We start from the raw sequence: 47498 nt of genomic DNA, 5'->3' as shown, positions 1-47498 counted from the left end.
ACACCGTGTCGGGGGGGGGGGGGGGGGGGGGGGGGGGGGGGGGGGGGGGGGGGGGGGGGGCGGGGCGGCGCGGGGGGGGGGGGGGGGGGGGGGCGGCGCGCGGGGGGGGGGGGGGGCGGCCCCCCGCCGCGGGGCGGCCGGCCGCCCGGGGGCGGGCGCCCGCCCGCCGGCGGCACCGCAGCTTGATCGGCCAGCCGGTCATAAAAGCCTTCAGTGAACGGACGAGACGCGTGGCTGACCAGACTTTGCCCACCAATGCGTGGCCGGCAAACGCCGCTCCATCCGATCTGATATCGCCGGGCCGCAAGCGGCTCGGCCGGGCGTTGATGGCTGCTGCGACGCTCGGCCTTCTGGCGGTGATCGCAGTTCAGATCCTGTACAAGACCGACGTCAATGCAGTCGGCTTCGAGACCTGGCGGCCGGTCGTTTATGCCTATGTGCTGTGGGGTACAGCACTCGGCATCGGCCAGGTGCTGACACGCGGCGAAGACGGCCAGCGCGCGCTGTTCCTGCTGCCGGCGCTGCTGTTCACCGTCGCCATGGTGATCTTCCCGACGCTGTTCGGCCTCTACATCGCGCTGACCGACTGGAACCTCAGTTCCTTCTCCGGCCGGAAGTTCAACGGGCTCGACAATTTCTGGCAGATGCTGGCCGACCCCTACTACCGCAACGCGCTGTTCAACATGGTGCTCTATGTGCTTGCGGTGCTGGTCGAATATGTCATCGCCTTCGGCCTTGCCTTGCTGCTCAACGCACAGATCAAGGCGCGCAAATTCTTCCGTGTCGTCTTCCTCATGCCGTTGATGCTGTCGCCGGTCGCGGTGTCGTGGATGATCGGCAAGTCGCTGATGGAATACCGGTTCGGGCCGGCCGCAACCCTGGCGCGCCAGCTCGGCTGGGAAAATCCCGCCTTCTTCTCAAACCCGATCACCGCCCGCATCTCGATCATGGTGCTCGATGCCTGGACGTTCATCCCGTTCATGATGATCATGCTGCTCGCCGGCCTTCAGGCGATGTCGCGCGAAGTTCTTGAGGCGGCCAGGGTAGACGGCGCCAATGCCTGGCAGACCTTCTGGCAGGTCACCTTCCCGCTGATGCTGCCGGTGTCGGTGACGGCGATCATCCTGCGCATCATCTTCAAATTGAAGCTTGCCGACATCATTATCACCGTCACCTCCGGCGGCCCGGGCGGCGCGACCGATTCCGTATCGAGCTTCATCTATCGCGAGTATCGCGACCGCTCGAATGTCGGCTACGGCACCATGCTGGCGATGGCCTACCTCATCATCATCATCGTATTCGTGACGTGGCTGTTGAAATTCGCCAACCGCTTCGTGCGCAACGTCAACTGATAGGGGCGGCGACATGAGCGTTCAGACCACCGAGTATGCCGCTTCCGAAATCCACTCGCCGGCGAGCTTTTTCGCCAACCGCGTCTTCATCTATGGCGCGCTGGCGTTCTGGGCCTTCATCTGCCTGTTCCCGATCTACTGGACGATAACCACCTCGTTCAAAACCGCGGTCGACGTCACCCAGGGCCATCTCATCCCGTTCGTCGACTTCTGGCCGGACTGGAAGGGCTGGCGCTCGCTCGGCCTGTCGCCGGACTCGATCTTCCGGACCTCGACGGTGCGCGACGAGTTCATCAAGCGCTTCATGAACTCGGTCATCACCTCGGTCGGCGCGTCGAGCCTCGCCATTGTCATCGGCAGTCTCGCCGCCTACGGCCTCACCCGCTACCGCTATCACTTCGCCTGGTTCAAGAATGAGGACATCTCCTTCTTTTTCCTGTCGCAGCTGATCCTGCCGCCGGTCGTGCTCGCCCTGCCCTTTCTCGTGCTGTACCGGGAAGTCGGCATGCTCGACACGCGCATCGGGCTGATCCTGCTCTACACGCTGATGGTGCTGCCGATCGTCATCTGGATCATGCGCGACCAGTTCAATTCGATCCCGGTCGAACTGGAGGAAGCAGCCCTCGTCGACGGCCTGTCGATCTGGGGCGCCTTCTTCCGCATTGTCATGCCGATCGCGCTGCCGGGCATGGTCGCCGCCTTCATCCTGGCGATGGTGCTGTGCTGGAACGAGTATTTCTTCGCCGCACTACTGACCTCGACCGACGCCAAGACCATTCCCGTCATGGTGGCGAGCCAGACCGGCTCGCAGGGCATCAACTGGTGGTCGATGGCCGCACTCGCCGCCGCCGCGATCACGCCGCTCGCCGTCATCGGCATCGCGCTGGAGCGCTATCTGATCATGGGCATGACCGCGGGCGCGGTGAAGTAAGCCCTCGCCACTCCTCCGACGTTGCAACTGTGGATAGCCTTCTGAACGCCGGCGGGACAGCGCCCCCCTCTGTCCTGCCGGACATCTCCCCCACACGGGGGGAGATCGGCCGTCACGCCGGTTTTCGCTAATCTCCAACGCCGCAGGAACGAGCGGGGCGCTGAAACAGCGAATCTCCCCCCAAGTGGGGGAGATGTCCGGCAGGACAGAGGGGGGCGCGAAGGATCGCTACGGCTTTCATTCTGCGCTTCTGCAACGCTCGAAAAGGCGCGTCCGTTAGCGCGCCAGTATCGCCCGCAGATGACCGAGGATCATGGCGACGCCCTTTTGCCCCAGTTCCGCCGAGGCGTCGGGAGCGGTCGCAGTGTACCATCCCGTATTGTCGGTAAAATGGCCGGCGTCCACCGCTTCCGGGCACAGCGCCAGCATCAGCGACGTTTCTCCGATGCCGGCATGGTCAAACGGATATTGGCCGTTCATTGCAGCCGGCATCAGCGGATGCACCTGTATCCAGTTGAAGAAATTGGCGCCCTCGGCGTGCTCGGCATAGTAGCCCGCCATCGCCTCGGAGCCCCACCAGCCCTCGCCGCGCTCCTTCTCCAGAAAACGGAAGATCGCCTGGCGGCCGGCGGTCTTGAAGGCGAGATCGGTCGGCATACCGGCGGCAAAATTCTCGGTCTGGTGGTGAATGATGGCGTGGATGTTGCGAAAACCGATGCGCAATAGGCTGTAGAACAGTTCCTCCGCGAACGGCGCCAGCGCCCTGCCGCCGACCTGAACCGAGCCATTGCCCTCCGGCGGCGCCACCGCGTAGCTCGCCGCGCCATAGTAGAAGGCTGGCAGGATGACGATGTCGGCTTCCTTTTCGAACAGCTCCAGCATCTTGACCGCCGCCAGCGTATCCATGCCGACGGCCATGTGCTCACCGTGGTATTCGAGCACGCCGAGCGGGAGCGCGACCGGCCAGTTCTCGGCGATCGCCTTGCGGATCTGGTGCGGCAGCATCAGCTCGTAGCGCATGACGCCTACTCCATGTTGGTGTGGCGGGCGGCGTCGATACGGCTTTCGCCGATCCGAGCCAGCACAGTGCCAAGCTCGTCGAGCGCAATTCTGAACAGATCTGTGCCGGCATTGGTCACGATGGTTCGACCAATTTCCCGGAACCCGAAACTTGCCTGAATGTTTGGGCCATTTTTTCCCCGAACAGCTTGTTTTTGCTCATGCTATCACCGTGAAAGTTCGTGTCCAACGGCTCGGAGTGCTTTTGCAGCGCCCCAGGCGTGATAGTGTCAGGCAGTTGCGTAGGTGAGGAAAAGGCAGGACATGAAGACACGGCATTTCGACCGCATCGGCAATGGCGGCATCAGTTTCACGGAACTCGGCTTCGGCACGGCGCCGCTCGGAAACCTTTATCGCGCCGTCTCCGACGAGGATGCCAACGCCACCCTGGAGACCGCCTGGCGAGTCGGCTGCCGCTACTACGACACCGCGCCGCTCTACGGGCTTGGCCTGTCGGAAACGCGGCTCAATCCGTTCCTGCGCTCGAAAAAGCGCGACGACTACGTGCTGTCGAGCAAGGTCGGCCGCATCATGCGCGCCTGCCCGCCGGACCAACGGACCGGCATCGGCAAGTTCTTCGACACGCCGTCGCGCCGCGAGGTCTACGACTACAGCTATGACGGCGTCATGCGCTCCTTCGAAGCCTCGCTCGAGCGCCTCGGCGTCGACCGCATCGACATTCTTTTCGTGCATGACGTCGACATCTTCACCCATGGCAGCAAGGAGGCCTCGGACCAACGCATCGAGGAGTTCATGCGCTCGGGCTATTACGGGCTGCTGGCCTTGCGTGATCAGGGTGTCATCAAGGCGTTCGGCGGCGGCATCAACGAATGGCAGGTTGCCCAGACACTTGCCGAGCGTGGCGACTTCGACCTTTTCCTGCTAGCCGGGCGCTATACGCTGCTGGAGCAGGAGGCGCTGCAGTACTTCCTGCCGCTATGCCAGAAGCGCGGCATAGGCATCGTTCTCGGCGGGCCGTATAATTCCGGCATCCTGGCAACCGGACCGAAGCCCGGCGCCCATTACAATTATTCCGAGGCGCCGCAGGACATCATCGACCGCGTCACGCGCATCGAGGCCGTCTGTAAACGCCATGGCGTGCGCCTGATCGAGGCGGCACTGCAATTTCCGCTGCTGCACCCTTCGGTCGTGTCGGTGATCCCCGGCGGACAGCGGCCGAGCGAGGTCGAAAGCAACCGGTCGCTGCTCGACGCGAAGCTGCCACCAGCACTCTGGGCCGATCTCAAGAAGGAAGAGCTGATGCGCGCCGATGCGCCAACTGCATAAAGCCGCCTGCTCCCATCGCCTCGACGATACCGGCCGAAAAAGGTAGGCCAAAAGAAAAGCCGGGCATGCCCGGCTTTTCTGATCTCTGAAAAGGGTACGAAGGCGCTTAGAGACTGTTTCGAAATTCGCTCTGGCGAGTCATATGGTGGTGGTTTCGAGAACCGGCGCGCAGCGGACATTTGGGTCCGTGAGCACCGGAAGCGCAGAAAACGCCATCAGATGGCCGCCAGAGTAGAGTTTCCAAACAGTCTCTTAGTTGACTGCGTCCTTGAGGCCCTTGCCGGCCGAAAACTTCGGCACGGTGCGCGCCGGAATCTGCACTTCCGCGCCGGTCTGAGGATTGCGGCCGGTCGAGGCAGCGCGTTTTGACACGGTGAAATTTCCGAAGCCGACAAGCCGGACATCGCCGCCCTTCTTCAGTTCGCCGGTGATGACGGAGAACACCGCATCAACCGCCGACTGCGCGTCACCCTTCGAAATACTCGCGGCATCGGCGACAGCGGACACCAGTTCGTTCTTGTTCATAAAAATTCCCTTCCATGAGAAACCGGAACGTAGACTCATCCGGCAGGAAACGGACTTTAGAAAGAAGCGCTTCCGCAACCAAGTCGAAAAGCGTCAAAAGAGTCGAAAAAACCGCGGAATTCCGGGGTTTTTCACATGAAAAAGCCGGGCGCTCGGCCCGGCTCTCTCTTGTGCATTGCAACTTTAGAAGGTGCTAATGAGCTAGCGACTTGCCGGCGTCGTCTCCGGCATCCACCGCAGCCGGCGCATTGACCGGTTCAACCCAATCGATCGGCTCCGGCATACGCACCAGCGCATGGCGCAAGACTTCACCGACCCGCCCGACCGGAACGATCTCCATACCGTTCTTCACGTTGTCCGGAATCTCCGCCAGATCCTTGGCATTGTCTTCCGGGATCAGCACCTTCTTGATGCCGCCGCGCAGCGCTGCAAGCAGCTTCTCCTTGAGCCCGCCGATCGGCAGCACCCTGCCGCGCAGCGTGATTTCGCCGGTCATCGCCACATCGGCCCTGACCGGGATGCCGGTCAGCACCGAGACGATCGCCGTCGCCATCGCCACACCCGCCGACGGCCCGTCCTTGGGCGTTGCGCCCTCGGGCACGTGGACGTGGATGTCGCGCTTGTCGAACAGCGGCGGCTCGACGCCGAAATCGATAGCCCGCGAGCGGACATAGGAGGCCGCCGCCGAGATCGATTCCTTCATCACATCGCGCAGATTGCCGGTCACCGTCATACGACCCTTACCGGGCATCATGACGCCTTCGATCGTCAGCAGCTCGCCGCCGACTTCCGTCCAGGCGAGCCCGGTGACCACGCCGACCTGATCGTCGGCCTCGACCTGACCGAAGCGGAAGCGCGGAACACCAAGGTAATCGGCGAGATTGTCCGCCGTGATGTCGACCGTCTTCTTCTTCGTCTTCAGGATCTCGGTCACCGCCTTGCGGCCGAGCTTCATCAGTTCGCGCTCCAGGCTCCTGACGCCCGCTTCACGGGTGTAGGTCTGGATGATGCCGCGGATCGCGTCCTCGCCGACGGAGAACTCCTTCGGCTGCAGCGCATGATCGCGGATCACCTTGGGCATCAGGTGGCGCTTGGCGATCTCGATCTTCTCGTCCTCGGTGTAGCCGGCGATACGGATGATCTCCATGCGGTCCATCAAGGGCGCAGGGATGTTCAGCGTGTTCGCCGTCGTCACGAACATCACGCTCGACAGGTCGTATTCGACCTCGAGGTAGTGGTCCATGAACGTCGAGTTCTGCTCGGGATCGAGCACCTCAAGCAAGGCCGACGACGGGTCGCCGCGGAAATCCTGGCCCATCTTGTCGATCTCGTCGAGCAGGAAGAGCGGGTTGGACTTCTTCGCCTTCTTCATCGACTGGATGACCTTTCCGGGCATCGAGCCGATATAGGTGCGCCGGTGACCGCGGATTTCAGCCTCGTCGCGCACGCCGCCCAGCGCCATGCGGATAAACTCGCGGCCGGTCGCCTTGGCGATCGACTTGCCGAGCGAGGTCTTGCCGACGCCGGGAGGTCCGACGAGGCACAGGATTGGCCCTTTCAGCTTCTTCTGGCGACTCTGCACGGCGAGATACTCGACGATGCGGTCCTTGACCTTGTCGAGGCCGAAATGGTCGGTGTCGAGCACGTTCTGCGCGAAGGCCAGATCCTGCTTGACCTTGGAGTTCCTGCCCCATGGTATCGACAGGATCCAGTCGAGATAATTGCGCACGACGGTCGATTCAGCCGACATCGGCGACATCGTCCGCAGCTTCTTCAGCTCGGCTTCCGCCTTTTCGCGGGCCTCCTTGGAGAGCTTGGTCTTCTTGATGCGCGCCTCGATCTCGGCGGCCTCGTCGCGGCCGTCCTCGCCCTCGCCGAGCTCCTTCTGGATCGCCTTCATCTGCTCGTTGAGGTAGTATTCGCGCTGCGTCTTCTCCATCTGGCGCTTGACGCGCGAGCGGATGCGCTTCTCAACCTGCAGGACGGAGATTTCGGCTTCCATGAAGCCCATCGCCTTTTCCAGCCGCTCCTTGACCGAAAGCGTGGCCAGCATCTCCTGCTTCTCGGGGATCTTGATGGCAAGATGCGAGGCAACCGTATCGGCGAGCTTGGAATAGTCGTCGATCTGGCTGGCGGCACCCACCACTTCGGGCGAGATCTTCTTGTTCAGCTTGACGTAGTTCTCGAAGTCGGTGACGACGGAACGGGCCAGCGCCTCGACCTCGACCTCTTCCTCATCCGGTTCGACCAGCGCCGCGGCGCGGGCCTCGTGGAAGTCGGGACGGTCGGTGAACGAAACGATTTTCGCGCGCGAGGCGCCTTCGACCAGCACCTTAACGGTGCCGTCCGGCAGCTTCAGCAATTGCAGCACATTAGCGAGCGTGCCGATGTCGAAGATCGCATCGGACTCGGGATCGTCATCGGCGGCATTCATCTGGGTCGCAAGCAGGATCTGCTTTTCCTGACCCATCACCTCCTCCAGCGCCTTGATCGACTTTTCACGCCCGACAAAGAGCGGAACGATCATGTGCGGGAACACCACGATGTCGCGCAGTGGGAGGACTGCGAAGACGCCGTCGCTGGGAGCCTTGGATATTTTGGCCATTGTCCAACCTTTCATGTCGCGACCGCCAATCGGCCAACCGCGAATCTCATATTAACGACCGAGGATCGTTCCGCCTACCACCGTTTGTGACGGGAGTTTTACAGCACAGAATTCGGCACCCCGGCCTTCCTCCGTTAGTTGGAGGCACGGGGGGCAAAGATCAAGGGTCAACACGAAACCGTTCATCCAATCTGTCACAATCCGTTCATCCAATCTGTCACAATCCGTTCATCATAGGTCGGCCCGTCCGCAAAACAAAACGGCGCCTCGCGGCGCCGTTTGAAGAATTTCCACTGCAGAGGCTCACGTCAGGCGCTGACGTTGCCCTTCTTTTCCTTCTGCTCGGAATAGATGTAGAGCGGTCTGGCGTTGCCGGACACCACCTCTTCCGAAATAACCACTTCGCGCACGCCTTCCAGCGCCGGCAGCTCGAACATCGTGTCGAGCAGGATCGCTTCCATGATCGAGCGCAGGCCGCGCGCGCCGGTCTTGCGCTCGATGGCGCGCTTGGCGATCGCCGACAGCGCATTCTCATGGAAGGTCAGGTCGACATTCTCCATCTCGAACAGCCGCTGATACTGCTTGACCAGCGCGTTCTTGGGCTCGGTCAGGATCTGGATCAGCGCCGGCTCGTCGAGGTCCTCCAGCGTCGCCAGGACCGGCAGACGGCCAACGAACTCGGGAATGAGGCCGAACTTCAACAGATCTTCGGGCTCGACCAGGCGGAAAACATCGCCGGTGCGGCGATCCTCGGGCGAAGCGACGGTGGCGCCGAAGCCGATCGAGGTCTTGCGACCGCGGTCCGAAATGATCTTGTCGAGGCCGGCGAAGGCGCCGCCGCAGATGAACAGTATGTTGGCGGTGTCGACCTGCAGGAATTCCTGCTGCGGATGCTTCCTGCCGCCCTGCGGCGGGACGGAGGCGACCGTGCCTTCCATGATCTTCAACAGCGCCTGCTGGACGCCTTCACCCGACACATCGCGGGTGATCGAAGGATTGTCCGACTTGCGCGAGATCTTGTCGATCTCATCGATGTAGACGATGCCGCGCTGGGCGCGCTCGACATTGTAGTCGGCCGACTGCAACAGTTTCAGGATGATGTTCTCGACATCCTCGCCGACATAGCCCGCCTCGGTCAGTGTCGTCGCATCGGCCATGGTGAACGGCACGTCGATGATGCGGGCCAGCGTCTGCGCAAGCAGCGTCTTGCCGCAACCGGTCGGGCCGATCAGCAAAATGTTGGACTTCGCCAGCTCGACGTCGTTGTTCTTGCCGGCATGCGCGAGGCGCTTGTAATGGTTGTGGACGGCCACCGACAGCACGCGCTTGGCGTAGGGCTGGCCGATGACGTAGTCGTCGAGAACCTTGAGGATCTCCTGCGGGGTCGGCACGCCCTCGCGTGACTTCACCATCGAGGTCTTGTTCTCCTCGCGGATAATGTCCATGCAGAGCTCGACGCATTCGTCGCAGATGAACACCGTCGGGCCGGCGATCAGCTTGCGGACTTCGTGCTGGCTTTTGCCGCAAAACGAGCAATAAAGCGTGTTCTTGGAATCACCGCCGTTGTTGCCGACCTTGCTCATTTTCATGTCCTTTCATAGCCGCCCGCCGATGGTCTGGTTGAAAGGGCGCATAACTCAATCTATCGCGGGAAATCGCCGCCGCCAGTATTCCGGCTCCCGCAACGCATTCCATACGAAACACATATCAGAAAACGTCGCAATGATTCGCACCAACCCCACACAAAGCTAAGCCGTCGAAAATCAACATAGGCTTAACGTAGGCAATTGCTCCCGTCGAGGGAACAGCCAATTGTGGCCGAAATGCCGCAAGCGGCATCAAAAGCGTGTTTTCCCACCATCCACTGCCACCAGGCTTATGCGGCGGCAACCTCAGCCGGCTCGCGCGACGAAATGACCTTGTCGATGAGGCCGAAATCCTTGGCCTCGTCGGCGGTCATGAAATGGTCGCGGTCGAGCGTCTTCTCGATCTCGTCGTAGCTCTTGCCGGTGTGCTTGACATAGACCTCGTTGAGACGGCGCTTCAGCTTGATGATGTCCTGGGCGTGGCGCTCGATGTCGGAAGCCTGGCCCTGGAAGCCACCGGAAGGCTGGTGGACCATGATGCGGGCATTCGGCGTGGCGAAGCGCATGCCCTTCTCGCCTGCGGTCAAGAGCAGCGAACCCATCGAGGCCGCCTGGCCGATGCACAGCGTCGCTACCGCCGGCTTGATGAACTGCATGGTGTCGTAGATCGCCATGCCGGACGTGACGACGCCGCCAGGCGAATTGATGTAGAGGTTGATTTCCTTCTTCGGATTCTCCGCCTCGAGAAACAGGAGCTGCGCGCAGACCAGCGTCGCCATGCCGTCCTCGACCGGGCCGGTGATGAAAATGATGCGCTCTTTCAGGAGCCGCGAGAAAATGTCGTAGGCCCGCTCGCCGCGATTGGTCTGTTCGACCACCATCGGAACGAGGTTCATGTAGGTTTCGATGGGGTTTTTCATGGACTATCCCTTTTCAAAGGTGGGATTCCGGCGCCGGGAAATTAGCAAGTCGGGCAGAATCGGTTCTGGATCGTTGTCCTGTAAATAGGATGTCGGCTCACCCTAGCGCAAGGCCGCCCCTCCTAGCCATCCGGTTAAGTCGAATCAAGCTTTCTGCACAGAATTCGCCCGAGGCTATTTCGGCAGCCATCTGCTGCTGTTGAAGCAGCACGGCTGCGTAGCACTTTCTTAACCGCGTCGCTTAACGAAATATCTCGAAACTGCTTTCCCGCGATGCGGCTTCCCCTACAATTCAACGTTGAACTTGCGCTGAAGGCTCAAACAGGGGAAGTGCCGTGATCAGGGAAACTGACTTCCTCGACCACGTGGCCGAGACCGTGGTGCTGCAGCCGGAGCGCAGGCGCCGCGTCGTTGGTGCCGCCGAGCATGAGAGCATCGCCGAAGAGGTTCTGGTGCAGCCTGAACAGCGACGCATCATCGAGGTTCCCGCCTCCTACCAGACAGTGGTGCGCCGCGTGATGGTCAGGGACGGTTCGTCCAGCTGGCGGCGCGTGTATACGCTAAGGCACTGCAGGGGGTAACGGCAAAACATGCTGGTGTCGGTTGTGATTGTATTTGGAATAGCCGCCGCGTTTGTTTTTACGCGATATGATTTGTACGATGCTTCATCGCTGAAATGGAAAAGCGCATCCGAACCGACGACAGCCTACGCATATGCCGTCTTTTTCGTTTTGCTTACGATCGCAGCCATAGCGCTTTTCTTCTACCCTCTAGGCGGCTAGCAGCCATTGCAGATTTTAGCCTGTTTGGCGTTGGCGATTGGAAACTATTCCGCCCGCAGCCATTTCTTCAGCCCGCCGAAATCGCCGTCGTCGACGCAAGCCGCGACACGCCGACCGACCGCTGCGCCGAATTTGTAGCCGTGGCCGGAGCAGGCCGAGACAACAAGGCACTTGCCCTTCTCATGCGCCAGGAATTTTTCGTCGGCGGTGAAGGTGTAGGCGCAGGTGGCGACCTCGGTGACCTTGTATTCCTCGACACGGGCGATCGGCGGCGAAAACAGGTCGCGGATCGCCTCGCCCTCGCCCGCCACCGGCTGGCGGTTCCAGTCGGCGTCGCTGGTCGGCACTTTGTGCAGCCCTGAGCCGAATTTCATGCCGGCGCCGCCGGACGGCGGGATCACGTAGCCGTCGACGGCGCCGCCGACATTGAGGATGACCGGGGCCGAACGCCATGCCGCTTTCAGATCCGCCGGCGGTTCGACATAGGCGAGCGCGGTGCGCCAGGTCTTCAGGTCGCCGCCCAGTTCCGGAAACAGTTTCAGCACCCAGGCGCCGGCGGCGACCACGATGCGGTCGGCCTGCATCGTCTCGCCGCTTTCAAGCACGAGGCGGCCAGCCTCGGCGTCGACCTCCGTCACCTTGCTGTTCTCGTAGACGTTGGCGCCGTTGGCCCGCAGCCATATGGCCAGACCGGCGGCGATCCTGCGGCAATGCAGCGCTCCGCCGTCCGGCGAAAAATACGCGTAGCGGAACGAGCCGGGCTCCAGGAACCGCCAGCGTCTAACCGCGGCGTCCGGCTCGAACAGTTCGAATGGGTAGTTCCCGGCTTCCATGCCTTCGCGGTATTCCTCGGCTTCGTCTCCCGGCTCCCGCGAAATGCAGATGAAGCCGCGCCGGTCGAGATGGTTTTCGCCGAGATTGGCCCACATCTCGTCCCAGGCCTCATAGGCCTCGGTGATCAGCCGGCCATAGCCCGCCGCTGCACCATAGGCGCGGCGGATGATGCGGTGATGGTCGCCTGAGGCGGCAAGCGGATTGGGAATCGACCCCTGCTCGACGATCGTGACCCGGTGCCCGGCCTTAGCCAGCGACCAGGCCGTCGAAAGCCCTGCAATGCCTGCGCCAACCACGATCACATTCATCAAGTCAGTCTTTCCGCAGCCGCGCCGGCCGGCTCAACGCTTTTTTGTGCATGTCGTTGTCCCAAAACCGCTTCACACTTTTGGGCGACACGCATCAGATTGCCGGGCGCCAAGATACGGTCTGGCATCAAGCTGGCAAGCCGCGTTAATTGTCTGGCATGACCAAATTGATGCTGACCTATCTTGCCTTCGATCCAGGCACCCGCCATGTGCGACTGGACCCGCACGAGCCTGCTTTCTTCCAGAACCCCTATGAGGCCTATGCCTTCATGCATGGCGCATCGAACGCCTTCTTCTGGGAAGAGTTCGGCTTCTGGTGCTTTGGCGGCTTCGACGACGTCAGCCGGCTGCTGCGCGACCGCCGCTTCGGCCGCCAGAACCCGGCCGGCATCCCGGACAGAAGCGGCATCGGCCGGGATCGCACGCATCTCAACGCCTTCGACGGTATCGAGGCCAATTCGATGCTGGAGCTGGAACCGCCCGTTCACACCAGGCTCAGAACGCTGGTCAACCGCGCCTTCGTCTCGCGTCAGGTCGAGCGCCTCAGGCCGCGCGTCGAGGCGCTGGCCAACGAGCTGATCGACCGTTTCGAACCGGACCAGGTCGACCTGCTGCCGGCTTTCGCATCGCCTTTGCCGATCACCATCATTGCCGAAATGCTCGGCGTGCCGGTCGAGATGGGGCCGCAACTGCTCGGCTGGTCGCATCAGATGGTCGCCATGTACATGCACGGCCGCACGCGCGAAACGGAAGAGACGGCCAATCGCGCCGCGCGCGACTTTTCGGGGTTCCTGCGCGGCTATGTTGCCGAGCGGCGCAAAAACCCCGGCGACGATCTATTGTCGCTGCTGATCTCGGCGCAGGAGGACAACCAAAAACTCTCGGAGGATGAACTGGTGTCCTCGGCTATCCTGCTGCTCAATGCCGGCCACGAGGCAACCGTCCATCAGACCGGCAATGCGGTGCGCTCGATCCTTGCGCAAGGCGGCGACCCGCGCCGCTTCTTCATGTCCGCGGAAACGACCGCAGCGACCGTCGAGGAATGCCTGCGCTTCGACGCGCCGCTGCACATGTTCACGCGTTATGCCTATGAAGAGATCGAGGCCGGGCCAGGCGTGATCGTGCGGCCGGGCGAGACGATCGGCCTGCTGCTCGGCATGGCCAACCACGACCCGGCTGCGTTTGCCGAGCCCCTCGCCTTTCGGCCGGATCGTGCGGACCAGAAGAACGTCTCGTTCGGCGCCGGCATTCATTTCTGCATCGGCGCGCCGCTCGCCCGGCTCGAATTGCAGGTATCGCTGAAAACCTTGTTCGAGCGCCTACCCCAGCTCCATCTTGCCGAACAGCCGCGCTTCCGCGATACCTATCATTTCCACGGGCTGGAAACGCTCGTCGTGCACACCGGACGGTGATCAAAGCTTGATCACATACTCCTTGCGAGTCGTTTCAAGCACTTCCCAGCTTCCCTTAAACCCCGGCCTAAGTACGAAACTGTCGCCGGCCCTGACGGTGCGCGCCTCGCCGCCGTCCTCTGATATCACCGAGACGCCCGACAGGATGTGGCAGAACTCCCACTCGTCATACTCGATGCGCCATTTGCCCGGCGTCGCCTCCCAGATGCCGGCATAGAGCCCGCCGTCCTGCTCCTCGACATTCCAGGTGCGGAATTTTGGATCGCCTGAAATCAGGCGATCCGGCGCCGGCGCACCAAGTTCCGGTTCGACGCTTTCAATATCGACCGAGAGAAATTTCGGCGCAGTCATGGAAACTCCTTCCAGCGGGGATCAAACCTTGGCGAGGGCCTGTTCCAGATCGGCGACAATGTCGTTGACATCCTCGATGCCGACCGAGAGCCTGACCGTATCCGGCCCAGCGCCGGCGGCGACCTTCTGCTCGTCCGACAGTTGCCGATGCGTGGTCGATGCCGGGTGGATGACCAGCGACTTGGTGTCGCCGACATTGGCGAGGTGCGAGAACAGTTCGAGCGCCTCGACGAATTTGATGCCCGCCGCATAGCCGCCCTTCAGGCCGAAGGTGAACACCGCACCGGCGCCAAGCGGCGAGTACTTCTTCTGCAGCGCATTGTTGCTGTCGCTGGGCAGGCCGGGATAGGACACCCAGGCGATCTTCGGGTGGTTGGACAGCCAGCCGGCGACAGTGACCGCATTGTCGCAATGGCGCTGCATCCTGAGCGGCAGGGTTTCCAGCCCGGTCAGGATCAGGAATGCGTTGAAGGGCGAGATCGCCGGGCCCATGTCGCGCAGGCCGAGCACGCGCGCGGCAATGGCGAAAGCGAAATTGCCGAAGGTCTCGTGCAGGACGAGGCCGCCATATTCGGGGCGCGGCTCCGACAGCATCGGATATCTGCCGGATTTCGACCAGTCGAAGGTGCCGCCGTCGACAACGGCGCCGCCGATCGAATTGCCGTGGCCGCCGATGAACTTGGTCAGCGAATGCACAACAATGTCGGCGCCATGCTCGATCGGCCGCACCAGATAGGGCGAGGCCAACGTGTTGTCGACGATCAGTGGCAGGCCGTGCTTGCGGGCGATATCGCCGATCTTCTCGATGTCGACGAAGACACCGCCCGGATTGGCCAGGCTCTCGATGAAGATTGCCTTGGTCTTTTCGTCGATCTGGCTTTCGAAGGTCGAGACGTCGTTGGTGTCGGCCCAGCGCACCTGCCAGCCGAAATTCTTGAAGGCGTGGCCGAACTGGTTGATCGAGCCGCCGTAAAGCCTTGTCGCGGCGACGAAATTGTCGCCGGGCTGCATCAGATTATGGAAGACGAGCACCTGCGCGGCATGGCCCGACGCCACCGCCAGCCCCGCCGTGCCGCCTTCGAGCGCCGCGATACGCTCTTCCAGCACCGCCTGCGTCGGGTTCATGATCCGGGTATAGATGTTGCCGAAGGCCTTTAGCCCGAACAGCGAGGCGGCATGGTCGGCATCATCGAAGACAAAGGAGGTCGTCTGGTAGATCGGCGTGGCACGCGCGCCGGTCGCCGGATCGGGCTTGGCACCCGCATGGACGGCGAGCGTGTTGAAACCGGGCGTGCGGGTCATCGAAGATCTCCCCTGAGTGGTAGTGGTGAATGGTGAATGGTGATGGCAAAGTCGGCCAGCCCCATCCTGATTGCAAGCGGCTCATATGCCGCTTTGCCCGCCTTCCCGAAAAATCCTTCTATTCACTATTCACTATTCACTACCTACTTCTGGCGGACGCCAAAACTCTGGAATCCCGGCCGCATCAGCGGCTTCTTCGACGACAACACGCCTGAGTTGACGCCGGTCCAGCCGATTTCGCCCGACAGCTTGCCATATTCGATCTTGGGGCAGCGGTTCATCACCACCTTGATGCCGGCGGCCTCGGCGCGCGCGGCCGCCTCGTCGTGGCGCACGCCAAGCTGCATCCAGATGACTTTCGGCAACGGGTCGAGCCGCAAGATCTCGTCGACGACGCCCGGCACTGCCGCCGAGCCGCGAAACACGTCGACCATGTCGATCGGCTCGGGAACATCGGCGAGCCTGGCATAGGTCATCCGGCCAAGGATTTCCTTGCCGGCCTGGCCGGGGTTGATCGGGAACACCGAAAACCCCTTGCCCAGCAGGTATTTCAGCACGAAGTAGCTCGGCCGCACATCGTTGGCGGACGCGCCGACCATGGCGATGGTTTTCACCGAATTGAGGATGCCGGCGATATAGGCATTGTCGTAGGCGTCATGGTTCATGCCTCGTCCTCATACAGAGCTTCGGCGAGAAAACCATCCGGGTCGTTGCAGAAACTGCGCATCATGCGAAAATGATCGGTATCGTGGAAATCGGTCGGGTCGAGCCCGAACCGGGTGATGCGGAACAGCCGCGCGCCGGGACAAGCCATCAGCAGCGGCGAATGCGTCGCCATGATCACTTGCGCCGTGCCTGATAGATCCATCCGCCGCAGCATCTTGAGAAGCTCGATCTGGCGCGTCGGCGACAAGGCGCTTTCCGGCTCGTCGAGGATGTAGATACCTTGCCGGCGGCAGCGCTCCTCGAAGAACCGGATGAAACCCTCGCCATGCGACCAGGACAGGAAATCGGGCGGCGCCGCATGGGCGTCGACGGCGGCCTGATCGAGATAGCGGGCGACGGCGTAAAAAGATTCGGCGCGAAAGAACCAGCCGGCGGTGACCTTCGGCAGCCAGTGGCCGCGCAGCGTTTCCGCCAGTGCCGCGCCGCTCTTGTCGATGGCGCGGGAGTGGTCGATGGGCATGTAGCCCTTGCCGCCGCCGGCCTCATCGTATCCGGCCAGCGCGCCGATCGCCTCGAGCAATGTCGATTTGCCGGTGCCGTTCTCACCGACGATGATGGTGATCGGCGTGGTGAATTCGAGTTCGAAATCGTGGCCGCGGAAGATCGGCAGGTTCCACGGATATTTTTCCCAATCTTCGACCCGCGCCGGCTCGATCAGGATGCGCTTGAGATAGGGAGCCTTCAGTCGCGTCAGTTGCTTGCGATATGCCATCTGGCAGTGGGATCAGCCCGGCAGCGAGATGCTGCCGTCTTCCGCGATCGGAAAAGCCGGATTGTGCGCCACCTCCCAGACATGCCCCTCCGTGTCGGCGAAATAACCATACCAGCCGCCCCAGAACGCGCGGCCGGCCGGCTTGACGATGCGGCCCCCGGCCTTCTCGGCCATCGCAAGCACGTGATCGACTTCAGTGTCCGAGCGGGTGTTGTAGGCGAGGTAGATCGCCGACGGCGCCGGGCCGAAGGTGATGCCTGAATCCGCTTCGGCGCTTTCGCGCGGGAACAGGCCGAGAATGACGCCGCCCATCTGAAAGAAGGCGACGCCGTCGGTGATGTCGGCATGGCGGGTCAGGCCCATCGCCTCGTAGAAGCGTGTGGCGCGCTCGAGATCGTCGACGGCGATGGTAATGATGGAGATGCGGGGTTCCATGTCTAGTCGTCCGTCCATTCCGGCTTGCGCTTGCCGATGAAGGCGCCAATGCCCTCTTCCGCGTCGCGCGCCAGCATGTTGTCGACCATGACGCGGCCAGTGTAGGCATAGGCCTCGGCCAGCCCCATCTCGGCCTGCGCGTAGAAGGCCTCCTTGCCGGTCTTCACGACCAAGGCCGATTTTGCAGCAATGGTTTGCGCGTATTTGGTGACAATCTGATTCAGATATTCGCGCGGCACGACGCGATTGACTAGGCCGAATTCCTTGGCCGTCGCCGCATCGATCGTCTCGCCGGTCAAAAGCATCTCCATCGCCTGCTTGCGTGAGACGTTGCGCGACAGCGCCACCATCGGCGTCGAGCAGAACAGCCCGATATTGACGCCGGGCGTGCAGAAGGTCGCCTCATGCGAGGTGATCGCCAGATCGCAGCTCGCGACCAGTTGCGCCCCGGCCGCCGTCGCCAGACCATCGACCTCGGCGATCACCGGCCTGGGATGGCGCACGATCGCCTGCATCAGTGCCGCGCAAGCGGAAAACGTCTCCTCGAAGAATGCCTTGCCGCGATCGGCGTCGGCGCGGTGCGCCGTCATTTCCTTGAGGTCGTGTCCGGCGCAGAACACCTTTCCGGCCGCCGCCAGGATGATGACGCGGACGGATCTGTCTGATTTGGCGCGGTCGAGTTCAGCCGTCAGCGCCGCCATCACCGCCAGCGACAGGGCATTGGCCGGCGGATTGGTGAGCGTGAGGCGGAGCACGCCCTTGTCCAGCCTCGCGACAACAGGACCTTCGGCAACAGCCGGGTTGATGGCGACGATTTCAGCCATGTCTCCAACCTCTTTATCGGCCAGCGGGCGTCGGATTCGCGGGCCATGGAACAAAAGAACTAGCACGCTGCCGATTGAAGAACAGCCTTGAGACGTGTTTTCTCGGCTGCGCGGCCTCAGCCAAGCGCCCTCGCCTTGAGACCGCCGGCCCTACGGCGCCGTATATAGGAAACCGCCTATGCCCGCCCAAGACAATCTCAAGCCGGTGCTGACTGCCGCGCAAGTCAATGCGCTGATGGAGACCGTCTATCCGCAGCTCAACGACCGGTTCACCTTCTACGAGGCGATCGACGTGTTTCCGGGCGGCTGCACGGTGCGCCTGAATGCCGACGAGCGGCATTTGCGCCCCGGCGGAACCGTGTCGGGCCCGTCGCTGTTCACGCTGGCCGACATTGGCGGCTATGTCTGCGTGCTTTCGCATGCCGGGCCGGATGCGCTTTCGGTGACCACCAATCTCAACATCAATTTTGTCCGCAAAGCCGAGGCCGGACCGATCGACGGCCATTGCCGGATCCTGAAGCTGGGCAAGAGCCTGATGGTGTTCGAAATCGACATCGTCGCCGGACCGGACGGACATACGGTAGCGCACGCGACGGGAACCTATTCGATCCCGCCGAAGCGGTTTGACGACGTGGTAAAATAATACCTTTCGCTCAAACCTTTGTTTTTACTATGTTTTGCCTGCCATATTGGTTTTCACCAGCCTTGACGCGATAACCCCCCTCGCCTATAAGCCCTCACGGAACAGCGGCCCGCCAAAGGCCGCCGTTTTGTTAATTGGCGGCGGGCGAGCGCTCGGCGTCAATCCAAGCAACAAGAAACGCTTTTCCTTGTCGTTCGTCGACGGGGAAGGTCCGAACCGAAAGCAACAATCCATGGCAACCTTTTCGCAGAAGCCTGCGGATGTGGTGAAGAAGTGGGTGCTGATCGACGCCGAGGGTCTCGTCGTCGGCCGTCTCGCCACTGTCATCGCCAATCATCTTCGCGGCAAGCACAAGCCCACCTTCACCCCGCATGTCGACGACGGCGACAACGTCATCGTCATCAACGCCGACAAGGTGGTGTTCACCGGCAAGAAATTCACCGACAAGGTCTATTACTGGCACACCGGCCACCCCGGCGGCATCAAGGAGCGCACCGCGCGCCAGCTGCTCGAGGGCCGTTTCCCCGAGCGTGTCGTCGAGAAGGCCGTCGAACGCATGATCCCGCGTGGCCCGCTCGGCCGTCGCCAGATGAAGAATCTCCGCGTCTATGCAGGCACGGAACATCCGCATGTCGCCCAGCAGCCCGTCACGCTCGACGTGGCCAAGCTGAACGCCAAGAACAAGAAGGTTTCGTAAAATGGCTGAGCTTTCCTCGCTCGCAGAACTCGGAACTGCCACCGGCAACACCAACACGCAGCCGGCGGCACCCGTCCATGTCCAGAAGCTCGACAAGTCGGGCCGCGCCTATGCCACCGGCAAGCGCAAGAACGCCATCGCGCGTGTCTGGGTGAAGCCCGGCTCCGGTAAGATCGTCGTCAACGACAAGGTGTTCGCCGAATATTTCGCACGCCCGGTCCTGCAGATGATCCTCAACCAGCCGATCATCGCCGCCAACCGCGCCGGCCAGTACGACATCGTCGCCACGGTCATCGGCGGCGGCCTTTCCGGTCAGGCCGGTGCCGTGCGTCACGGCATCTCCAAGGCGCTGACCTATTACGAGCCGGCGCTGCGTGCCGTGCTCAAGAAGGGCGGCTTCCTGACCCGCGACAGCCGCGTCGTCGAGCGCAAGAAGTACGGCAAGGCGAAGGCCCGCCGCTCGTTCCAGTTCTCGAAGCGCTAAGCACTGCGCAGCTTCAGACATTCGAAAAGGCCGCCTCCGGGCGGCCCTTTCTTTTGGTGATACTAACCTGGCCCAAATTTAGGAACGATCGGCCGGTACTTTGATGAAGTCGATAAACGCCCGCAACGGCGCTGGCACGAGACGCCGGCCGGGATAATAGAGGAACGGCCCGGGGAAGCTCTGCCACCAAGGTTCGAGGACGGGTTCGAGCACACCGCTCCCAAAGTGAGGGCGAAGCCAGTCCTCGAACAGGCTGACAATGCCGGTACCGGCGATGGCTGCATCGACGGCGAGATCGGCCGCTCCACCCAGGGTCACGAGAAGCGGCCCCGTCGGATCGACCCGCACCACCTCGCCGGCACGCTCGAATTCCCACGGCGGCATCCCCCCGCTGGCGAAGCGGCCGCGCAGGCAGACGTGGCCGAGCAGGTCGCGCGGGTGTTCCGGCCGGCCATGGCGATCAAGGTAGGCAGGGCTGGCGGCGGTGGCAAAGCGCTGCAGGCGCGGTCCGATCGGCACCGCGATCATGTCCTGTTCCAGCCGCTCGTCGTAACGGATCCCGGCATCGCAGCCTGCCGCCAGCACGTCGACAAAGCTCTCCTCGGCGATCACCTCCAGCCGGATGCCGGGATAGGCAGCGAGAAACCCCGGGACGATGCTGGGCAGCACCAGCCGCGCCGCGCTGACCGGCACATTAAGGCGCAACGTACCTGCCGGCCTGTCGCGGAAGCCATTCACAACGTCGAGGGCCGATTCCACCTCGGTCAAGGCTGGGCCGAGCCGGGCCAGCAGGCTCGCGCCCGCTTCGGTCAAGACGACGCTGCGGGTCGTCCTGTTGAGCAGCCTGACACCGAGCTGCGTCTCGAGGCGGCGCACCGCCTCGCTCAAGCCCGACGCACTGCCGCCGCTCGCCCGGGCGCCATCGCGAAAACCCTTGGCCCGCGCTACGGCCACGAAGGCGTTCAGGTCTCCGAGGTCGATCTTCATTGTTCGATATTCCGTACAGCCCGTGCGGAATGTACCCAATTATCGTGAGATCTGACAGCGCCTATCTCAGCGTCATCTTGAACGGAGATAGACTATGTCCAGCATTGACCTTTCCGGCACGTTCACTCTCGGCGACCGCACCGTGAAGCGACTCGGCTACGGCGCCATGCAGCTCGCAGGACCCGGCGTATTTGGTCCGCCCAAGAACCATGGCGCGGCATTGGCCGTGCTGCGCGAAGCCGTTGCGCTTGGGGTGAACCACATCGACACCAGCGATTTCTACGGGCCGCACGTCACCAATCTGCTCATCCGCGAGGCGCTCGCGCCCTATCCGGACGACCTCGTCATTGTCACCAAGATCGGCGCCCGGCGCGGCGAAGACGGATCATGGCTGCCGGCCTTCTCGGCCGAAGCGCTGACCCAGGCGGTGCACGACAATCTGCGCAATCTCGGGCTCGACGTGCTGGACGTGGTCAATCTCAGGATCATGTTCGACGCGCATGGCCCTGCCGAAGGGTCGATCGAGGCGCCGTTCACTGTGCTGGCCGAGTTGCAGCGGCAGGGTTTGGTGCGTCACATCGGGCTAAGCAATGTCACGTCAGCGCAGATCGAAGAGGCGCGACGGATCGCCAGGATCGTCTGCGTGCAGAACCAATACAATCTGGCGCACAGGGGCGACGATGCCTTGATCGAAAAACTCGCCCGCAACGGTATCGCCTATGTGCCGTTCTTTCCGCTCGGCGGCTTCAACCCGCTGCAGTCGTCTACCCTATCCGGCGTCGCTCAGCGCCTGGGCGCCACGCCGATGCAGGTCGCGCTCGCCTGGCTGCTCCGTCGCGCGCCCAATATCCTAATGATCCCCGGCACGTCTTCCGTTGCGCATTTGCGGGAGAACCTCGCCGCAGCCGAACTCGATCTGCCGGAGGATGCCGTCAGGGAGCTGGACGGAGTAGCGATGGCTGCATGAGGATTGGCGAAAGCGGCAACGAGCCAATCTCCGCCGATCGACAGGCTGGCGGGACAGCGCCCCCCCTCTGCCCTGCGGGCATCTCCCCCACAAGGGGGAAGATCGGCAGCTTCAGCCACCACGTCTAGTTGATGCTCGCGGTGTTCGCCGGCTCCGCCGGTCGCGACTCATCAGAATATGGCACGCGGTAGCCGTTTGCCGCCAGCCAGTCGATCGCCGCCTTCGGCTCGTCGGTCTGGATGATTGTGGCGCCTCGCTCGGCCCAGAAGCCGTACGTCTCGCGCGGCAGACTGGCGAGCACCGCCAGTTCGTCGCCGCGCCCGCCGGCGAGAAAGCCGCCCGGCTTGTTGACGATGGCGTAGGTATTGGCCCAGATGTGCCAGTCGCCCCTTATCGCCGCCGCGCGCATGCGGGGGCTGAACAGCGGACCGCCGGTGTCGGTCAACGCCTCCGCGCCGGCCCGCCAGTTGATCATCTCGACCGCGCGCGGCGAAAAGGCCCCGCTGACTTTCTCGGCGAAACCGGCGTCGCGAACCGCGTCGTCGGCGATGATCGGCATGAACTGGAAACCGCTGCCGATCGCGCCCATGGCGGCCTTGACAGTGGTGATCCTGGCCGGGTTCCACAGGTTTTCCTTGACGATCACCTGCTTGGCCATGCCCAGGTCGCGCGCAACCGCGATCATGCCGGCCAGGCTGTCGACGTCGAGCTTGTTGTCGATGTTAATGAGGATCCTGTCCTTGGTCGCCACCAGCATCTCGCGCAGCGTCGAAACCGGCTCATCGGTGACGGCGCCAGTGCCCTCTATCACCAGTCTGCAGGTCTTGAGTTCGGCCAGCGTGCGCTTGACCACCTCGCCCTTGCAGTTCGTCGTGCGATCGAGCCAGCTGTCGTGCATGACGACGAACTCGCCGTCCTTGGAGCGCCTGACGTCGACCTCGACGATTTCGGCACCAAGCGCGATCGATGCCTCGACGGCGGCGATCGAGTTCTCCGCATAGAGCGTCTTGCGGGCCTGCATGCTGCCGGCGCGGTGTGCCGCCACCATGACATGGTCGCGCCATTGGTTGGCGTGTTCGAAACGGTCGAGAATCTGTCTGGCGCGTGTTTCGCCTGCCGATGCCGAGCCTGTGACGAGCACCAGGGCGGCAGAAAGCAGAAGGTTCAGCCAGGTCTTTTGCATGAGAATCGCTCCGTACCGGATGGGAACCCGGTTAAGCGACGCACGTGACAGCCCAGTGAACGAAGCCGGCTTCGCAAATGCCGAAAAGTCAGGTCAATGCCGGCTGAAGCGACCGTTCTGCAACCTCGAACCGACGGCAATCAGCAGGTCGCCAGCAATCAGGTCGACGAGATCGATGCCGCCGCCGTAGCGGTCGGTTTGGCCGAGTGGCGCGCGCCCATATCTGTTCCGCTCCCGGCCGATGCCATCCGATGAGGGCATGGCTTTCTACTTTCGGTTGCATTCATGCTTACCTACCTACGCAATTTCCGGGTTTGCCATGCGGGCTCACCTGGCAAGCAAAAATTTGTGACCGAGCTCGAATGGCCATGGCCTCGGAGGGGGTCGCATTTCTGAGAATTATATCCAATAAGGTTGCGCCTCGACGCACAGGAGATCGCTTCATGCCGAACAGCAACATCGACCACGCCTTCACCGCCCGGGCCAGGACGGGCGCCTCCTTCGAGCCGACCTATGCCGGCGCGCTGTCGTTCATGCGACGCAAATACACGAAGGACGTGAAGGGCGCGGACGCGGTGGTATGGGGCATCCCCTTCGACGCCGCCGTCACCAACCGGCCGGGCGCGCGTTTCGGACCGCAGGCGATTCGCCGCGCCTCGACCATCCTCGACAACGATCCGCAATATCCGTTCTCGCGCGATCTGTTCGAACATCTCGCCGTGGTCGACTATGGCGATTGCCTGCTCGACAGCGGCAATCACCAGAAGACGCCAGGGACGATCGAGCGCGAGGCGGCAAAGATCCTGAAATCCGGCGCCTTCCTGCTATCGCTCGGCGGCGACCATTTCGTCACCTGGCCGCTGCTCAAGGCGCATGCCGCGATCCACGGCCCGCTGGCTCTGGTGCAATTCGACGCCCACCAGGACACCTGGCCGGACGACGGCAAGCGCATCGATCACGGCTCCTTCGTCGGCCGTGCGGTCAAGGAGGGCATTATCGACCCCGACCGTTCGATCCAGATCGGCATCCGCACCCATGCGCCCGACACCTTCGGCATCAAGATCCTGTACGGCCACGAAGTCGAGGAAATGCGCGCGTCCGATATCGCCTATGCCATCGTCGACCGCACCGGCGGCAAGAAGGCCTATGTCACCTTCGATATCGATTGCCTGGACCCGGCCTTCGCGCCCGGCACCGGCACGCCGGTCGCCGGCGGGCCGTCCTCGGCAAAGATTCTGTCGGTGCTGCGCCAGATCAATCAGGTCGACATCATCGGCGCCGATGTCGTGGAGGTTGCGCCGGCCTACGATCACGCCGATATAACGGCAATTGCCGGGTCGACGGTGGCCATGCACTATCTCGGGCTCCTGGCGGAACGAAAGGCCCGGCTCGAAGAGCTGAACAGCGGCAATAACGTCGTTGCCGCATTGAATCAGGCAGGCGGCATATAACTATCAGGAATTAAAGGCAGGCAATGAAACCGAAAATCTTCATCGACGGCGAGCACGGCACCACCGGTCTCCAGATCAGGGCGCTGCTGGCCGAGCGCGGCGACCTGGAGATCATCTCCATTCCGACCGAGCGCCGCAAGGAACCGGCAGCTAGAGCCGAGTTCCTCAACGCCGCCGATGTCGCGATCCTCTGCCTGCCGGACACAGCCGCGAAGGAAAGCGTCTCGCTGATCACCAACGACACCACCAAGGTCATCGACGCCTCGACCGCGCATCGCGTGGCCGAGGGCTGGGAATATGGTTTCGCCGAAATGGACAAGGATCAGGCGAAGACAATCGCCAGGGCGAAGCGCGTCGCCAATCCGGGCTGCTGGCCGCAAGGCCCGATCGCGACGCTCAGGCCGCTGGTGGCGGCTGGGCTGTTGCCGCCGGATTTTCCGGTCACCGTCAACGGCATTACGGGCTATTCGGGCGGCGGCCGGCCGATGATCGAGGACTATGTCGCCAAGGGCGAGGATGCGTCGGAATTCCTGCCCTACGGGCTGACCCTGCAGCACAAGCATGTGCCGGAGCTCAGGACCTATGCGAAGCTGTCGCATGATCCGATCATGCAGCCTGCGGTCGGCAATTTCGCGCAAGGCATGATTACCGTGGTGCCGCTGCAGCTCGGCGGCCTCGACTATGTGCCGACCGGCGCCGAGCTTCATGCGGCGATTGCCGACCATTTCGCCGCGATCGATGGCGGCGTGGTCGAGGTGGCGCCCTATGTGCATCTTGAGCGCGTGCCGGAGATCGATCCCGAAATCTACAACGGCACCAACCGGATGAAGCTCTATGTCTTCGCCAACGACGACAGAGCCCAGGCGCTGTTGCTCGCCGTCTACGACAATCTCGGCAAGGGCGCCTCGGGTGCTGCCGTACAGAATATGAATCTGATGCTCGGCCTCGAGCCCTGAATGGACGCTTCGGCATTTCCAAGCCGCTGGAAGGTCAACGCGCCAGAACTGATTGCCGAGACGTTCAGCAGCCGCATCTGGAAGGTTTTTCGCGAGGACGGTTCGCCGGCAATCGTCAAGGCCCTCAAAGCTTTCGACGACGTCGAAGACGAGTTGCGCGGCGAGCATTTTCTCGCCTGGCGGCGCGGCGAAGGCGCGGTGCGGCTGCTCGGCCGCGACGGTCACTGCATGCTGCTCGAATATGCCGGCGAAACCTTGCTGTCACAGGTTCTCGCCGAGCAGGGAGACAATGCCGCCACAGCAATCGCGGCCGAAGTTATGGCAAGACTGTTCTCGCCATCTGACCACCCTGCCCCACCGGATCTGCAGCCGCTGCGGGTACGGTTTTCCAGCCTGTTCAAGAATGCGAAGATCGATCGCGACGCCGGCGAAAAGAGCCTCTATGTCGAAGCGGCTGCGACCGCGGAACGGCTGCTGGCCGATCCTGTCGACGTGCTGCCGCTGCATGGCGACCTGCATCACGACAACATCATGCTGGGACCGCGCGGCTGGCTGGCGATCGACCCGAAGGGCGTTCTCGGCGATCCCGGCTTCGATGCGGCGAACATGTTCTACAACCCGCTCGACCGCGACGATCTTTGCCGTGATCCCCGGCGGATTGCCCACATGGCCGAGATCTTCGCCAAGACGCTCGGCCAGACGCCGCCAGCCATTCTGGATCACGCCATCGCCTTTGGCTGCCTGTCGGCGTCATGGCATCATGAGGACGGCAACGCGATCGAGGAAAGCCGCGAATTATCCATTGCCACGGCGATCAGGACTGTGCGGCTCAGCCTCTGACGGCGATCTGGTTGGGCATGGGATAAGCGCCCTTGGTGCCGCGCCAATGCGCTGCGGCGAAACCCAGCAGGACAAGCGCAAATGCCTGATGCATCAGCGCCATGTGCAGCGGCACGTGCATCAGCAGCGTGCCGATGCCGATCAAGGCCTGCGCCAGCACCAGCAGAAACAACAACGTCGCGCGGTGCGCATGCGTCGTGCCTGGCTGGCGGCGGTGCGTCGCGATCATGTGCCAGAGTGCTGCGACGAAGATCGTGTAGGCGCCGAGCCGGTGGATGAACTGGACCGTCTTCGGGCTCTCGAAGAAGTTGCGCCATGCCGGCTCGAGGATCAACAGATCGCCGGGGATGAGCTTGCCGTCCATCAGCGGCCAGGTGTTGTAGCTCAGGCCGGCATCGAGGCCGGCGACCAGCCCGCCGAGATAGATCTGGATCAGCGCCAGCAACACCAGAAAGCCGGCCAGACGCTGCGTCGAACGATCGGCGGCGGGCGCGGAGTGTGGGGCCAATCCACGCGCGACCACCATGGTCGCGGTGAAGATCAGCGCGGCCAGCGTCAGATGCGAGGCCAGCCGGTACTGGCTGACGGAGACCCGGTCGACCAGCCCGGACGCCACCATCCACCAGCCGATCGCGCCCTGCAGGCCGCCGAGAAGAAGAATGCCTAATAGTTTCGGCCCAAGGCCGCGTTCGATGCGGCGCGTCGCCCAGAAAAACACCAGCGGCACGGCGAAAACCAGGCCGACACCGCGCGCCAGGATCCGGTGCACCCATTCCCACCAGAAGATCGATTTGAATGCTTCGATGCTCATGCCCTTGTTGAGTTCGGCATATTGCGGGATCTGCCGGTAGCGCTGGAATTCCTCTTGCCATTCGGCGTCGTTGAGCGGCGGGATGATGCCGTGGATCGGCTTCCATTCGGTGATCGACAGGCCGGACTCAGTGAGCCTGGTGGCGCCGCCGACCAGCACCAGTACGAACAGCACAAGAAGCACGACGTAGAGCCAGCCGCGCACCAGCGCCCGGTTGCGCAGGTCGCGGTCGCGGGCCACGAAAGGCGCGGCAGCTGATATGGCAGCCATAGGCTTGTCCCGGCAGGTTGCAGTCGCGGATTGGTGAACCATCGCAACCCCGCTGGCAAGACCGGACAGCGCGGCACGCCGTCGCGCCGCTTCTTGGCTGTTGCGTGCCTCTTCCGTTGGGCCTAAGCGATAGGGATCAACCGGATCGCGAAATGCCCATTCGCCTGAAGAAACTGATCGGAACCTTCCTGCTGGTGGCGCTGGTCATCGTCTATGCGCTGGTCGCATCGATCGTGGCGGTCGCCCAACTGGCGGAATCGGGACCGTGGGCGCATTTCCTGTTCTTCCTGCTCAGCGGCATGCTCTGGGTGCTGCCGGCTATGGGCATCATCAAATGGCTGATCCTGGAGCCCCCGCGGCCGAAGAATTGACGCTCGCTCGCCGCCACTAGTGGTGAAAGCCTGACGCTTGCTACCCGACGCGTAGGGCAGCTCAGGGTGGTTTTCTGCCTTCCGTGTCGCCGATCGGAACGCGCAGGCGGCGCCAGAAGCGGCTGTTCAGTTGACAAACATCCAACGGCGGGAGTCGACGCATCCCGGCCGCTCAACCAATGCCCTTGCTCTAGCACCCTTGCCGCTGGCTGCATAAAACGTCGCTGATTGGCCGTCCCGTTAGACCTCCTCTAGGGCGCACGTACGAGAAGGTGGGCTGGCATAGGCTCCGTTTATCAACCGAAGATCGCTTTTTTTGCACCCGGCTTCAAAATTGCGGTTCAGCAAGGCGGAATTTTTGAACGCCAGAACTGCCATTCGCTCTTAGCTCGGAACGGCTGACGCCGACCATCGCGTGGTGAGGTCGACAGCGCATTGGAGCGATCAGCTTGGACAGTCGCCAACTTCACCTTCGACAGGAAGGAAGAAACGTCGCCGTTCGCAGGCGGTCAGTTCGCGTGGAACAATCCCACGTGCGTAGTCAATGAGGTCCAGAGGTGTTTGGAACGCGCGAATTATTCGGACGCTATCATCACCGGACACGATTGCGATCCTCGTTCCATCGGAATTGAAAGCCGCGCGCATCAGCGCCGGTCGGTTGGCCTCGTCCTCCCGGCTGGCAAGCACTGCGATCTCGCGCCCCGACTGCGCCGCCCAGAGCCTGACCGTGCGATCCTGAGACGACGTCGTCACGACATACAAACCGTTAGGACTGATTTGCGCGCTGTCCACTGCGCCGCTGTGACCCCTGAGAACGACCTTTTCTGTTCCTACCGGAACGCTCCAGATTCGAACGGTCCCATCGCGTGAGGCAGTTAGGAGAGACTGACCGTCCTGGCTGAACGCGACTGCTGTCAGCTCGTCGCTGTGGCCCTTCAGCGTCGCGACACTGTTTCCGTCCTTGATCGACCAGATCCGCGCGGTGCGGTCGAGTGAACCCGTGACAACCAGTTGGCCGTCTGGACTGAAAGCGGCCGCGGTGATTCGGTTCTGATGCCGGATGAGAACCTTGAATTCAGTTCCGTCCGTCTTCAAAAGGTGGGCAGCGTTGTCGTCCGTCGCGGTAAGGACGAGATCCCCGTCCCGGCCGAAAATCGCCTGTGGCAACTTCCCGCTTGTCTTGATGGTGGCCAGTTCGGCGCCGCTTGCCGCGTCCCACAACTGTGCGGTACCGTGAGCCGAACCCGTCGCTAACAGGTCTCCCTTGGGACTAAATTGAACTTGAAGTAGCCCGTCACGAGATTTGAGCTGCGCGACCTCGCGTCTGCTTGCAACGTCCCAAACGAGAACTCGGCCCCCAAGAGATGTGGTTGCAACGCGACTTCCATCAGGGCTGAACGTCGCACTTTGGACAGTTTCGTGTGTGTCAAGCTCGGCTATCTGATGTCCGCTTACAACCTCCCACAGGTGCGCTGCGCTATCCCCACCTCCAGTCAAAAGGTGCACATTATCGGGACTAAAGACCGCAAAGGTCGGCGGATATTCATGGGACAGCGCAGTTGTCAGAACCCCGTCGATATCCCAGAGCCGAGCGGTGCGATCGTGCGATGCAGTGAGAAGAATGCTGTTGTTAACTGGGCTGAATTCCACGTGCTCGACCAAGGCGTCATGGCCGACGATGGTGGTGAGCAGCGACGTGCGCTCGACATCCCAAATACGAACCGTGCCGTTGAGAGAAGCGGCAGCCAAAAACCGATCGTCTTGGCTGAAGACGCTGTTCATCTCCTGATCGCGCTCATCCGGGCCCATGTAACTTAGTTTGAGCCCCGAGGACTCCTGGCCGAGCACGCCAAGCAAACTACCCGAGATTCCGTCCCAGAGGCGTGCGCTACCATCGAGTGATACCGTCGCAATTCGACGGCCGTCGTGACTGAACATTACGCCTTGTAATTGTGTGTCGCTCTTGTGACCGGCCAATGTCGCAATTTCCATGCCTTTCGACACGTCCCAAAGATGCGAAAGGAAAGGGTATGAAATTGGGCCCCACGAGCTTATCAGGATCCGGCTTCCGTCCGGGCTGAATGCGACGCTGTACGGCCAAGCGTTAACCGGCAGAGTCCGGTTCAGTTTGCCATCTTCCGCATTCCAGATAAGAACGGAGCGTTGATCGCGTTGTGCGATTGCGAAGCTTTGGCCATCGGGACTAAAGCTAGCCAGGGAGCTTCCACGTCTCTCTACACTTAGGATTTTCCTTCCGGTTTGAGCGTCCCAGAGTGATGCATCGCTATTCTCCCCCGCTGTCAGCACCCGGGTGCCGTTTGGGCTGAAAATCGCCGTAGGAAAATTGCCGACCGGCTGAAGTAAAAAGAGCTGCTCCCCTGAGGTGGCGTTCCAGATGCGCGCGGTGCCATCTCTAGCAACTGTAATGACGCGGCTTCCGTCCGGGCTGAACTCGGCTCTCTCAACGGCGCCTTGGTGGCCCTTCAGAACCGCAGTCTCGGTACCATTCAGGGCGTCCCAAATGCGTGCCGTCGCGTCATGCGATGAGGTGACAATGCGGTCGCCGGTCCGATTGAAAGCTGCATGTGTCACACTGGCGTCTTGGTGGAAGATCCTCGTTTGACGATGCGCTAACAAAGCCTTGTAAAGCGCGGCCTCCGCATCAACGATGTACGGGCGTCTGTGCTCAGATGTGCCCGTCGGCAGCGCTTCGAGCGCCAGCAAAACCGCAGCCTCAGTATTACCGCTCGTTGCGGTTTGCTGCGAAAGAAACGCAAGCGAAAGAGACTGGTTGCGCAGCGCCTGGTCGCGCGCCTCAAGGGCCTTCCTCTCGGCCGACCTGGCCTTGTCGGCGCTCATTTGCGCCAGCACCGCCTGCCGCATTGCTTCCTGCTGTCCTCTGAACCCAATGAATGCGCCTGCTCCAGCCAAGAGAGCCAACACCGTCGCGACACTGGCCGCATAGCGCGTACGTCGTGCCAGCTGTATCGCAGCAGTTGCTGCCAGATCCCGACGCTCAGCTTCTCCCGCGAGCCGGTCGGCCTCGCGCTCCAAGCGTTCGCGTCTTGCTACTTCAGCAGCCTCGATCAGCGCCCGCTCTGCTTGCCGGTCCTTCTCCTCTCTCTCCTTCTGGGCACGTGAGGACGCCTCGATGTATTCAACGACTTGATCGTCGACTTCCTGGCGTCTCGACAGCAGCAATTCCTCGCCCTCGGCGAGACGCTTGCCGGACGGCAGCAAAAGATCGCGGTTCTTGTTGTCCGAGTGCCATCGATGGGCGTCAGCCTTGAGCCGAGCCCGCGTCTCGAGGAAGCTCCTATTCGCGTTGACAATGTCGCTGGCGCGCGGCCAGCGGCTGAGCAGCGCCTCATGGGCCACGCGGACGAAGACATGGCCCGCGGCATCTTCATCACTGACGAGGAGCCGGGCGGCGATCAACGCGTCGACGAGAGCCAATCGTGCCGGCTTTCCAGCCACTTCGCTGAGCAGGACTGGACTTGCCGTAACAGTTTCATCGCCCGGACGCACCGTGGTGAGAGCGCGCAGCACCGCCGGCAATGCCTCCTGGATGTCGGGCGGGAGCGCGTCGACGACTTCATCGGCGCGGCGCGCGATCGCCCCTTCGAGGCCGCCAAGCGCACGATACGCAGCAAAGGTGAGGATCCGGCGCTCCCGGCCTACCTCGTACAGCGCATCGAGAACGAATTCGAGAAGCGGCAACGATCCGGGATCGGCGGCTGCCGCGTCCTGCAGCACATCATCGAGCCGCCCCAGATCGGCGCGCTCCTCGAAGCGGAGTGCGGCAGCACGAGCCGGCTCGCGAATGATCTGGGCGATCTCAGGGCTCGTCGGCGGCAAGAGCTCATAGCTGCCGAGGCCGTCCTTCAGCGCCGAGAAACCTCGGACTTCGCCGCAGCGGTGAAAGAAATCCGACCGGATCGTCGCAATCACCCAGACCAGTCCGCTGCCGGCGAACGCCGCCAAAAGCCGCACAAGCGCTTCGCGCGACGCCGGTTCCTTCTCCGTCGTGAACAGCTCCTCTGTCTGATCGATGGCGATCAGCAATCGTATTTGCGAAGGGACCGAGCCAGCGGCAGTGGCTGCTTTGCCGAGTGCCTGGCGGATCAGAGTCATCGCGCGATCGGGAGCGCTTCGACAGAGTTGAGTCAGCTCTGCCGCTGTCAGTTCGAGAGCCAACTCGGGCAAAGCACCTTCGCGAAGCAGTCCCGCGGTCAACGAGGCGACAGCATCAGGCCCTTCGGACGGGCGGATCAGGCAACGGCGCCACAAACTGATGCCTACCACTGCGCCGGGTCGGGTGATTGAAGGCATCAGCCCCGCGCGCAGAAGAGAAGACTTGCCGGAGCCGCTCATCCCGTAGATGAGCAAAAATGCTTTGCCGTTGGCTGCCAGCTGCTCCAGCCTTTCGGTGCAAGCAGTGATCGCCCGCGCTCTGCCGAAAAAGAGGTCGGCGTTTTCAAATTCGAAGACGTCGAGACCGCGAAAAGGCGACCTGACCTGTTCCTCCGAAGCGAGGGGTACACGATAGACGTGCACTGGCCGGGCGATATTCTTCACCTTGTGCTCGCCAAGATCGATGAAATCGAGCGAAAGCCGATCGCGAGCCTGCGCATAGACCGCCTCGGAGACACATATTCCGCCCGGCCGTGATAACGGTTCCAAACGCGCGGCGACGTTGACGCCGTCGCCCATGAGGTTGTCACCCTCTACGACGACATCGCCGAGGTTGATGCCGATGCGAAATCGCAGGCGGCCTGGCTCGGGGAGGTCGGCGTTCTGTCTATCGATTTCTAACTGGATTTCGGTGGCACACCGCAGCGCCTCGACAGGGCTTGCGAACTCCGCGATGACACTGTCTCCGGCGCTGCCGAACACCCGTCCCTCATGGTGCACAATCAGCCGGTCAATGATCTGGCGATAGGCTCTCAGGGTCGCAAGAGTACCTTCCTCATCCCTGCCTATCAGCCGGCTGTAGCCGACCACATCGGCTGCAAGGATGGCAGCCATTCTGCGCTGAACGCGATCCACGGCCATAGCCAGCTCCCGCAATCCTGAAGCATCCTAAAGGAAATGGCAGCCGATGAGGAGGGAGGCACCAAGCTTACCCGAAGGACGGCGTTGGCAATTATTCCTTTTGACCTCAACGCACAGTTTCCGCCTTTGTAGCGGAGAAGTCCAATCCCAGTCGGTTCTGCCACTACCAGCATAATTCTAGTTTTATTGATCGTCCATTGGACCTCCATCCCGTGGCGCACTTGCGACAACGGGACACCGGCATAAGTCCCGCCTATCAACCGAAGATCGCGTTTTCGCACACGGCTTCAAAATTGCCATTCGCAAACGACCGGGTTTGACCTGACCCGGACTTCCAAGGTGGTTCCACGGAACGGCAGCTAGGGGTCACGACGTTCCCTTGACCTCCCATCAGGGATGGTCCGCAAGGGGTCGGTTCTTTCCGTCCACCGGTACCAAGTGTCAGACTTTCACCACTTAGATGGTGACAAGCATCTTGCCGGCATTGGCCAGCGGCGTCGTCACACCCGACAGCATCGTGCGGATATGGGCAACGCTCTGATAGCGACCGTTGAGCGAAATGCGCGGCAGCGCGTGGAGGAAGCCGGCATGTTCGGCGCGCAGCACGCCGTGGCGTGTTGTCACCGCCGAGGCATAGCCGGCGTCGCGGGCAAAGCCGACTTCGCGGTCGCCAACGGCGCTGGCATAGCCATAGGGATAGGCGAAATGGCGCGGCGCCTTGCCGAGTTCGGCCTGCAAGATGCGCCTGACGTCGTCGACCTCGTGCCGCGCATCGGCTTCGGGAAGCCGCTTCAGATTGCGATGATTGACGGTGTGCGCGCCGATCGTCACCAGCGGATGCCCTGCCATGGCGCGGATCTCGTCCCAGTTCATCAAAGTGCTCTGGCGCGCGTCTCGCTCGATGCCGTTCGACCGCGCCAATTCGCGCAGCACCGCGCCCTGGTCCTCCTCGCGGACCTCCAGTGTCAGATGGTCGTGCAGGCGTGCAAAGGCCTGGAGTTTCTTGCCCGGGGTCGAGCAGTCGATCGTCACCGGACTGTCCGGTGTTGTCAGAATCAAGCGGTCGCGCGCGCTGACGATGTCCTCGACCACCTCCCACCATAGATCGGCGGCGCCGTTTATCAGCCCCGGCGCGACATAGATGGCAACCGGCGCGCCGTGCTTTTCCAGCACCGGCAGCGCCTCGGTCATGTTGTCGCGGTAGGCGTCGTCGGCGGTGATCGCCGCGAACTGGCCATCCTTGCCGCCGGCCTTGATGCGCTCGATCGCTTCGTCCAGCGTGACGAACGTATAGCCGTTCACCGTCATATCGGCGATCACGGCGTCGAGGAACTCCGGCGCGATGTTGAGATGCCGGTTGACGCTATCAGGTTTTTCCGGCCTCGCGGTGACCCGGTGCAGCATCAGGATGGCGCCGATGCCGCCGACAAACGGCTTGGCCAGCGGGGCAAGACCGGTATAGCGGACGACGTTGAGCGCCAGTTTCCGGATCGCCTCGCCCCCGTCGATCATTCATTCACCTTTTGCGCCTAGGCTCATCCAAGCACGGAATGCGCCTATGCGAGCCCCCAATCGCGGTGAATACGCCTTAAAGGATTGAGGTATGGTTGACGCCACCGCGTCATTTGACGGCAATCGGCTCGAAGCAATGGAGGCGGCGCCGCGCGCGTTGCCTGCGGATCATGCCGGCCTGTCGGTCTCGGTCGCCGACGGTGCGGCACTTGCGGGCTATGCCGAGTTCTTCGGTTCGGCGCTGTTCGCGCCGGCGCAAAGCCCGGCCTGGATCCTGAACTGGGCCAGATATGCCGAAGCGAACACCGTCTTAGTGACGCTGAACGCTGACGGCCGACCGGCTTTTTCGTTGGCGCTGGAAGTCACCAGCCGCGGTCCGTTCCGCGTCGCCCGTTTCATGGGCGGCCGCCATGCCAACGGCAATTTCGCCGCCGCCGATCCGTCTTGGCTGACCAAGGCGGATGGCGCGGCAGTCCGCTCGATGCTGGCGGCGATCGCCAGGGCGCGGCCGGACATCGACCTCGTCGCACTGGAACGGCTGCTGCCCGATCTCGACGGCATTGCCAATCCGCTTTTATCCCTCCCGCATTTTCCCAGCCCCAACCTGTCGCTGGCCGTCGACTTGGCGGGAGGTTTTGATGCGCTGCTCTCCCGCGCGAGCGGCAAGCGCAGGCGCAAGAGGCACCGCTCGCAGGCGCGCAAGTTAGAAGCCGTCGGCAGCCACCGCCGCATCGAGGCGCAGACAGTGGACGAGGTGAACCGACTGCTCGATGCATTTTTCGAGATGAAGGAGTTCCGCTTCCGCAAGATGGGCGTCGCTAACGTCTTCGGCGAGCCGAAGGTTCGTGCTTTCTTCCGCGCGTTGTTCGTCGAAGCGCTTTCCGACGACACGCCGTCCTTCGTGCTGCACGGGCTCGAAGTCGCGGGCAAGCTTCGCGCCGTCACCGGATCGAGCCGCTCGGGAAAACGCCTGATCTGCGAGTTCGGAGCGATCGCCGACGACGACGTCGCCCATGCCAGCCCCGGCGACTTCCTGTTCTTCGACAACATCGAGGAAGCCTGCGAGAGGGGGTTCGATGTCTATGATTTCTCGGTCGGCGACGAACCCTACAAGCGGCTGTGGTGCGATATCGAGACCCAGCATTTCGAGGTCCTGATTCCGCTGACGATGAAGGGCCGCGCGCTGGTGTTCGTCCTGCGGCAAGGCGCGCGCCTGAAAGCCGTCATCAAGAACAGCCCGACGATCTGGAAGCTGACCAAGATGCTGCGCCGCAGGACCGCCGGACAGGCAGCACCTGCGGCGGGCGAAGAAGACAGCTGATCGCTGCCGAGATTTCCGGGACGTCTCAGGCGGCGGAGCGCCGTCCGGGTATCGGCGTCCCTGGCGTCTCGTGGCCGACCGGCGTCACCAGCGTCAGGTCGGGATAGCCGCTCTCGATCAGTTCGACTGCGGCCTGAGCCACCTCGTCGTCCGGCTCCAGCAGCGACAGGAAGACCTCGGTGTCCTCGCCGACAAGGCGGCTGATGCCTTGCGCGTCTGCGGGTCCGCATTCGACCACGACCAGATCGTAGGCGGTGGTCAGCGACTGCATGATGATCGGCAGGCGGTCGGCGGCGCGCATGGCGCGGACCGGAGCGGCGGTGCCGACGGGAATGACGTGGCAGTCCGAATAGAGATCGGGGTGGATCACGTCGCTGAACTGCGCTTCGGAGGCGAGCAGATTGGTGATGCCCGGGAAAAGTCCGCTGTCCAGCATTGGCCGCGAGGCGGCGCCCGAAGCGGTGAGATCGAGCAGGAGCACACGCAGGCCAGCGTCGGAAACCTCACGCGCCACCAGCACCGCCGAGGCGGCCGCCTCGTCGCCTTCCGGCGACACGAATATGGCGCGTGCCGCAGCGCTTGTGATCAGTTTTTCAACCGCCCTGTCGATTTCGACCTCGCCAAGGGTGGGGCGCGCCGGCTCGACGTCCTCGCCAGTTGCTGGGGCAGTTGCCGGCGCCGCGGCAGCCGCTTCCGGCTCTGCCTGCGCTTCCGCCCGATCCTCGACGTCCTCGATATCGGCCGGTTCGCGGTTGGACGGTTCGCGGGCAACCGGCATCGCGACCTGTTCGATCCGCTCGAAGCGGGCGCCGGCGGCCGGCCGCATGGCGCGACCCGAAAACAGCTCTTGCAGAAGCGTCACCATCGCCATCAGCAGCAACGAGCCGACGAAGGCCGCACCGGTGATCGGCAGGATTTTTGGGAAATAGGGCTCGGACGGCGCCACCGCGCGGGAAAAGACGCGGGCGTCGACCGGCAGATAGTTGCTGTCCTTGCGCGAGGACGCCTCGCGGTAACGGGTGAGATAGGATTCGAGCAGTTGCCGCTGGGCGGTCGCTTCGCGCTGCAGCGCGTCCAGTTCGACCTGCTGATCGCCGGCGCGCGCCGATGCCGCCTTCAGCGTGTTGACGTCGGCGACAAGCTGGTTTTCGCGGGCCTGGGCGGTCTGCGCCTGCGTCATCAGCCCTTTCATGATCTTTTCGGCCTCGTTGCGGATCTGGCGGTCGAGATCGGCAAGCTGCGACTTCAGCGCCCGGATGCGCGGATGATTATCGAGCAATGAGGTGGAAAGGTCGGCTATGTTGGTCTTGAGCTCGACCTGCCGCTCGCGCAGCCGCTGGATGAGTTCGGAAGACAGCACCTCCGGTACCGCATCCAGCGAGCCGCCATTCTGCAGCGCCCTGCGCACGCTGTCGGCAGTCGCTTCCGCCGAGGCGCGATTGGCGCGCACCCGCGACAGTTCGCTGGACAGTTCGGAAAGCTGTTGCGTGGCGAGCACCGAATTGTTGCCGCCCATCAAAAGATCGGACTGGGCGCGGTAGCTTGCTACCTTGGCCTCGGCATCCTTCACCCGCTTCGACAGGTCGGCGATCTCCGGCGCCAGCCAGTCGGTCGCGGCGGAATTCGATTCGATATTGGCATTGCCCTGGACGGAGATGTAAGCGTCGGCTATGGCGTTCGGAATTTCAGCAGCGAGCCGGGGATTTTCCGAGGAGAATTCGATGACGATAACGCGAGATTTTTCAACGCGATAGACGTTGAGCTTCTCGCGCATCTTCGTCAGCACGCGTTCTTCCGGCGGAATCTCGTTGGGGTCGCTTTTCAGGCCGGCGATGAGGAGCAGACGGCTCAGTACCGGCATGTCCGCCGTCTCGTCGAATTCGGCAAGCCGCGACAAATTGAGCTTCTGCGCCACCTGCTTGAGGATGTCGGTCGAGGAAATGACCTCGACCTGGCTGGTCACGCCTTCCTCGTCGAGAATCGGCTTGTCGTTGTCATTGGTGCCGTCGGGGCGCGTATAGACCGATTCACGCGTTTCGATCAAAAGCCGTGTTTCGGCCCTGTAATGCGGCGTGGCGAGCCAGGTGAGCGCGAACGCCAGGCCGGTTATGACCAGCGCGACGACTAGAATGCGCAGCCAATTCCTCGCAAGGCTTGCGAAGAGCTGCCTGAGATCGACGTCGACATCTGCGGCCGCGGATTGAACGGACATGCATCCTGCTCCGGTACCTAAAGCACGTCGCGTTGAACAGGTTCATGCGACGCGCTTAAGCTCTTGTTTTCATGCATGTCGTTGCCCCAAAACCGCTGCGCACTTTTGGGGCGACATGCATTGGTCAGGATGCACCGTAAACAACTATGGTAACTCAGCCGTTAATATCGCGGTAAGCATCTGTTAGGTTTTTACTCGCAAGCGGCAGGTAAAGCATCGGAACCGGCCGTCTCTCGTCGCTTCGGCCGCGCGCCTTTACCGGCCATTAACCCTAACGGGATGATAACGGACCTCGACTCCCAAAGTTTGCCGCGGTGTAACAGCGGCCAGTCGAAGGTACGTGTCCGGCATGAAAAGCACTGCTTCCCTCTTCCGCGCGCTGCTCACCGTGTCGTTGCTTGCCGGCTGCTCCAGCTACCGGCCGGCGCCGGCCGCCTTTCATAAAATGCTCGATCAGCCCTATCGCCTCGGCGCCGGCGACCGGGTCCGCGTCACCGTGTTCGAGCAGGAAGGATTGACCAACGTCTACAGCGTCGACCAATCCGGTTACCTGTCGATCCCGCTCGTCGGCGCCGTACCGGCGCGCGGCCACACCGCACAGCAACTTGAAGGCGAGATCGCCGACAAATTACGCCAGGGTTACCTGCGCGATCCGGACGTTTCGGTCGAGATCGACCGCTACCGGCCGATCTTCATCATGGGCGAAGTCGGTGCCGCGGGCCAGTACTCCTATGTTCCCGGCCTGACCGTGCAAAAGGCGATTGCCATCGCCGGCGGTTTCAGTCCCCGCGCCAACCAGGAAAGCGTCGATATCACCCGCGACATCAACGGCAAAGTCATGACCGGTCGCGTGGCCACCTCCGACCCGCTCCTGCCCGGCGACACGGTCTATGTTCGCGAACGCCTGTTCTAGTCCACGTGGCGGACACACTCAGGATCGTTCACTGCTTTCGCTCACCTGTCGGAGGGATTTTTCGTCACGTGCGCGACCTGACCGAGGCGCAGGCCGCCGCCGGGCATGCCGTCGGCATCGTCTGCGATTCGACGACGGGCGGCGACTTCGAGGAACATTTGTTCGAACAGATGAAGGGCACAATGGCGCTCGGCATCCATCGTACGCCGATGCAGCGGCATGTCGGACCGGGCGACCTCGCCTCGGCCTGGCGCACATTTGGGATCATCAAGGAATTGCGGCCGGACGTGCTCCACGGGCACGGCGCCAAGGGTGGCGCTTATGCCCGCCTGTTCGGCTCATTGTTGCGGGTATCAAGGTCTCGCGTAGCCCGCCTTTATTCGCCTCACGGCGGCTCTCTTCATTATGACGAGACCACCGCCACGGGGAAGCTGTTCTTCGCGCTCGAACGGTTCATGGCGCGCTTCACCGACTATCTTCTGTTTGTCTCCGATTACGAAAGGCAGACATATCGCAGAAAGGTCGGCGAACCGCCCATCCCGAACAACCTTGTCTACAACGGCCTGAGCGCCGCCGAGTTCGAGCCGGTGCGGACCGAGCAGACTGCGGCCGACGTCCTCTATATCGGCATGATGCGCGACCTCAAGGGACCGGACATCTTCATCGATGCGCTGGTCCTTGCCGGATCGCGGCTCGGCCGCCCGGTGAAAGCGGTGATGGTCGGCGACGGCGACGACCTGCCGCGCTACCATGCGCAAGTGAAACGGCTCGGGCTCGAAGGCCATATGCACTTCCTGCCGCCGATGCCGGCGCGAAAGGCCTTCGCGCTGGCCGAACTGGTTGTCGTTCCCTCGCGCGCGGAAGCCATGCCCTACATCGTGCTGGAAACGCTCGCCGCCGGCAAATCGATGATCGCCACCGCCGTCGGCGGCATCCCGGAAATCTTCGGAGCCGGTTCCCCTGCCCTGATCCGGCCTGACCCGCGCGAACTCGCCGGCAAGATGAGCGCGGCGCTGGCCGACCCCGAAGCGTATAGCAGCGTGATGCCCGACACCGCCGACCTCAAGACGCGATTCGGCGCCGACGTGATGGCCGCCGCGATCGAGACGGCCTATTTCGCCGCGCTCAAGCGTTAGCCCCAAGGGCGCTAGCCCCAAAAGCTTCTCCAAAGCCACCTGTTGTTTCAAGGGTTTCTTAGCTCTCTTTTGCTATTCACCTGAGGGAAAGCTTTGCGGATGCACCCATGAACGAGATCGATCCCGCACGCCGCTTTTCGATAGACGCGGTGCGCAAATTCGACGGCCCGGCCAGCGGCGATAAGCTTGGCGGGATGAACGACGTCGCCCGTCAGGTCGCGTCGCAATACCGGCGCGATACCATGTCGCCGATCATGGTCAGCGGCGTCCTGCGCATGGTCGAATTCGCGCTGCTGTTCCTGTCGGGCCTCTGCGTCTATTTCTACTATGTCGGCTTCTTCAGCCATCTCGCCTGGCAATACCCGCTGACGATCGCCGCCGCCTCGTTCCTCGCCGTGGTGCTGTTCGACGTCACCGACTGCTACCAGGCTGTCTCGTTGATGCGGCCGCTCGCCAATTTCGGCCGTCTCCTGCTGGTCTGGGCCGGCACCTTCGCCTTGATGGCGCTGACGGCATTCGCCATGAAGATGTCGGAAGACTATTCGCGCCTGTTTTTCGGCACCTGGTTCGTCGTCGGCTTCATGCTGATCTTCGGCCTCAGGCTGCTGATGTCGAAGCTGATCCGGCGCTGGGCGCGCGACGGGCGCATGGAGCGCCGCGCCGTCATCGTCGGCGGCGGCACGGCGGCGGAAGTCCTGATCCGCTCAGTCGAAAAGCAACCCTACAACGACATCCGCATCTGCGGCATCTTCGACGACCGCGGCGACAAGCGCTCGCCACCCATCGTCGCCGGCTATCCGAAGCTCGGCACCGTTTCCGAGCTCATCGAGTTCGCCCGCATCGCCCGCATCGACATGCTGATCGTATCGCTGCCGCTGACCGCCGAATCGCGTGTCCTGCAGCTTTTGAAGAAGCTGTGGGTGCTGCCGGTCGATATCCGGCTCTCGGCGCATTCGAACGCGCTGCAGTTCCGGCCGCGCGCCTATTCCTACATCGGCTCCGTGCCGATGCTCGATATTTTCGACAAACCGATCAACGACTGGGATTCGGTCGCCAAGCGCGCCTTCGACATCGTCTTCTCGATCATCGGCATCATCGTGTTCTCCCCGGTCATGTTGGTGACCGCGATCGCCATCAAGCTCGACAGCAAGGGACCGGTGCTGTTCCACCAGAAGCGGCATGGCTTCAACAACGAGATCATCGAGGTCTACAAGTTCCGTTCGATGTACACGGACAAGGCGGACCCGACGGCCAAGCAGACGGTGACCAAGAACGACCCGCGCGTCACCCGAGTCGGCCGCTTCATCCGCAAGACCTCGATCGACGAGTTGCCGCAGTTCTTCAATTCGCTTTTCGGTTCGCTGTCGCTGGTTGGGCCGCGCCCGCATGCCATTGCCGCGCAATCGCACAACCTTCTCTACAATGAGGTGGTCGACGGCTATTTCGCACGCCACAAGGTCAAGCCCGGCGTTACCGGCTGGGCGCAGATCAACGGCTGGCGCGGCGAGATGGATAGCAACGAGAAGATCCGCGTGCGGACGGAATACGACCTCTATTATATCGAAAACTGGTCGCTGCTGTTCGATCTGAGGATTCTGTTCCTGACACCGATCCGGCTGCTCAATACGGAAAATGCCTATTGAGCGCAGTCACGCATGAACTGCCGCCGGCTGCCGTCAAAGCCAAGCTGATCGCGCTGATTGCGTCGGGCGCGGTTTTCCTCGGCGTCTTCCTGTCCGGCTTCGTCATCGCCGAGCCGGCGCCATACGACCTCTACATGGTCGGGCTGATCACCGTGTGGTGCTTGTTTGGCCTGCGCATATCGCGCGCGGCGGCGCCGCTGCTGGTGCTGCTGGTGGTCATGAACATCGGCGGCATGATCTCGATGACCCAGATGTCGGACATTGCCAACATCCCGCTCTATCTCTCCGTGTCGCTGTTCCTCGCCTTCACCGCGGTGTTCTTCGCCTCGGTGACATCAGTCCAGCCCAATCTCTACCGGGTGATCTTCCTGGCCTATGTGATGTCGGCGGTGCTGACCTCGCTGCTCGGCATAGCAGGCTATTTCCATGCCTTCCCGGCGGCGGAGATCTTCACCAAATACGACCGCGCCACCGGCGCGTTCCAGGATCCGAACGTGTTCGGGCCGTTCCTGGTGCTGCCCGGCATCTACCTGCTCTATCTCCTGCTGACGAGCCCCGTCTCACGCATGCCCTTGCTGGCGGCGCCGCTGCTGATCATCACGGCCGGCATTTTGTTCTCCTTCTCGCGCGGCGCCTGGGGCATGTTCGGCGTTTCGGCGATCCTGCTCACCGGCGCTCTGTTCCTGCAGAGCGCCAGCGTCATGTTCCGGCTGCGTGTCGTCGTCATGGCCATCGCCGCCATCTCGCTGCTGGTCATCGCGATGCTCGTCATCCTGCAACTGCCGGGCGTCTCGGAGATGTTCTCCAGCCGCGCCCAACTGGAACAAAGCTACGATACCGCCCGCCTCGGCCGTTTCGCCCGCTACACGATCGGTTTCCAGATGGCGCTGGAGCATCCGCTCGGCATCGGCCCGCTCGTCTTCGGCACGATGTTCGGCGAGGACACACACGACATCTGGCTAAAGATGCTGTTGGACTATGGCTGGCTCGGCTTCGTGTCGTTCCTGACGCTGACCTGCTGGACGATATCAGCCGGCTTCCGCATTCTCCTGCGCGACAGGCCGTGGCAGCCCTACCTTCTGTGCGCCTATGTCGCCTTCATCGGCAATATCGCGCTGGGCACCTTCATCGACATCGATCACTGGCGCCACGTCTATCTGCTGCTCGGACTGATCTGGGGCGCCATCGCGCTGGAATACCGCCATCAGCGGCAGTTGCGGCTGGTGGCGCTGCCTGCGCCGGCGGCTAAGGGATGATGGTTTTCTGGGGCAAGTCTAAGGTTTGAAATGGTCGGAGTCGCCGGAATCGAACCGGCGACCCCTTGACCCCGCGGAAATTGGACGCAACGCGGATTTCTATTTAAAGTCATCGCGTTATGCCGTTTTCCCCTTCCTAGTTCGGGCTTTTTTCGGGACTTCGCGGCATCGTTTTGGAGCAAGTCCATCGCTGCGGCCACCTCTTCGTTCAGCACGTAGGCGTAGCGAGTGGTGGTCTTAGCCATTGCCGTCGAATATAGCGCGAACTCGCAGCAGGGCTGGTGATGGGCATAGGCATAGCCGTCGGCATGGCGCTGGCCGGATGAACTTAGGCGAGCGTCGCGCAATCTAACGTCTAGGCGGCAACGCCATCAACACGACCGCGGCAACGGCCGTACCGGGGGCGAAACGTTGATCGTCATCTAAGCACCCCACCAAACGATGGCCGCACACAGCAAAAACACGAGCGCGGCACACGCGATCAACATACCTCTTCGCGTTCGCCACCTTGGCGGCTCAGCCGGCACAAGCCTGAACCGCTGGGCATGCTCCGTTGCGATTTTAAGTAGGGCTGCAGCCGTTTCGCGCGGCGTCCACCCCTGCGCTTCCGAGGCGGTCACCAGGGCTGCAAATGCGACTTCCAAGGCGACTTCACAGTTGACGTCCCGATCTGGGCTACCCTTTGGCAATATGGGTGGTTGCACGGCTTGGGACATGCACACAAAGCGGCTCGCGGATGAAAGGTTCCCGCGTTTCGAGCCCTTCACTTTCGAAGGTCGGCTTCCAGTCGCGATTGCGCGCCCGCTGCTGGCCTTCGTAGTCAGGAATGCATGTGAAGAACACCTGCCGGCGGACACGGCCGGCAGCCTTGCAATTTGAGCAGATAAAGAGCCCGACCAGGTCGTCATGCATCGAGCCGTGGTCACGGCCGAGCCTGTCAGTCAGCGCCTCGATGTCGAGCTTCGTCGACCTCTGCGTGAAATCAATGCAACTTTCAGCGCTATGATTAGCTCTCACTAATATGCTATACGCAAAATGGTGAGGGGCTAGTTCCATGAGACAGTTGCTGGGACACATTGCATTGGCGTGGCTTGTGCTGCCCGGCGATGCAGACGCCCATGATTGGTATACGGGCAAGACTGATCCCGTTCTTCACTATGACTGCTGCGGAAACAAGGATTGCCACCCGATCGATTCCAACGACGTCAGGATGACTAAAGACGGCTATTTCGTCAGGCTGCCGCGCCCCGCTTACTTGAATGAAACCCAGGAAGCGGAGTGGTTTATCCCCAGAGAGCGTGTCCAGACCTCGCCTGATGATCGATACCATATCTGCGAACGGCTAACGACGTTTTATCGAACGATCATTCCCCATATGAAGTTCGAGGCCTATCACAGATTCAGATGGACGTGCTTCTTCGCGCCCAATGGCACAAGTTCAATCCAGCCGGATGAGATCTACTTCCGGCTTTTGGATTTCAAACTGACCAACTACCCATATTAGAGATGGCTTGAATTTTGCGCAAAGCAGGATCATGCTTAGACCGCGCGGACCAAGCTTAACTTGGTTTAAGATTTGCTTTTCCCGCTCTCTTCGCAGCGAAATACCATCCTCGTTCAAGACGATGATTTCGCCGTCGATAATGGCACTCTCGACGTCCATCGTCTTGGCCGCCGTCGCTAGGTCGCGGTATTTGGCAGTCCAATCAAGGCCGCGCCGGGTGAAAATGCGAATGTCCGCGTTTTCGATGATGATTTGTGACCTGTAGCCGTCGAACTTAGCTTCATGAAGCCAATCGTCACTTTTGGGCGGCTTGTCGACCAAGGTCGGCATTAGTGGCGGGACAAACTTCAAACGCATGCATTGACTCGCAAAACCGCGATTCAATTAGCATGCTCTTAATTAGTTCCGGAAAATTTTAATGAATCGTTGACCGCGCTGTCCCAGAACAGGACGGCGCGGTCTAAACCCCAAACGGGCTGCGCTGGCGGCTCCGGCAATTCGCCTTCCCGCGCCACTGTCGGAGCCGCTACCACACTCCTCCAAAATACCAGTAATGGTTGAATCAACTGTTACTGCACGTGCTTTCCAGTGCGTTTTCCCAGTCGTTGGACTTTGATGGAACAGGCCTCGCCTCGTCCGGGCGGAAGCCCGTCTTGCCCTTGCGGCTCGTCTTGCCCTCGCGGCTCGAAAGCGGCATCTTCCTAGCCATGGGGGATGTTGCAGCGAAAGAGCCAAAGACGGTCTACGGCGCCGATATGACGCCCTATGGCGTGTTCATCTTCGCCAAAACCTACAGGTTGAACGCCGATGTCCTAGTGGTCCCACAGATCGGGCCAAGCCTGTCCGATCACCCGAGAACGTTTCTCTACTTCCAGGCGCTAGAAAACTATCTCCGGTGCTTCCTTCTGCTCCAGGGCAAAACGCCGGATGAAGTCCGCGAGTACCAGCACCATTTCGGCAAAATGCTTGATGAGAGCAAGCCTCGGGCTTGTGGTGCCAAAGGCCGTGGAGAAGTTCATCCACTCGCGCACTCTTTCAAATGACTACACACGCCTAAGGTACGATTTTAAGCTGGATGATCCGGAGGATCCGACGCGACAGCCTCCCCCATGCAACAAATGCAGCGTGCGGTCAGGGTGCTCGAACAGGCCGTCGGCCGCGCTGTCGAGGCAGCGGACCCAGAGTTCATAACGATGGGCGATTTGAAACTCTTCAAGATATCGTTCGGCCAATGTAAGGCAGTGATCTAAGCCGTTCCGGCGCAGCACCTTCGCGAGCGGCCAGTTGTCATTGGCTGCTTCGCGTGGCTCGCCGGCATACCAAGCCAAACCCGACGCGATAAATTGCTCCGGTGAAGGGCCGTCTCCCGAGCGAGTGATAGGCGTTCCTAGGGGACGTTTGACGCGGCATGGCGACCATTCGATCTCATCGGTCTCGGGCTTTCTACGATTGTCATCAACAGCGATACCGGCCTCGAGCGCAAGTCGATCGAGCTGTTTGAAAGACATTGGATTTCCCCATGAAGTCATCCGCCAGGATGGTGGTGAACCGGCCAGGCCGGGCAGTCCGTTTCCGCAAAGTGCGTGTCGGTAGAAAAATCAAACGCGCCAGCCAAGGATCAGAAGGCCCCTAGTCGTCTTCCTTCTGGATCTCGGCTTCTTCTCTTAGCTTTTGCCAGTCGGCCCCGTGCTTGCGAAGCAGGGCTCGCGCTTGTTTCGGCGTCACGTCTGTGACCTCCGTCAAGTGCTCAACCTCAAGCTCTGCACCTTTCTTGACCCGGCTCGTATCGGTCGATTTCTTTCGGGCCACCTCTGCGCCTCCTTGCTCCACGGTCAGTGGCAACGAGTGTCGAACGTTGAGGTTCCACCCATGTGGAACTATCTGCCGGCCGCATGGTTTCTACCGCCTAAGGGAGACAACTATGCTTAGACTGTTGCTCGTTGCAGGCGCCCTCTACGCGGCATTCCAAATTGGTAGAGAATACGGCCGCGCCGAAGCCGAAGCGTTGCTATCGCCGCCTGTCGATGACGAGCATCGCCCGACGGCAAGCGACGAAGCAGAGTTCGGCGAGCCGCCATAGGGGCGCTTGCTCATCGTCATTCGCGGGCTTCAAGTCTGGCCTGATCTTCCAGAATTCGTTCCAACTTATGCGGCGAGCTTGAACGGTGCCGTCGCCGATGGTGACGGTGTGGGAAGTGGTCATAGGGGGCTTCGTGGATGGCGCTCGAGGCGGCCGTGATCTCTGCATCGAACTTGGCGACGCCCGGAAAACGCGCGTCGCCAGGGTTGGTGGCGAGCACAACAGACCAGGTTGGTGGCGAGCACAACAGAAAGGATACGCATTTCGGGTTCCCTTAGAGGAGTTACGCAGGCTAGATTCGGAGTAGCCGAGGCCCACGAATGCAGAACATTCGGGCTTTCACTTCGGGACTTTTCGGGACTCCGGGTTCCGAAAACGGGCGATTTGAGCGCCTTTCGTTCCGAAAATGGAAAAGGCGCCAGAAGCGCCTTCAATAAAAACTAGGGATCTCAAGGATTTAATGGTCGGAGTGGCCGGATTCGAACCGACGACCCCTTGACCCAGCAAGGGCTTCGCCGACATCAACCTGCGCCGCCGAATGCTGATGCGGTTCAAGACCCACCACGAAGCCGTGCGGAAGTGCGTGCTGCTCTACGTCGGCGACCACGATCCCGCTGGCCTGCTGATCTCCGATGTCATCAAGTCGAACCTGATGGACTGCGCCAACGTCAAGGGCGTCGACTTCGATCCGTCGCCGATCCGCGTCGAGCGCATCGGTCTGACGCGCGAGCAGATCGACGACCTCGGCCTGCCTTGGATCGAGAACTTGGAGACCGGCAGCGGCAAGGACCTCGGCGATCCGGGTCACCCCGATCACCGCAAGCCCTACGTCCAGAACTACATCGCCAGTCAAGGTCGGCGAAAGGTTGAGGCCAATGCGCTGGTTCGCGATCTGCGTGGTTCGCGTGCGTTGGTCGAGGCGGCGATCAACCGCTACATCCCGGCAAGCTGGCCCGCTGAGCACGAAGCGCGGCTGGCTCCGCATCGACAGGCTGCCCGCGATGCGTTCGCGGCGCTGATCGCGGTCAGGTCATGACTCAGGCAATCTCGATCTCGCCGGCAGGACCTTCGCCACCGTTGCCGAATCCGGCGTTAACATTGCCGCCATTGCCCGCCGTTGTCAGCGCGCGACGCTGCCGCTGCCTCCGACGCTGCCGCTGCCGCTGACGCTGCCGCTGCCGTCAATGCTGCCGCTGCCACCGATGCTGCCGGTGGCGCTGACGCCGCGGCTGCCGCTGCCGCCGCTGCTGCCGGG

The 47498-nt window shown here is 62.0% G+C and carries 46 protein-coding genes; 22 read left to right on the top strand and 24 right to left on the bottom strand.

What is annotated here, in order from left to right; genetic code table 11:
* A partial coding sequence (locus AC0L14_RS25230) for a hypothetical protein (RefSeq protein WP_473751086.1) occupies nucleotides 1-202 on the bottom strand: 202 nt, incomplete at its 3' end.
* A gap of 28 nt (nucleotides 203-230) precedes the next feature.
* Between AC0L14_RS25230 and AC0L14_RS25225 the strand changes: the two genes are divergently transcribed.
* Together AC0L14_RS25225 and AC0L14_RS25220 are read left to right on the top strand one after the other, a co-directional pair.
* Nucleotides 231-1352 carry a carbohydrate ABC transporter permease gene (locus tag AC0L14_RS25225; RefSeq protein ID WP_473751085.1) on the top strand — a complete coding sequence of 374 codons (1122 nt, stop codon included), beginning with the start codon at nucleotides 231-233 and terminating at the stop codon, nucleotides 1350-1352.
* A gap of 13 nt (nucleotides 1353-1365) precedes the next feature.
* Nucleotides 1366-2283, top strand: a complete 918-nt coding sequence (locus AC0L14_RS25220; RefSeq protein ID WP_473751084.1) for a carbohydrate ABC transporter permease — start codon at nucleotides 1366-1368, stop codon at nucleotides 2281-2283.
* Between the two features lie 276 nt (nucleotides 2284-2559).
* Here the strand turns inward: AC0L14_RS25220 and AC0L14_RS25215 are convergent, their stop codons facing one another.
* Nucleotides 2560-3303 carry a creatininase family protein gene (locus AC0L14_RS25215; protein WP_473751083.1) on the bottom strand — a complete coding sequence of 248 codons (744 nt, stop codon included), beginning with the start codon at nucleotides 3301-3303 and terminating at the stop codon, nucleotides 2560-2562.
* 303 nt (nucleotides 3304-3606) lie between these two features.
* Here AC0L14_RS25215 and AC0L14_RS25210 point away from each other — a divergent pair, with 303 nt between their 5' ends.
* The gene (locus AC0L14_RS25210) at nucleotides 3607-4629 is read left to right on the top strand and encodes an aldo/keto reductase (RefSeq protein WP_473751082.1); all 1023 of its coding nucleotides are present in this window, start codon (nucleotides 3607-3609) and stop codon (nucleotides 4627-4629) included.
* A 252-nt stretch (nucleotides 4630-4881) separates the two neighbouring features.
* Here the strand turns inward: AC0L14_RS25210 and AC0L14_RS25205 are convergent, their stop codons facing one another.
* From AC0L14_RS25205 to clpP, 4 genes are all read right to left on the bottom strand, one after another.
* Complete coding sequence (locus AC0L14_RS25205) at nucleotides 4882-5154, bottom strand: HU family DNA-binding protein (RefSeq protein ID WP_023798342.1); 273 nt, start codon at nucleotides 5152-5154, stop codon at nucleotides 4882-4884.
* Nucleotides 5155-5347: 193 nt separating this feature from the next.
* On the bottom strand, nucleotides 5348-7759 hold the full coding sequence (gene lon / locus AC0L14_RS25200; RefSeq protein WP_292186529.1) for an endopeptidase La: 2412 nt from the start codon (nucleotides 7757-7759) through the stop codon (nucleotides 5348-5350).
* A gap of 308 nt (nucleotides 7760-8067) precedes the next feature.
* Nucleotides 8068-9342 (bottom strand): ATP-dependent Clp protease ATP-binding subunit ClpX, encoded by a 1275-nt coding sequence (gene clpX, locus AC0L14_RS25195; protein WP_029353486.1) that lies wholly within the window; start codon nucleotides 9340-9342, stop codon nucleotides 8068-8070.
* Nucleotides 9343-9635: 293 nt separating this feature from the next.
* The gene (gene clpP / locus AC0L14_RS25190; protein WP_292393103.1) at nucleotides 9636-10265 is read right to left on the bottom strand and encodes an ATP-dependent Clp endopeptidase proteolytic subunit ClpP; all 630 of its coding nucleotides are present in this window, start codon (nucleotides 10263-10265) and stop codon (nucleotides 9636-9638) included.
* Nucleotides 10266-10600: 335 nt separating this feature from the next.
* On the opposite strand from clpP, the gene AC0L14_RS25185 reads away from it, so the two are divergent.
* A complete protein-coding gene (locus tag AC0L14_RS25185) occupies nucleotides 10601-10846 on the top strand; it encodes a hypothetical protein (protein WP_473488883.1) in 246 nt (81 codons plus the stop codon).
* Nucleotides 10847-11091: 245 nt separating this feature from the next.
* Here the strand turns inward: AC0L14_RS25185 and AC0L14_RS25180 are convergent, their stop codons facing one another.
* Nucleotides 11092-12189, bottom strand: a complete 1098-nt coding sequence (locus tag AC0L14_RS25180; protein ID WP_473751116.1) for an NAD(P)/FAD-dependent oxidoreductase — start codon at nucleotides 12187-12189, stop codon at nucleotides 11092-11094.
* 158 nt (nucleotides 12190-12347) lie between these two features.
* Between AC0L14_RS25180 and AC0L14_RS25175 the strand changes: the two genes are divergently transcribed.
* On the top strand, nucleotides 12348-13601 hold the full coding sequence (locus AC0L14_RS25175; protein ID WP_473637677.1) for a cytochrome P450: 1254 nt from the start codon (nucleotides 12348-12350) through the stop codon (nucleotides 13599-13601).
* Here AC0L14_RS25175 and AC0L14_RS25170 read toward each other — a convergent pair whose 3' ends face one another.
* The 6 genes from AC0L14_RS25170 to AC0L14_RS25145 form a co-directional block, all read right to left on the bottom strand.
* Nucleotides 13602-13952, bottom strand: coding sequence for a cupin domain-containing protein (locus tag AC0L14_RS25170; RefSeq protein WP_473637676.1), 351 nt, complete (start codon nucleotides 13950-13952; stop codon nucleotides 13602-13604).
* Nucleotides 13953-13973: 21 nt separating this feature from the next.
* Nucleotides 13974-15254 (bottom strand): O-acetylhomoserine aminocarboxypropyltransferase, encoded by a 1281-nt coding sequence (locus AC0L14_RS25165; protein WP_473751081.1) that lies wholly within the window; start codon nucleotides 15252-15254, stop codon nucleotides 13974-13976.
* A gap of 143 nt (nucleotides 15255-15397) precedes the next feature.
* The gene (locus tag AC0L14_RS25160; RefSeq protein ID WP_473751080.1) at nucleotides 15398-15919 is read right to left on the bottom strand and encodes a CoA-binding protein; all 522 of its coding nucleotides are present in this window, start codon (nucleotides 15917-15919) and stop codon (nucleotides 15398-15400) included.
* Nucleotides 15916-16692, bottom strand: coding sequence for an AAA family ATPase (locus AC0L14_RS25155; RefSeq protein WP_473528362.1), 777 nt, complete (start codon nucleotides 16690-16692; stop codon nucleotides 15916-15918). The genes AC0L14_RS25160 and AC0L14_RS25155 overlap by 4 nt, the downstream gene beginning before the upstream one ends.
* 12 nt (nucleotides 16693-16704) lie before the next feature.
* Entirely contained in the window at nucleotides 16705-17127 is a 423-nt protein-coding gene (locus AC0L14_RS25150) for a VOC family protein (RefSeq protein WP_473751079.1), read from the bottom strand.
* Nucleotides 17128-17129: 2 nt separating this feature from the next.
* The gene (locus AC0L14_RS25145; RefSeq protein ID WP_473751078.1) at nucleotides 17130-17951 is read right to left on the bottom strand and encodes an enoyl-CoA hydratase; all 822 of its coding nucleotides are present in this window, start codon (nucleotides 17949-17951) and stop codon (nucleotides 17130-17132) included.
* A 178-nt stretch (nucleotides 17952-18129) separates the two neighbouring features.
* Here AC0L14_RS25145 and AC0L14_RS25140 point away from each other — a divergent pair, with 178 nt between their 5' ends.
* The 3 genes from AC0L14_RS25140 to rpsI all read left to right on the top strand — a co-directional run bounded on the left by AC0L14_RS25140 (nucleotide 18130) and on the right by rpsI (nucleotide 19775).
* Nucleotides 18130-18594, top strand: coding sequence for a PaaI family thioesterase (locus AC0L14_RS25140; protein WP_473751077.1), 465 nt, complete (start codon nucleotides 18130-18132; stop codon nucleotides 18592-18594).
* 232 nt (nucleotides 18595-18826) lie between these two features.
* Nucleotides 18827-19291, top strand: coding sequence for a 50S ribosomal protein L13 (gene rplM / locus AC0L14_RS25135; protein ID WP_023798353.1), 465 nt, complete (start codon nucleotides 18827-18829; stop codon nucleotides 19289-19291).
* Between the two features lies 1 nt (nucleotide 19292).
* The gene (gene rpsI / locus AC0L14_RS25130) at nucleotides 19293-19775 is read left to right on the top strand and encodes a 30S ribosomal protein S9 (protein WP_023717316.1); all 483 of its coding nucleotides are present in this window, start codon (nucleotides 19293-19295) and stop codon (nucleotides 19773-19775) included.
* Between the two features lie 78 nt (nucleotides 19776-19853).
* Here the strand turns inward: rpsI and AC0L14_RS25125 are convergent, their stop codons facing one another.
* A complete protein-coding gene (locus AC0L14_RS25125) occupies nucleotides 19854-20762 on the bottom strand; it encodes a LysR family transcriptional regulator (protein ID WP_473751076.1) in 909 nt (302 codons plus the stop codon).
* Nucleotides 20763-20856: 94 nt separating this feature from the next.
* Between AC0L14_RS25125 and AC0L14_RS25120 the strand changes: the two genes are divergently transcribed.
* Nucleotides 20857-21729, top strand: a complete 873-nt coding sequence (locus AC0L14_RS25120; RefSeq protein WP_473751075.1) for an aldo/keto reductase family oxidoreductase — start codon at nucleotides 20857-20859, stop codon at nucleotides 21727-21729.
* Nucleotides 21730-21853: 124 nt separating this feature from the next.
* On the opposite strand, the gene AC0L14_RS25115 is transcribed toward AC0L14_RS25120, so the two are convergent.
* Both AC0L14_RS25115 and AC0L14_RS25110 read right to left on the bottom strand, forming a co-directional pair.
* On the bottom strand, nucleotides 21854-22912 hold the full coding sequence (locus tag AC0L14_RS25115; RefSeq protein ID WP_473751074.1) for a glycerophosphodiester phosphodiesterase family protein: 1059 nt from the start codon (nucleotides 22910-22912) through the stop codon (nucleotides 21854-21856).
* Nucleotides 22913-23005: 93 nt separating this feature from the next.
* On the bottom strand, nucleotides 23006-23173 hold the full coding sequence (locus AC0L14_RS25110) for a hypothetical protein (protein ID WP_165848709.1): 168 nt from the start codon (nucleotides 23171-23173) through the stop codon (nucleotides 23006-23008).
* Nucleotides 23174-23355: 182 nt separating this feature from the next.
* On the opposite strand from AC0L14_RS25110, the gene speB reads away from it, so the two are divergent.
* From speB to AC0L14_RS25095, 3 genes are read left to right on the top strand one after another with little or no spacing between them, the layout of a single operon-like run.
* On the top strand, nucleotides 23356-24363 hold the full coding sequence (gene speB / locus AC0L14_RS25105) for an agmatinase (protein WP_473751073.1): 1008 nt from the start codon (nucleotides 23356-23358) through the stop codon (nucleotides 24361-24363).
* Nucleotides 24364-24386: 23 nt separating this feature from the next.
* Nucleotides 24387-25319: an N-acetyl-gamma-glutamyl-phosphate reductase gene (argC, locus tag AC0L14_RS25100; RefSeq protein WP_473751072.1), complete on the top strand. Its 933-nt coding sequence runs from the start codon at nucleotides 24387-24389 to the stop codon at nucleotides 25317-25319.
* Complete coding sequence (locus AC0L14_RS25095; RefSeq protein WP_473751071.1) at nucleotides 25320-26159, top strand: aminoglycoside phosphotransferase family protein; 840 nt, start codon at nucleotides 25320-25322, stop codon at nucleotides 26157-26159.
* Here the strand turns inward: AC0L14_RS25095 and AC0L14_RS25090 are convergent.
* Complete coding sequence (locus tag AC0L14_RS25090) at nucleotides 26149-27240, bottom strand: COX15/CtaA family protein (protein ID WP_473528371.1); 1092 nt, start codon at nucleotides 27238-27240, stop codon at nucleotides 26149-26151. The genes AC0L14_RS25095 and AC0L14_RS25090 overlap by 11 nt on opposite strands.
* A gap of 152 nt (nucleotides 27241-27392) precedes the next feature.
* Between AC0L14_RS25090 and AC0L14_RS25085 the strand changes: the two genes are divergently transcribed.
* Nucleotides 27393-27611, top strand: a complete 219-nt coding sequence (locus tag AC0L14_RS25085; protein WP_029353452.1) for a DUF2842 domain-containing protein — start codon at nucleotides 27393-27395, stop codon at nucleotides 27609-27611.
* Between the two features lie 444 nt (nucleotides 27612-28055).
* Here the strand turns inward: AC0L14_RS25085 and AC0L14_RS25080 are convergent, their stop codons facing one another.
* Both AC0L14_RS25080 and AC0L14_RS25075 read right to left on the bottom strand, forming a co-directional pair.
* Nucleotides 28056-32666: an nSTAND1 domain-containing NTPase gene (locus tag AC0L14_RS25080; RefSeq protein ID WP_473751070.1), complete on the bottom strand. Its 4611-nt coding sequence runs from the start codon at nucleotides 32664-32666 to the stop codon at nucleotides 28056-28058.
* Nucleotides 32667-33122: 456 nt separating this feature from the next.
* Nucleotides 33123-34178 carry a polysaccharide deacetylase family protein gene (locus AC0L14_RS25075; RefSeq protein ID WP_473751069.1) on the bottom strand — a complete coding sequence of 352 codons (1056 nt, stop codon included), beginning with the start codon at nucleotides 34176-34178 and terminating at the stop codon, nucleotides 33123-33125.
* Nucleotides 34179-34269: 91 nt separating this feature from the next.
* Here AC0L14_RS25075 and AC0L14_RS25070 point away from each other — a divergent pair, with 91 nt between their 5' ends.
* Nucleotides 34270-35499: a GNAT family N-acetyltransferase gene (locus tag AC0L14_RS25070; RefSeq protein WP_473751068.1), complete on the top strand. Its 1230-nt coding sequence runs from the start codon at nucleotides 34270-34272 to the stop codon at nucleotides 35497-35499.
* A 25-nt stretch (nucleotides 35500-35524) separates the two neighbouring features.
* On the opposite strand, the gene AC0L14_RS25065 is transcribed toward AC0L14_RS25070, so the two are convergent.
* Nucleotides 35525-37711 carry a GumC family protein gene (locus AC0L14_RS25065; RefSeq protein WP_473751067.1) on the bottom strand — a complete coding sequence of 729 codons (2187 nt, stop codon included), beginning with the start codon at nucleotides 37709-37711 and terminating at the stop codon, nucleotides 35525-35527.
* 349 nt (nucleotides 37712-38060) lie between these two features.
* Here AC0L14_RS25065 and AC0L14_RS25060 point away from each other — a divergent pair, with 349 nt between their 5' ends.
* The 4 genes from AC0L14_RS25060 to AC0L14_RS25045 all read left to right on the top strand — a co-directional run bounded on the left by AC0L14_RS25060 (nucleotide 38061) and on the right by AC0L14_RS25045 (nucleotide 42659).
* Entirely contained in the window at nucleotides 38061-38624 is a 564-nt protein-coding gene (locus tag AC0L14_RS25060; protein ID WP_095495842.1) for a polysaccharide biosynthesis/export family protein, read from the top strand.
* A gap of 5 nt (nucleotides 38625-38629) precedes the next feature.
* On the top strand, nucleotides 38630-39760 hold the full coding sequence (locus AC0L14_RS25055; RefSeq protein ID WP_473751066.1) for a glycosyltransferase family 4 protein: 1131 nt from the start codon (nucleotides 38630-38632) through the stop codon (nucleotides 39758-39760).
* A 107-nt stretch (nucleotides 39761-39867) separates the two neighbouring features.
* Nucleotides 39868-41403: an undecaprenyl-phosphate glucose phosphotransferase gene (locus AC0L14_RS25050; protein WP_473751065.1), complete on the top strand. Its 1536-nt coding sequence runs from the start codon at nucleotides 39868-39870 to the stop codon at nucleotides 41401-41403.
* The gene (locus tag AC0L14_RS25045) at nucleotides 41400-42659 is read left to right on the top strand and encodes an O-antigen ligase family protein (RefSeq protein ID WP_473751064.1); all 1260 of its coding nucleotides are present in this window, start codon (nucleotides 41400-41402) and stop codon (nucleotides 42657-42659) included. Before AC0L14_RS25050 ends, AC0L14_RS25045 begins: the two co-directional genes overlap by 4 nt.
* A 675-nt stretch (nucleotides 42660-43334) precedes the next feature.
* On the opposite strand, the gene AC0L14_RS25040 is transcribed toward AC0L14_RS25045, so the two are convergent.
* Nucleotides 43335-43676 (bottom strand): hypothetical protein, encoded by a 342-nt coding sequence (locus tag AC0L14_RS25040; protein WP_473637655.1) that lies wholly within the window; start codon nucleotides 43674-43676, stop codon nucleotides 43335-43337.
* 37 nt (nucleotides 43677-43713) lie between these two features.
* On the opposite strand from AC0L14_RS25040, the gene AC0L14_RS25035 reads away from it, so the two are divergent.
* The gene (locus AC0L14_RS25035; protein WP_473751063.1) at nucleotides 43714-44163 is read left to right on the top strand and encodes a hypothetical protein; all 450 of its coding nucleotides are present in this window, start codon (nucleotides 43714-43716) and stop codon (nucleotides 44161-44163) included.
* Here AC0L14_RS25035 and AC0L14_RS25030 read toward each other — a convergent pair.
* Entirely contained in the window at nucleotides 44098-44520 is a 423-nt protein-coding gene (locus AC0L14_RS25030; protein WP_473489895.1) for an ATP-dependent DNA ligase, read from the bottom strand. The genes AC0L14_RS25035 and AC0L14_RS25030 overlap by 66 nt on opposite strands.
* Before the next feature lie 296 nt (nucleotides 44521-44816).
* Between AC0L14_RS25030 and AC0L14_RS25025 the strand changes: the two genes are divergently transcribed.
* Nucleotides 44817-45206: a hypothetical protein gene (locus AC0L14_RS25025; protein ID WP_473489896.1), complete on the top strand. Its 390-nt coding sequence runs from the start codon at nucleotides 44817-44819 to the stop codon at nucleotides 45204-45206.
* Here AC0L14_RS25025 and AC0L14_RS25020 read toward each other — a convergent pair whose 3' ends face one another.
* Nucleotides 45207-45671, bottom strand: coding sequence for a hypothetical protein (locus AC0L14_RS25020; protein ID WP_473489897.1), 465 nt, complete (start codon nucleotides 45669-45671; stop codon nucleotides 45207-45209). It lies immediately after the preceding gene.
* A gap of 121 nt (nucleotides 45672-45792) precedes the next feature.
* Nucleotides 45793-45972 (bottom strand): DUF3606 domain-containing protein, encoded by a 180-nt coding sequence (locus tag AC0L14_RS25015; RefSeq protein ID WP_258117761.1) that lies wholly within the window; start codon nucleotides 45970-45972, stop codon nucleotides 45793-45795.
* Nucleotides 45973-46084: 112 nt separating this feature from the next.
* Here AC0L14_RS25015 and AC0L14_RS25010 point away from each other — a divergent pair, with 112 nt between their 5' ends.
* Nucleotides 46085-46243 (top strand): hypothetical protein, encoded by a 159-nt coding sequence (locus tag AC0L14_RS25010; protein WP_258117762.1) that lies wholly within the window; start codon nucleotides 46085-46087, stop codon nucleotides 46241-46243.
* Between the two features lie 544 nt (nucleotides 46244-46787).
* Nucleotides 46788-47279, top strand: coding sequence for a hypothetical protein (locus tag AC0L14_RS25005; protein ID WP_258117765.1), 492 nt, complete (start codon nucleotides 46788-46790; stop codon nucleotides 47277-47279).
* Nucleotides 47280-47498: the final 219 nt, after the last annotated feature.

This window comes from Mesorhizobium sp. WSM4841, assembly GCF_055811515.1.
The sequence above is the reverse complement of the archived record's forward strand: the minus strand, read 5'-3'. Positions and strand labels throughout refer to the sequence as shown.

Coding starts and splice junctions, on each gene's coding strand:
- AC0L14_RS25220 (WP_473751084.1), top strand. CDS start 1,366: ATGAGCGTTCAGACCACCGAGTATGCCGCTTCCGAAATCCACTCGCCG.
- AC0L14_RS25215 (WP_473751083.1), bottom strand. CDS start 3,303: ATGCGCTACGAGCTGATGCTGCCGCACCAGATCCGCAAGGCGATCGCC.
- AC0L14_RS25210 (WP_473751082.1), top strand. CDS start 3,607: ATGAAGACACGGCATTTCGACCGCATCGGCAATGGCGGCATCAGTTTC.
- AC0L14_RS25205 (WP_023798342.1), bottom strand. CDS start 5,154: ATGAACAAGAACGAACTGGTGTCCGCTGTCGCCGATGCCGCGAGTATT.
- lon (WP_292186529.1), bottom strand. CDS start 7,759: ATGGCCAAAATATCCAAGGCTCCCAGCGACGGCGTCTTCGCAGTCCTC.
- clpX (WP_029353486.1), bottom strand. CDS start 9,342: ATGAGCAAGGTCGGCAACAACGGCGGTGATTCCAAGAACACGCTTTAT.
- clpP (WP_292393103.1), bottom strand. CDS start 10,265: ATGAAAAACCCCATCGAAACCTACATGAACCTCGTTCCGATGGTGGTC.
- AC0L14_RS25180 (WP_473751116.1), bottom strand. CDS start 12,189: ATGAATGTGATCGTGGTTGGCGCAGGCATTGCAGGGCTTTCGACGGCC.
- AC0L14_RS25175 (WP_473637677.1), top strand. CDS start 12,348: ATGACCAAATTGATGCTGACCTATCTTGCCTTCGATCCAGGCACCCGC.
- AC0L14_RS25170 (WP_473637676.1), bottom strand. CDS start 13,952: ATGACTGCGCCGAAATTTCTCTCGGTCGATATTGAAAGCGTCGAACCG.
- AC0L14_RS25165 (WP_473751081.1), bottom strand. CDS start 15,254: ATGACCCGCACGCCCGGTTTCAACACGCTCGCCGTCCATGCGGGTGCC.
- AC0L14_RS25160 (WP_473751080.1), bottom strand. CDS start 15,919: ATGAACCATGACGCCTACGACAATGCCTATATCGCCGGCATCCTCAAT.
- AC0L14_RS25155 (WP_473528362.1), bottom strand. CDS start 16,692: ATGGCATATCGCAAGCAACTGACGCGACTGAAGGCTCCCTATCTCAAG.
- AC0L14_RS25150 (WP_473751079.1), bottom strand. CDS start 17,127: ATGGAACCCCGCATCTCCATCATTACCATCGCCGTCGACGATCTCGAG.
- AC0L14_RS25145 (WP_473751078.1), bottom strand. CDS start 17,951: ATGGCTGAAATCGTCGCCATCAACCCGGCTGTTGCCGAAGGTCCTGTT.
- AC0L14_RS25140 (WP_473751077.1), top strand. CDS start 18,130: ATGCCCGCCCAAGACAATCTCAAGCCGGTGCTGACTGCCGCGCAAGTC.
- rplM (WP_023798353.1), top strand. CDS start 18,827: ATGGCAACCTTTTCGCAGAAGCCTGCGGATGTGGTGAAGAAGTGGGTG.
- rpsI (WP_023717316.1), top strand. CDS start 19,293: ATGGCTGAGCTTTCCTCGCTCGCAGAACTCGGAACTGCCACCGGCAAC.
- AC0L14_RS25125 (WP_473751076.1), bottom strand. CDS start 20,762: ATGAAGATCGACCTCGGAGACCTGAACGCCTTCGTGGCCGTAGCGCGG.
- AC0L14_RS25120 (WP_473751075.1), top strand. CDS start 20,857: ATGTCCAGCATTGACCTTTCCGGCACGTTCACTCTCGGCGACCGCACC.
- AC0L14_RS25115 (WP_473751074.1), bottom strand. CDS start 22,912: ATGCAAAAGACCTGGCTGAACCTTCTGCTTTCTGCCGCCCTGGTGCTC.
- AC0L14_RS25110 (WP_165848709.1), bottom strand. CDS start 23,173: ATGCCCTCATCGGATGGCATCGGCCGGGAGCGGAACAGATATGGGCGC.
- speB (WP_473751073.1), top strand. CDS start 23,356: ATGCCGAACAGCAACATCGACCACGCCTTCACCGCCCGGGCCAGGACG.
- argC (WP_473751072.1), top strand. CDS start 24,387: ATGAAACCGAAAATCTTCATCGACGGCGAGCACGGCACCACCGGTCTC.
- AC0L14_RS25095 (WP_473751071.1), top strand. CDS start 25,320: ATGGACGCTTCGGCATTTCCAAGCCGCTGGAAGGTCAACGCGCCAGAA.
- AC0L14_RS25090 (WP_473528371.1), bottom strand. CDS start 27,240: ATGGCTGCCATATCAGCTGCCGCGCCTTTCGTGGCCCGCGACCGCGAC.
- AC0L14_RS25085 (WP_029353452.1), top strand. CDS start 27,393: ATGCCCATTCGCCTGAAGAAACTGATCGGAACCTTCCTGCTGGTGGCG.
- AC0L14_RS25080 (WP_473751070.1), bottom strand. CDS start 32,666: ATGGCCGTGGATCGCGTTCAGCGCAGAATGGCTGCCATCCTTGCAGCC.
- AC0L14_RS25075 (WP_473751069.1), bottom strand. CDS start 34,178: ATGATCGACGGGGGCGAGGCGATCCGGAAACTGGCGCTCAACGTCGTC.
- AC0L14_RS25070 (WP_473751068.1), top strand. CDS start 34,270: ATGGTTGACGCCACCGCGTCATTTGACGGCAATCGGCTCGAAGCAATG.
- AC0L14_RS25065 (WP_473751067.1), bottom strand. CDS start 37,711: ATGTCCGTTCAATCCGCGGCCGCAGATGTCGACGTCGATCTCAGGCAG.
- AC0L14_RS25060 (WP_095495842.1), top strand. CDS start 38,061: ATGAAAAGCACTGCTTCCCTCTTCCGCGCGCTGCTCACCGTGTCGTTG.
- AC0L14_RS25050 (WP_473751065.1), top strand. CDS start 39,868: ATGAACGAGATCGATCCCGCACGCCGCTTTTCGATAGACGCGGTGCGC.
- AC0L14_RS25035 (WP_473751063.1), top strand. CDS start 43,714: ATGAGACAGTTGCTGGGACACATTGCATTGGCGTGGCTTGTGCTGCCC.
- AC0L14_RS25030 (WP_473489895.1), bottom strand. CDS start 44,520: ATGCGTTTGAAGTTTGTCCCGCCACTAATGCCGACCTTGGTCGACAAG.
- AC0L14_RS25020 (WP_473489897.1), bottom strand. CDS start 45,671: ATGTCTTTCAAACAGCTCGATCGACTTGCGCTCGAGGCCGGTATCGCT.
- AC0L14_RS25010 (WP_258117762.1), top strand. CDS start 46,085: ATGCTTAGACTGTTGCTCGTTGCAGGCGCCCTCTACGCGGCATTCCAA.
- AC0L14_RS25005 (WP_258117765.1), top strand. CDS start 46,788: ATGCGGTTCAAGACCCACCACGAAGCCGTGCGGAAGTGCGTGCTGCTC.